The sequence below is a fragment of the Streptomyces sp. NPDC001544 genome (assembly GCF_042894285.1).
In the GTDB taxonomy this organism is placed as follows: Bacteria; Actinomycetota; Actinomycetes; order Streptomycetales; family Streptomycetaceae; genus Streptomyces.
This window is the reverse complement of record NZ_JBIAVN010000005.1, coordinates 356820-413778: the sequence shown is the minus strand read 5'-3', so window position 1 is coordinate 413778 and position 56959 is coordinate 356820. Positions and strand designations below refer to the sequence as shown.

Annotated in this window: 51 protein-coding genes and 1 pseudogene (2 of these 52 only partly in view); 23 read left to right on the top strand and 29 right to left on the bottom strand. The window is 72.0% G+C overall.

Annotation, left to right across the window (positions count from 1 at the left end; all coding sequences use genetic code 11):
* A protein-coding gene (locus tag ACFY0F_RS16985) for an FAD-dependent monooxygenase (protein ID WP_388793929.1) crosses the window boundary here: on the top strand, positions 1–931 show its 3' portion. 308 nt of this gene lie to the left of the window's left edge; the window shows 931 of its 1239 coding nt (coding positions 309–1239); its start codon lies off the left edge, out of view; its stop codon occupies positions 929–931.
* Here ACFY0F_RS16985 and ACFY0F_RS16980 read toward each other — a convergent pair whose 3' ends face one another.
* Positions 932–1597, bottom strand: coding sequence for a GAF and ANTAR domain-containing protein (locus tag ACFY0F_RS16980; RefSeq protein ID WP_388793926.1), 666 nt, complete (start codon positions 1595–1597; stop codon positions 932–934).
* A gap of 389 nt (positions 1598–1986) precedes the next feature.
* Between ACFY0F_RS16980 and ACFY0F_RS16975 the strand changes: the two genes are divergently transcribed.
* A complete protein-coding gene (locus ACFY0F_RS16975) occupies positions 1987–2460 on the top strand; it encodes an ATP-binding protein (protein WP_388793924.1) in 474 nt (157 codons plus the stop codon).
* 48 nt (positions 2461–2508) lie between these two features.
* On the opposite strand, the gene ACFY0F_RS16970 is transcribed toward ACFY0F_RS16975, so the two are convergent.
* The 8 genes from ACFY0F_RS16970 to ACFY0F_RS16935 form a co-directional block, all read right to left on the bottom strand.
* On the bottom strand, positions 2509–2730 hold the full coding sequence (locus tag ACFY0F_RS16970; protein ID WP_388793921.1) for a hypothetical protein: 222 nt from the start codon (positions 2728–2730) through the stop codon (positions 2509–2511).
* Between the two features lie 251 nt (positions 2731–2981).
* Positions 2982–3947 carry a pirin family protein gene (locus tag ACFY0F_RS16965; RefSeq protein ID WP_388793918.1) on the bottom strand — a complete coding sequence of 322 codons (966 nt, stop codon included), beginning with the start codon at positions 3945–3947 and terminating at the stop codon, positions 2982–2984.
* A 41-nt stretch (positions 3948–3988) separates the two neighbouring features.
* Entirely contained in the window at positions 3989–4252 is a 264-nt protein-coding gene (locus ACFY0F_RS16960; protein WP_388793915.1) for a hypothetical protein, read from the bottom strand.
* A 392-nt stretch (positions 4253–4644) separates the two neighbouring features.
* Positions 4645–6387 carry an RICIN domain-containing protein gene (locus ACFY0F_RS16955; protein WP_388793912.1) on the bottom strand — a complete coding sequence of 581 codons (1743 nt, stop codon included), beginning with the start codon at positions 6385–6387 and terminating at the stop codon, positions 4645–4647.
* 44 nt (positions 6388–6431) lie between these two features.
* The gene (locus tag ACFY0F_RS16950; protein ID WP_388794098.1) at positions 6432–7193 is read right to left on the bottom strand and encodes a carbohydrate ABC transporter permease; all 762 of its coding nucleotides are present in this window, start codon (positions 7191–7193) and stop codon (positions 6432–6434) included.
* A 56-nt stretch (positions 7194–7249) separates the two neighbouring features.
* Positions 7250–8218, bottom strand: a complete 969-nt coding sequence (locus tag ACFY0F_RS16945) for a carbohydrate ABC transporter permease (protein WP_388793909.1) — start codon at positions 8216–8218, stop codon at positions 7250–7252.
* A gap of 7 nt (positions 8219–8225) precedes the next feature.
* Complete coding sequence (locus ACFY0F_RS16940; protein ID WP_388793906.1) at positions 8226–9470, bottom strand: extracellular solute-binding protein; 1245 nt, start codon at positions 9468–9470, stop codon at positions 8226–8228.
* Positions 9471–9501: 31 nt separating this feature from the next.
* Complete coding sequence (locus ACFY0F_RS16935; RefSeq protein ID WP_388793904.1) at positions 9502–11427, bottom strand: glycoside hydrolase family 127 protein; 1926 nt, start codon at positions 11425–11427, stop codon at positions 9502–9504.
* 249 nt (positions 11428–11676) lie between these two features.
* On the opposite strand from ACFY0F_RS16935, the gene ACFY0F_RS16930 reads away from it, so the two are divergent.
* Positions 11677–12699, top strand: a complete 1023-nt coding sequence (locus ACFY0F_RS16930; RefSeq protein WP_388793901.1) for a LacI family DNA-binding transcriptional regulator — start codon at positions 11677–11679, stop codon at positions 12697–12699.
* 416 nt (positions 12700–13115) lie between these two features.
* Here the strand turns inward: ACFY0F_RS16930 and ACFY0F_RS16925 are convergent, their stop codons facing one another.
* Positions 13116–14366 carry an MFS transporter gene (locus ACFY0F_RS16925; protein ID WP_388793898.1) on the bottom strand — a complete coding sequence of 417 codons (1251 nt, stop codon included), beginning with the start codon at positions 14364–14366 and terminating at the stop codon, positions 13116–13118.
* A 224-nt stretch (positions 14367–14590) separates the two neighbouring features.
* On the opposite strand from ACFY0F_RS16925, the gene ACFY0F_RS16920 reads away from it, so the two are divergent.
* The 4 genes from ACFY0F_RS16920 to ACFY0F_RS16905 all read left to right on the top strand — a co-directional run bounded on the left by ACFY0F_RS16920 (position 14591) and on the right by ACFY0F_RS16905 (position 17965).
* Entirely contained in the window at positions 14591–15850 is a 1260-nt protein-coding gene (locus ACFY0F_RS16920) for an alpha/beta hydrolase family protein (RefSeq protein ID WP_388793896.1), read from the top strand.
* Positions 15851–15976: 126 nt separating this feature from the next.
* Entirely contained in the window at positions 15977–16690 is a 714-nt protein-coding gene (locus tag ACFY0F_RS16915) for a hypothetical protein (RefSeq protein WP_388793893.1), read from the top strand.
* A gap of 33 nt (positions 16691–16723) precedes the next feature.
* A complete protein-coding gene (locus ACFY0F_RS16910) occupies positions 16724–17404 on the top strand; it encodes a transcriptional regulator (RefSeq protein ID WP_388793890.1) in 681 nt (226 codons plus the stop codon).
* A 201-nt stretch (positions 17405–17605) separates the two neighbouring features.
* A complete protein-coding gene (locus ACFY0F_RS16905; RefSeq protein WP_388794095.1) occupies positions 17606–17965 on the top strand; it encodes a cupin domain-containing protein in 360 nt (119 codons plus the stop codon).
* A gap of 26 nt (positions 17966–17991) precedes the next feature.
* On the opposite strand, the gene ACFY0F_RS16900 is transcribed toward ACFY0F_RS16905, so the two are convergent.
* The 8 genes from ACFY0F_RS16900 to rhaI all read right to left on the bottom strand — a co-directional run bounded on the left by ACFY0F_RS16900 (position 17992) and on the right by rhaI (position 28015).
* Positions 17992–19353 carry a VWA domain-containing protein gene (locus ACFY0F_RS16900; protein WP_388793887.1) on the bottom strand — a complete coding sequence of 454 codons (1362 nt, stop codon included), beginning with the start codon at positions 19351–19353 and terminating at the stop codon, positions 17992–17994.
* Entirely contained in the window at positions 19350–20207 is an 858-nt protein-coding gene (locus ACFY0F_RS16895) for an AAA family ATPase (RefSeq protein ID WP_388793884.1), read from the bottom strand. Before ACFY0F_RS16895 ends, ACFY0F_RS16900 begins: the two co-directional genes overlap by 4 nt.
* Before the next feature lie 103 nt (positions 20208–20310).
* Positions 20311–20955: a lactate utilization protein C gene (locus tag ACFY0F_RS16890; RefSeq protein ID WP_388793881.1), complete on the bottom strand. Its 645-nt coding sequence runs from the start codon at positions 20953–20955 to the stop codon at positions 20311–20313.
* Positions 20952–22430: a LutB/LldF family L-lactate oxidation iron-sulfur protein gene (locus tag ACFY0F_RS16885; RefSeq protein ID WP_388793878.1), complete on the bottom strand. Its 1479-nt coding sequence runs from the start codon at positions 22428–22430 to the stop codon at positions 20952–20954. Before ACFY0F_RS16885 ends, ACFY0F_RS16890 begins: the two co-directional genes overlap by 4 nt.
* Positions 22427–23182 carry a (Fe-S)-binding protein gene (locus tag ACFY0F_RS16880; protein ID WP_388793876.1) on the bottom strand — a complete coding sequence of 252 codons (756 nt, stop codon included), beginning with the start codon at positions 23180–23182 and terminating at the stop codon, positions 22427–22429. Before ACFY0F_RS16880 ends, ACFY0F_RS16885 begins: the two co-directional genes overlap by 4 nt.
* 72 nt (positions 23183–23254) lie before the next feature.
* A complete protein-coding gene (locus tag ACFY0F_RS16875; RefSeq protein ID WP_388793874.1) occupies positions 23255–24703 on the bottom strand; it encodes a rhamnulokinase family protein in 1449 nt (482 codons plus the stop codon).
* Positions 24700–26739, bottom strand: a complete 2040-nt coding sequence (locus ACFY0F_RS16870) for a bifunctional aldolase/short-chain dehydrogenase (RefSeq protein ID WP_388793872.1) — start codon at positions 26737–26739, stop codon at positions 24700–24702. The genes ACFY0F_RS16875 and ACFY0F_RS16870 overlap by 4 nt, the downstream gene beginning before the upstream one ends.
* 115 nt (positions 26740–26854) lie before the next feature.
* A complete protein-coding gene (rhaI, locus tag ACFY0F_RS16865) occupies positions 26855–28015 on the bottom strand; it encodes an L-rhamnose isomerase (protein WP_388793870.1) in 1161 nt (386 codons plus the stop codon).
* Positions 28016–28276: 261 nt separating this feature from the next.
* Here rhaI and ACFY0F_RS16860 point away from each other — a divergent pair, with 261 nt between their 5' ends.
* The 11 genes and pseudogenes from ACFY0F_RS16860 (at position 28277) to ACFY0F_RS16810 (ending at position 39480) form a co-directional block, all read left to right on the top strand.
* Positions 28277–29794: a sugar ABC transporter ATP-binding protein gene (locus tag ACFY0F_RS16860; protein WP_388793868.1), complete on the top strand. Its 1518-nt coding sequence runs from the start codon at positions 28277–28279 to the stop codon at positions 29792–29794.
* On the top strand, positions 29791–30864 hold the full coding sequence (locus tag ACFY0F_RS16855; protein WP_388793866.1) for an ABC transporter permease: 1074 nt from the start codon (positions 29791–29793) through the stop codon (positions 30862–30864). The genes ACFY0F_RS16860 and ACFY0F_RS16855 overlap by 4 nt, the downstream gene beginning before the upstream one ends.
* Positions 30857–31870, top strand: a complete 1014-nt coding sequence (locus ACFY0F_RS16850) for an ABC transporter permease (RefSeq protein ID WP_388793865.1) — start codon at positions 30857–30859, stop codon at positions 31868–31870. The genes ACFY0F_RS16855 and ACFY0F_RS16850 overlap by 8 nt, the downstream gene beginning before the upstream one ends.
* Positions 31871–31909: 39 nt before the next feature.
* Positions 31910–32989, top strand: coding sequence for a rhamnose ABC transporter substrate-binding protein (rhaS, locus tag ACFY0F_RS16845; RefSeq protein ID WP_388793863.1), 1080 nt, complete (start codon positions 31910–31912; stop codon positions 32987–32989).
* Between the two features lie 17 nt (positions 32990–33006).
* Positions 33007–33327: an L-rhamnose mutarotase gene (locus ACFY0F_RS16840; RefSeq protein WP_388793861.1), complete on the top strand. Its 321-nt coding sequence runs from the start codon at positions 33007–33009 to the stop codon at positions 33325–33327.
* Between the two features lie 20 nt (positions 33328–33347).
* Positions 33348–34760, top strand: coding sequence for a BNR repeat-containing protein (locus tag ACFY0F_RS16835; protein WP_388793859.1), 1413 nt, complete (start codon positions 33348–33350; stop codon positions 34758–34760).
* Between the two features lie 81 nt (positions 34761–34841).
* Entirely contained in the window at positions 34842–35870 is a 1029-nt protein-coding gene (locus ACFY0F_RS16830; protein WP_388793857.1) for a LacI family DNA-binding transcriptional regulator, read from the top strand.
* Between the two features lie 97 nt (positions 35871–35967).
* Positions 35968–37269 carry an alpha/beta fold hydrolase gene (locus ACFY0F_RS16825; protein ID WP_388793855.1) on the top strand — a complete coding sequence of 434 codons (1302 nt, stop codon included), beginning with the start codon at positions 35968–35970 and terminating at the stop codon, positions 37267–37269.
* Positions 37270–37336: 67 nt separating this feature from the next.
* Positions 37337–37537 (top strand): annotated as a pseudogene (locus ACFY0F_RS16820) (PIG-L family deacetylase); the annotation flags it as partial.
* Between the two features lie 171 nt (positions 37538–37708).
* Complete coding sequence (sigJ, locus tag ACFY0F_RS16815; RefSeq protein ID WP_388793854.1) at positions 37709–38602, top strand: RNA polymerase sigma factor SigJ; 894 nt, start codon at positions 37709–37711, stop codon at positions 38600–38602.
* A gap of 38 nt (positions 38603–38640) precedes the next feature.
* Positions 38641–39480: a pentapeptide repeat-containing protein gene (locus ACFY0F_RS16810; RefSeq protein WP_388793852.1), complete on the top strand. Its 840-nt coding sequence runs from the start codon at positions 38641–38643 to the stop codon at positions 39478–39480.
* Here ACFY0F_RS16810 and ACFY0F_RS16805 read toward each other — a convergent pair.
* Positions 39442–40986: a cytochrome P450 gene (locus ACFY0F_RS16805; protein WP_388793850.1), complete on the bottom strand. Its 1545-nt coding sequence runs from the start codon at positions 40984–40986 to the stop codon at positions 39442–39444. The genes ACFY0F_RS16810 and ACFY0F_RS16805 overlap by 39 nt on opposite strands.
* A gap of 109 nt (positions 40987–41095) precedes the next feature.
* Between ACFY0F_RS16805 and ACFY0F_RS16800 the strand changes: the two genes are divergently transcribed.
* A complete protein-coding gene (locus ACFY0F_RS16800) occupies positions 41096–41695 on the top strand; it encodes a TetR/AcrR family transcriptional regulator (protein ID WP_388793848.1) in 600 nt (199 codons plus the stop codon).
* Between the two features lie 50 nt (positions 41696–41745).
* Here ACFY0F_RS16800 and ACFY0F_RS16795 read toward each other — a convergent pair whose 3' ends face one another.
* From ACFY0F_RS16795 to ACFY0F_RS16780, 4 genes are all read right to left on the bottom strand, one after another.
* Positions 41746–42951, bottom strand: a complete 1206-nt coding sequence (locus ACFY0F_RS16795) for a lactonase family protein (RefSeq protein ID WP_388793846.1) — start codon at positions 42949–42951, stop codon at positions 41746–41748.
* A 113-nt stretch (positions 42952–43064) separates the two neighbouring features.
* Entirely contained in the window at positions 43065–44111 is a 1047-nt protein-coding gene (locus ACFY0F_RS16790) for a hypothetical protein (protein WP_388793844.1), read from the bottom strand.
* Between the two features lie 36 nt (positions 44112–44147).
* Positions 44148–45401: an aromatic acid exporter family protein gene (locus tag ACFY0F_RS16785; RefSeq protein WP_388793842.1), complete on the bottom strand. Its 1254-nt coding sequence runs from the start codon at positions 45399–45401 to the stop codon at positions 44148–44150.
* Positions 45402–45519: 118 nt separating this feature from the next.
* Positions 45520–46014: an FBP domain-containing protein gene (locus tag ACFY0F_RS16780; protein WP_388793840.1), complete on the bottom strand. Its 495-nt coding sequence runs from the start codon at positions 46012–46014 to the stop codon at positions 45520–45522.
* A gap of 79 nt (positions 46015–46093) precedes the next feature.
* Here ACFY0F_RS16780 and ACFY0F_RS16775 point away from each other — a divergent pair, with 79 nt between their 5' ends.
* The gene (locus ACFY0F_RS16775) at positions 46094–47020 is read left to right on the top strand and encodes a DUF3626 domain-containing protein (RefSeq protein WP_388793838.1); all 927 of its coding nucleotides are present in this window, start codon (positions 46094–46096) and stop codon (positions 47018–47020) included.
* Here ACFY0F_RS16775 and ACFY0F_RS16770 read toward each other — a convergent pair.
* Positions 46948–47595 carry a PAS domain S-box protein gene (locus ACFY0F_RS16770; protein ID WP_388793836.1) on the bottom strand — a complete coding sequence of 216 codons (648 nt, stop codon included), beginning with the start codon at positions 47593–47595 and terminating at the stop codon, positions 46948–46950. The two genes, ACFY0F_RS16775 and ACFY0F_RS16770, sit on opposite strands and share 73 nt — an antisense overlap.
* Positions 47596–47722: 127 nt before the next feature.
* On the opposite strand from ACFY0F_RS16770, the gene ACFY0F_RS16765 reads away from it, so the two are divergent.
* From ACFY0F_RS16765 to ACFY0F_RS16755, 3 genes are all read left to right on the top strand, one after another.
* The gene (locus ACFY0F_RS16765; RefSeq protein ID WP_388793834.1) at positions 47723–48862 is read left to right on the top strand and encodes a winged helix DNA-binding domain-containing protein; all 1140 of its coding nucleotides are present in this window, start codon (positions 47723–47725) and stop codon (positions 48860–48862) included.
* 129 nt (positions 48863–48991) lie between these two features.
* Entirely contained in the window at positions 48992–52159 is a 3168-nt protein-coding gene (locus ACFY0F_RS16760; protein WP_388793833.1) for a bifunctional cytochrome P450/NADPH--P450 reductase, read from the top strand.
* A 23-nt stretch (positions 52160–52182) separates the two neighbouring features.
* Positions 52183–53169 (top strand): phosphotransferase family protein, encoded by a 987-nt coding sequence (locus tag ACFY0F_RS16755; RefSeq protein ID WP_388793831.1) that lies wholly within the window; start codon positions 52183–52185, stop codon positions 53167–53169.
* Between the two features lie 10 nt (positions 53170–53179).
* Here ACFY0F_RS16755 and ACFY0F_RS16750 read toward each other — a convergent pair whose 3' ends face one another.
* From ACFY0F_RS16750 to ACFY0F_RS16730, 5 genes are all read right to left on the bottom strand, one after another.
* Complete coding sequence (locus ACFY0F_RS16750; RefSeq protein ID WP_388793829.1) at positions 53180–53419, bottom strand: hypothetical protein; 240 nt, start codon at positions 53417–53419, stop codon at positions 53180–53182.
* A gap of 63 nt (positions 53420–53482) precedes the next feature.
* Positions 53483–54514: an SDR family oxidoreductase gene (locus ACFY0F_RS16745; RefSeq protein ID WP_388793827.1), complete on the bottom strand. Its 1032-nt coding sequence runs from the start codon at positions 54512–54514 to the stop codon at positions 53483–53485.
* Between the two features lie 304 nt (positions 54515–54818).
* On the bottom strand, positions 54819–56030 hold the full coding sequence (locus tag ACFY0F_RS16740; RefSeq protein ID WP_388793825.1) for an aromatic acid exporter family protein: 1212 nt from the start codon (positions 56028–56030) through the stop codon (positions 54819–54821).
* Between the two features lie 59 nt (positions 56031–56089).
* Positions 56090–56755, bottom strand: coding sequence for an HAD family hydrolase (locus ACFY0F_RS16735; protein ID WP_388793824.1), 666 nt, complete (start codon positions 56753–56755; stop codon positions 56090–56092).
* Positions 56756–56803: 48 nt separating this feature from the next.
* Positions 56804–56959, bottom strand: partial view of a PHP domain-containing protein gene (locus ACFY0F_RS16730; protein ID WP_388793822.1) — the end only. It continues 882 nt past the right edge of the window; only the last 156 of its 1038 coding nucleotides appear in the window; the start codon falls outside the window, past its right edge — the gene reads right to left on this strand; its stop codon occupies positions 56804–56806.

Genomic DNA, 56959 nt, shown 5'->3' with positions numbered 1-56959 from the left:
GACACTGACCTCCGAGTACGAGATCATGCGCGGGGACCTGATACGCATCCTCAACGATGCGACCAAACACGACGCCGAATACGTCTTCGGCAAGAGGGTGGACGGCTTCGAGCAGGACGAGCACAAGGTCGTCGCGCACTTCTCCGACGGGTCGTCCGGCGAGTTCGACCTCCTGGTCGGCGCGGACGGACAGAGATCACGCATCCGCCGGGCGATCCTCCCGCAGGGCTTCGACCCGTACTGGCGCATCGGCATCCATATGGCGTACTGGTTCGTCCCGCGCATCGACTCCGACAGCGACATCCGGGACACCTATATGGTCCCGGGCGGCCGTCAGATCATGCGTCGCAGCCACAACCCGACCGAGACCCAGGTCTACTTCGTGTTGCGAGAAGAATCCGAGGAAGCCTCGGCGATCCACCGAGAACCCGTCGAGCGTCAGCAGGAGTTCTGGGCGAGCAGGTTCCGCGACGCCGGATGGCAGACCGAGCGCTTCGTCGAGGGCATGAGGACCAGCCCCTTCTTCTACTCCCAGGAGATCGCCCAGGTGCGCACCGACACCTGGTCCAAGGGCCGCGTGGTCCTGGCCGGGGACGCCGCACACTGTGCTTCCCCCTACAGCGGTATGGGAGTCTCCGGCGGCCTGGTCGGCGCCTACGTCCTGGCCGACGAGATCAACCGGCATCCGGACGATCTGCCGGCCGCACTGGCGGACTACGACACCGTGCTGCGGCCCTTCGTCGACGAGATACAGGCCGAGGCCAATCCGCGACTCCTGCGCCTGGGCATGCCGATGACCCAGCGCGCCATCGACGCCTTCCAGGCGGTTACCGCACTGGCCTGCTTCCTGCACATCCCCGACCTCGCCGCGCGCTGGTCGAAGCAGGACCGCGGCGGCGACTGGCAGCTCCCCCCGAGCTCTGCGGGATGATCAGGCCGGGCCGGTATGTTCGGCGCGGACCCGCTGGGCGACGTCGTGCAGCTTGATGTTGTGGTGCTGGGAGATGCGGCGCAGCACGTTGAAGGCGTCGTCCTCGCTCATGCGGTGGCGCTCCATGAGGATGCCCATGGCCTCCCCGATGGCGTGCCGGGTTTCCATGGCGTGCTCGAGCTGGTCGATGGTGCGGGCGTCGGCGAGGGCGACGGCGGCGTGTGACGCGAGCAGCCAGCCCGCCGTTTCGATCTCCTGGCCGAAGGCGCCGGGACGGTGCGCGTACAGGTTCAAGGCGCCGAAGTCCTCGTCGTGGGTGTAGAGCAGCACGCCGGTCATGCTGCCGATGCCCAGCTCACGGGCCGCCGTCGCGAACCGCGGCCAGGCCGGCTGGGGCCGGGTCATGTCCGCGATCCGGTACACGCGCTCCCCGTCCGGGCGGTGGGCCAGGTCGAAGCACGGGCCCTCTCCCAGCTCGCCCTGCAGCCGGTCGGATTCCTCGACGATGCTCCCGCAGGAGGACAGCGTGACGGCCCGGCCCTTGCGCACCGCCAGGATCCCGGCCGCGTCACAGCCCTCCACCAGCTTCACGGCCGACTTGGCGATCTCGTCCAGTGTTCCCTGTACCGAGTCCTGGGCCAGCAGATCCCGCGCCAGCGATGCCATCTGCTCGGCATACTCACGCCATTCCACGTCACCACCCACTTGTCCAATCCGGCCACACTACCGTCGGCCCGGACTCGAAAGATGAACCGAGATCGCGGTTGCACCCGGACGATCCGTAGTTACATGCTCGCTCCATCTGCCGGCGATGCCACCCCGACCTGCAGCCGGAGCCGACGGCCGGGCCGCTGTCGCAACCGGAGCGGCTGACGTTGCCGGCCGAGACCGCCATCCGACCGCACAATGTGCGGGCGATCGAACCGGACGTGTGAAGCCCTGCCGGATGATGTGAGAAACGTCTGTGGATCGTGTGAGGGATGGGGCTGTGCTCGGATCCTGTGGGCAGGCGGCCGCTGAAGTACCAGAAGTGCGACCGAGGTATGAGGCGGCTTATGAAGCAGGCTGCTGACGGTGAAGGCCAGGGGCTGGCCGACGGGCCGATAGCGGTGTCCACAGCGTTCGAGGGCAGTGAGGAGATCTCCGACGCTCGTCGATTTGCCAGGGCTTTCATGACAGATCTGCGGGCGCAGCACGGGCTGCCAGTGTCCGAGCGTGCTGAGGCCACGGTGCAGCTGGTGGTCAGCGAGCTGGTGACCAACGCGCAGAAGTACGCTCCCGGCCCCATCCTGCTGACCCTGGAATCCAACGACGGTGCCTTGGAAGTGACCGTGTGGGACAGTGAGCCGGCACTTCCGACGGTGAGGGGAGCGGACCCGGGGCGGGTGGGCCAGCACGGTCTGGAGATCACGATGGCGGTCTGCCGGGATCTGGAGATGCACCGCGAGCCGGTGGGCAAGCGCATCAAGGCGGCCGTCCTTCTTGCGGACCACACCGTCGGTGACGAAGCCGGCAGCCGGATGATGTGATCAGGCAGTCGGAGCCGCGCGGACAGCCTGCTCCTCGGAGCCGCCCGGTCATGGCATGTCCACATGGCCCTCCTCGTGTCCTAGCGCTCGGCGGATCAGGAAGAGGGCCGCCACCGCGAGCACGGCCGTGCCCATGAAAATCACAAGTCCGCCGACGACAGCCAGGAGCATGGCGATCAGCGCCAAAAGGGCGGCGATGAAGAGCACGAACGCACCAAGGACGATCAGGATCGTCGCGGTGACAAGAAGAAGAAACGCAAGGATTGCCACGGCTACCTCCAGCCCCTCGCTCACGCGTTGCCGAGGGCCGGGTGGTCCGGCCTGACGCAGCGGGCGGCGGTGCACTCCTCGCTGGACCTGCCCTCAACCGGCAGACCAGCGAGTGGAAGATCACGTCGGCCTCGGCCCGCGCGCACCGCGTACCCAGGTTCCAGGGCGACGTCATCGACGAGGCGCTTCCGCTTGGCCTGCCGCCCCGTTTCCGGATGCTCGGTCTGCCGGTCGTGGAGCGCGTTCGCAGGTCAGCGCACCCTTCCCCGTGGCTTCAGCGGCACCGTCGGCAGTGCCGGCGCGGGCAGCGGATCCCCGTCGTACCCCTTCACCTCGCCGAAACGCGCCCCCTTCATCCAGTCCTCGCGAGCCTGCACGATCTCCTCCTGGGAGCGGGCGACGAAGTTCCACCACATGATGATCTCCTCGGCGAACGGCTCGCCGCCCAGCAGCATGAGTCCGGCGTCCGACTCGGCGCGCAGCGGCAGTTCGGTGCGTCCACAGCCGAGGTAGAGCATCGAGCCGGGCAGTACGGGAACGCCGTCGACGTGCACCTCGCCGGACATCGCGAGGACTCCGTACTCGAAGTCGGGTTCCAGGGGCAGCCGGAGGTCGGCGCCCCGGGTGAGGGCCAGGTCGGCGCCGACGATCGGCGTGTACGCGGTGCCGGGGGAGGCCGAGCCGTCCAGGTCGCCGAGGAGGACGGTCGCCGTCAGGCCCGGTGCGGTGACCGTGGGCAGTACCGAATGGTGCTCGAACATGGGCTCGGTGTGGCGGTGGGCGTCGGGCAGGGCGACCCAGAGCTGGGCGCCGTGCAGGAAGCGGGCGTGGGACCGCGGGCTCTCCTCGGAGTGGCTGATCGCCCGGCCCGAGGTCATCAGCCCCAGCTCCTTCGGCCTGATGGTCTGCAGACTGCCGGTCGAGTCGCGGTGCAGCACCTCGCCCTCGTGCAGCCAGCTCACCGTCTGCAGCCCGATGTGGGGGTGTGGCGGCACCTGCATGCCGGGTTCGTCGGCGATGTCGTCCGGGCCGTAGTGGTCGACGAACGCCCAGGCGCCGATCATGCGCCGGCCCAGGTTCGGCAGCAGCCGGCGTACCTCGGTCGACTCGCCGAGCCTGACATTGCGGGGGCTCAGCAGCTCGCGGACGGGCTCGGCGACGACGAATCCGCGGCCACCGCACACGCTCGGTACGGGCGCGCGGTCAAGGTTGCTCATGACCGCCAACCTAGCGGTCGGCGGCGCCCCGTGCCGAGTGGTCAGCGGGTCGTGCTGAATCCGTCGCGGACTGTGTCGAGTACGGGACGGAAGGTGTCCCACCGGGCGTCCGGGGCCGAGAGACAGAGGTCGTACTCCCGGCCGTAGCCGAGGTCGGCGGCGCGGAAGAGGCGGGCGCGACCCCGGAAGGTGAACTCCCACACCGCGGCCGGCTCGCCCCGGAACGTGGTCCGCTGCATGCGCAGCCTCCGGTAGGTCGGGTAGTTGACCTCGGTGTTGGCCTCGATGTCCGTGAAGTGGGCCATGGGGCTCGCTCCGGCGGGCTCGACATGCCGATGGTGATCCCGGCCAGGCCGGTGGGATCGGCGTAGGTGACCTCGTCGCCGGCGCCCGGACGGGGCCTCCAGTTGTCGGGGACGGGGAAGCAGACGCCGAGCCGCGGGTCGTGCACCAGGCGGTAGCCCGTGGGCACGGGGGAGGGGGCGGCACTCGTGGCCGCGGTGGCCGGGGTGTTCCCGCTGCGGTGCCCGGTGGCGTACAGCAGCGCGGTGACGGCCGCGGCGGCGAGGACGGCCGCCGTGGCCCCGAGGACGAGGAGCCTCCGGCCGACCAGCCGCCCGCGGCGGCCGTTTTACGCGGGGGCGGGGTTCCCGCGCCCGCCGACATCAGGCACGGGAACCCCGGTCCGGGGACGGCGTCAGCGCGCCGTGAGCTTCCAGAGGTGGTCGGCGGTGCCGTTGTCGGTCCACTGCAGGACCTGGGCGCCGGAGGCGGTGCTCATCTGGTCCACGCCCAGCAGCAGGCCGCTGTTGTAGTTGGCGATCCTGTAGTAGCCGCCACGGTCCGGGACGAGTTGCCAGAGGTGGTCGGCGGTGCCGTTGTCACCCCAGACCAGGGCCGTGCCGCCGTCGCTCGTGCTCATGTTGTTGATCCCGAGCAGCAGGCCGCTCTTCTGGTTGACGATCTTGTACAGGCCCGAGCCGGCGGCGACCAGGGTCCAGTTCTCGTCGGTGCCCGTGGTGGACGTGGCCTGTACCACCGAGGTGCCCTGGGCGGTGCCCCCGTTCAGGGTGTCGAGGGCCAGACCGCTGTTCTTGTTGGTGATCTGGTAGCGGCCGGCGAGCGAGGTGTTCGTGCCGCTCGGGGTGATCACCAGGTGGTAGCCGTCGGAGGCGTTCATCGTCACCGGCACGGTGATCGAGCCGCCCGAGACGGTGTAGTCGGCGTCCGAGACGGTGATCGGGCCGGGGGAGGCGGTCGTACGGCCGGTGTTCGGGGTGTACTCCAGCTTGACGTGGACCGTGCTGCCGAAGGCCGACAGCGACGACAGCCCGTTGACGGTCACCGCGCAGGAGCCGGTGCAGCCGCCGGCGATGACGCTGATCTGGTTGCCGGAGCTGTTGCGGGAGGCGATGCCGTCGATGCCCGTCTGGGCGGGTGGCGTGGTGGGGACCATGCTCCCCGACATGTCGCCGTACCACTTGTACATCCAGTACGAGCCGTTCGGCGAGCCGCCGGTGTCGGTCAGGGTGTCGCCGAGGGTGCCGTAGTGGTTCCAGAAGGCCAGCTCGGCGTCGTGCACCCCGGCCCGCTCGAACTTGGCGACATAACCGATCAGGGCGCCGGGCACGCCCATCTCCGCGGGCTTGGCGTACTCCTCGATGGCGATCGGCCGGGGGCTGATGCCGAGGCTCGACTCCAGCGCGCGGTACGCCGACACATGCGCCGCGATGTCCTTGCTGCCCTGCAGCTCGTGCCAGGAGATGATCTCGGGAACGGTGCCGCTCGCCTTTGCGTCGGTGAGGAACGTGCTCATCCAGGACTGGTTCCAAGAGGAGTAACTGGGCCCCTGTATGGGAGTCGTGGCGTCCTTGGCGCGGACCTCCTTGTACGTGCGCGCCCAACCCGCGTCGAAGGCGCCCGCATTGGCCGTGTCCCACGTCCCGTCGGGCTCGTTCCACAGCTCGTACGCGGCGATGTTCGTGGCGCCCGACGACCGCACGGACGCCACCTGCTTGTCGACCGCCGACAACCAGTCGCTCCAACTCACCCACTTGTACGGAAAGTTCGGGTACCAGTCCGGCATACGGACGACCACCTTGGCTCCCGCGCCTGCCGCCTCGGGTGCCACGACGAGCGCGTCACCGGCAGGCTTGGGCTCGCCGTTCGGCAACTGGGAGCCGCCCGGGGCCATCTGCACGAAGGTGTTCGGCTTCAACGGGGTGACCAGGCTGTCGGCGGGGGTCGAGGCGTCCGCCAGGCCGTACAGGCTGCCCGTGGCGACATGGGTGACGGGGCGCAGGGTCTGGTCGGCGGCCACGATCAGGGTGGTGGAGGCGGTGGGCGACGCGTGTGCGGGGGCGGCGGTGGCGACACCGGCCGCGAGGACGGCCGTGCCCAGCGCGGCCGTCAGACGTGCGGATGGTCTTGTGCGGCTCATGACAGGGGTTCTCCTCACGGAGAGAGGGGGATGGGAGAGGTGGATCAGTCCTTCACCGCGCCCGCGGTCACACCCGCGGCCACGTAGCGCTGGGCGAGGACCAGCAGGATGGCTGCGGGGACGGAGGCGACGACGGCGGTGGCCATGATCGCGTTCCACTCCTGGTTGTTGTTGCCGATGTACTTGTAGATGCCGAGGGTGATCGGCCGCATGTCGCCGCCGCCGTCGAGGGTGCTGGCGAAGACGAAGTCGGACCAGGCCCACAGGAACGTGAACAGCGAGACGGTGACGAGGGCGTTGCGGCTCAGCGGCAGGACGACCGACCAGAAGGTGCGGAAGCTCCCGGCGCCGTCGATCAGCGCGGCGGCGGTCAGTTCACCGGGGATGCCCGACATGAACGCCGTGAAGATCATGACGCCGAACGGCACCGCGATGGTGGAGTCCGCGATGATCAGTCCCCACCAGGAGTTGAGCAGACCGAGGTCCAGGAAGGTGCCGTAGAAGCCCATCGCCATGACGATCCCGGGGATCATCTGCGCGATCAGCAGGGCGAGCCCCAGCACACCGCCGCCGCGCGGGCGGAGTTTCGCCAGCGAGTAACCGGCCGGCGCGGCGAGGACGAGGGTGAGGGCGACCGTGCCCAGACCGATGAGCAGGCTGGTGCCCAGGTAGGGCAACTGGTCGTCGAGAACGGCCTTGTAGCCCTCGAAGGTCGGGTGCAGCGGCAGCAGATCGGGCGGGCTCTTGCGCATGTCCTGCTGGGGGGTGAGGGACACGTTCAGCATCCAGTACACCGGGAACAGCATCAGCGCGGTGAGCAGGAGGCCGATGACGGTGTGGCGCCGGCCCCGCGCGAGGGACTTCACGCTTCCTGCCTCCTTTGGACGCGGACGTGGAGCAGACCGAAGACCAGGGCGATGAGGATGAGGATGTTGCCGACCGCCGCGCCCGGGCCGAATTTGGGCAGCAGCGTGCCGAAGCCGAGCTGGTACGACCAGGTCGCCAGGGTCGACGAGGCGTCGCCCGGGCCGCCCTTCGTCATGATCCAGATCAGGTCGAACACCTTGAGGGTGTACACGAGCCCGAGCAGCAGCGTGATCGCCGACACCGGGCGCAGCAGCGGGAAGGTGATCCGGCGGAACTGCTGCCAGGCGCTCGCCCCGTCGAGGGCCGCCGCCTCGTACAGCTCGGCCGGGATGTTCTGCAGTCCGCTGTAGAGGATGACCAGGTTGAACGGGATGCCGATCCAGATGTTCGCGACGATCACCGAGGTCAGCGCCCAGTCCGGCGAGGTGAGCCAGTCGACCGGGCCCACGCCGAAGAAGTGCAGGAAGTAGTTCACCACCCCCGACTCGCTGTTGAACATCCACGACCAGGTCGAGGCGGACACGATCAGCGGCAGCAGCCAGGGAATCAGGAACAGCGCCCTGAGGACCGTGGACAGCCGGAAGTGCCGGTTGAAGAACACCGCGAGCGCCAGCCCGATGACGTACTGGAAGGCGATCGACACGAAGGTGAAGACCATGGTGTGCCGCATCGCAGGCCCGAACGTCGGGTCGTCGAGGACCTTTCGGAAGTTGTCCCAGCCGGAGAACGGCGCGTCGCCCGCGACGAAGGAGCGGACGGTGTAGTCGCGCAGGCTCAGATCGAGGTTGCGGTAGAGGGGGTAGACGTAGAAGGCGGCGAGATAGGCGAGCAGCGGGGCGACGAAGGCGAGCGCGGTCAGCCTGCTCCTGCGCCGCTGACGCCGGCGCAGGAGCGGGGTGTCCGCGCCACTCGTCCTCGCCAGGTCCGGCGCCCGGCGCGGGCGGTCGACTCGGGCGATGGTCATGTCGGCCTCAGCCCTTCCCGGAACTCGCCTGGGCCGTGTCCAGCGCCGACTTGGGGCTCTTGCCGCCGGACAGGGCCGACTGGACGGCGGTCCACATCGGCTGCGAGATGGTGGGGTACTTCGAGCCGAGGCCGCCGCTGGTGCGGCCACGGGCGGCGGCCACGGCGGACACCCACGGCTTCAGCTCGGGGTTCTGCTTCACCTGTTCGGCCTGGACCGTCGCGGTGGGTGCCACGTACGTGAGCGTCGTGTCGGTCGCCAGGAGGTTCGCGTCGCTGGTCAGACAGGTGACGATCTTCTTGCTGATGTCGTAGCGTGCGGTGTCCTTCTGCACGGGCACGGTGACGAACTCGCCGCCCGTGGGCACCGGCGCCGAACCGCCGCTCTGCGCGGGAATGTTGATGACGCCGTAGCCGAAGCCGGCCTTCTCGGCGTTGCCGAGCTGCCAGGTGCCGTTCTCGCCGAACGCGTAGGTGCCGGTGACGAACTCCTGCCAGCTGGTGGTCTGGGTGTTCTGCAGGACGTCCTTGGGCGCGTAGCCCTCGTCCACCCAGTCCTTCCACAGCGACAGCGCGGCCACGCCCTTCGCGGAGTTCAGCTTCGTGAGGTCGGCGCCCGCGCCCCAGAACCAGGGCAGGAACTGGAAGCTGCCTTCCTCCGTGTTGATCGCGGAGAAGGTGATGCCCTTCTTCCCGGCCGCCTTCACCTTCTTCAGGGCCGCGGTCAGCGAGTTCCAGTCCTTGATCGAGGCCGGGTCGACCTTGGCCGCGGACAGCACCTTCTTGTTGTAGTAGAGGGCGAGGGTGTTGGCGCCGATCGGGACGCCGTAGGAGGCGCCTGCGATGGTGCCCGCGCCGATGATGTTCTTCTGGATCGAGGCCGTGTCGAGCCCTATGTCGCTCGTCTTGTTGAGGATCCCGGCGTCCACGAGCGTGGAGACGACCGGGTTGTCCACGAGCATCACGTCGGGCGCGTTGCCCTGCTGGGCCGCGAGCAGCGCCTTGTTGCCGAGGTCGGTGGTGTCGTACGCGGTGCGTTTGACGGTCACTCCGGCCTTCGTGCCGCACTGGCCGACGAGCTTGCCCCACGGGGAGGAGGCGTCGAACTGCGGGTAGGGGTCCCAGAAGGTGTACGTGCTCCCGGACGCCTTGGAGGAGCCCGAGTCGTCGGAGCCGCCTCCACAGGCGGTGAGGGAGGCGAGGGCGCTGACGGCGGCTGTCGCGGCGATCAGGGTGCGGCGGGTGGGTGTCACGGGGCTGACCTCGTTGTCGTAGGAGGGTTGTTCAGGAGGTGGGCAGCCAGACGCGCATGCTGCCGTCTTCGCGATTGGCCCAGGCGTAGTAGGGGATGGCGGTCAGTTCGACGGGCTCGCCGTCCGCCGCGGGGGCGTCCGCGACCGTGGCGTACGGCCACCAGCCCGGGTCGGCGAGGTGGCGCCGCCGGCCCGCCGCGACGACCGTCGTGACACCGCCGAGCAGGTCCGGGCGGTGCTTCACGGCGAGCGGGCGGGTGGTGTCGAGGACGACGTCGTCCAGTCCGCCGCCGGGGTGGTCGGCCTGCTCCAGGCAGTACACGAGCGGGCCCCGCTCGATCGCCACGCAGCCGCGTACGGCGTCCACCCGGGGGTCCGCGGCCGTCAGACGCGGTTCCAGACCCAGCTCCAGGACCACCTGGTCGCCGGGGGACCAGGTGCGGGTCAGTCGCAGCCAGCCGTCGGTGACGGGGGAGTCGTACGTCTCGTCCCCGCAGCGCACCCGGTACTCCCGGCACCACTGCGGAATGCGCAGGGAGAGCGTCCAGGGGCGGTCGGCGGGGGACTCCTCGACGACGAGGGCGATCGTGCCGTGCCAGGGATAGTCGGTCTCGCAGCGGACGGTGATGCCGTCGGTGGCGTAGTCGCCGTCGACGTACTGGTGGATCTGCAGGCCGCCGTCGTCGCCAGTGGCCAGGTAGTGCTCCAGGGAGGCCAGCAGCCGCATGACGTTGGGCGGGCAGCAGGCGCAGCGGAACCAGCGGGTGCGGCGGGCCGACTGGTCGCCGCCGGGGTCGGTGTGACCGTCGCGGACCTGGAGCGGGTTGACGTACAGCCAGCGTTCGCCGTCCAGGGAGACACCGGCCAGGAAGCCGTTGTAGAGGGTGCGCTCGATCAGGTCGCTGTAGCGGGCCTCGCCGGTCAGCAGGGTCATGCGCCAGCTCCACTGGACCGAGGCGATCGCGGCGCAGGTCTCGCAGTAGGCGCGCTCGTTGGGCAGTTCGTAGGGGTCGCCGAAGTCCTCCTGGTCGTGGTGGGCGCCGAGACCGCCGGTGAGGTGCGTCTTGGTGGTGGTCATGGCCTGCCACAACCGTTCGTTCGCGGCGCGCAGTTCGGGCTCGCCGGTCTCGGTCGCCAGGTCGGCCGCCGCGGCGAGCAGGTACAACTGCCGTACGGCGTGGCCCTCGACGTTCGACGCCTCGCGCAGCGGGACGCGGTCCTGGCAGTAGGCCTCGCCGCCGAGCAGGCCATGGCCGTGGCGGTCGACGAAGTAGGCGGCCAGGTCCAGGTAACGGCGTTCGCCGGTCTCCCGGTACAGCTCGACCAGGGCGGTCTCCACCTCGGGGTGGCCGTCGATGCCGTCGATGGGTTTCCCGCTGCCGGGCGGGCCGAACACGGAGTCGACGTGGTCGGCGAACTTCCGTGCCACTTCGAGGAGTTCGGGTCGGCCCGTGGTCCGGTGGTGCGCCACCGCCGCCTGGATCAGATGGCCCGCGCAGTACAGCTCGTGGCCCCAGCGCAGGTCCTGGTAGCGCGCACCGCGCTTGACCAGCTGGAACCAGGTGTTGAGGTAACCGTCCGGCTGCTGGGCGGCGGCGACCAGGGAGACGATCCGCTCCACGTCGGCCGCCAGCTCCGCCGGGCCTCCTTCGGCCAGCTGCCAGGACGCGGCCTCCAGCCACTTGTAGACGTCCGTGTCCACGAACGGGTAGGCGCCCTGGAACTCGCCCCGGGCCGTGCCTGCCGCCAGCCGCAGGTTGTGCAGGTTCCCGGCGGACTCCAGCAGGCCGGGGCCCTGGGGGAGGGACACCCGGGCGTTGGTCTCACGGCGGGCGTGCCAGAAACCCGCGTCGATGCGGGCGGCCGCGGGGCGCAGTGCGGCATGGGCGTCGGGGCCGGGACGGACCGGGCCGACGGGGCCGATGGGGGACGACGGGGCGGAGGGTGTGCGGGGCATGGCTCTCCGGGTGGTGGAGGGACGAAGTCCGGTGTCCGGGCGCGCACTCACGGCGTACGGAGTGGTTGCCCGGCGGTGGAACGGAGATTGTTTGGGCAACCGTTTTCTCGTCGTGAGAGTAGAGGGCAGCGGGGAAGTCCGGTCAAGAGTGGCGGCAAGAGATTTTTCCGTTTGCCCACACGCTTGGCAGCGCGGCTCGCAGGCTGTCACCATGGCTGGCGTCGTCGTACCCGAGGAAAAGGTTTGCCCGTGACCTCCGCTCCAGGCTCCCCCCTCACCGGCCGGGCCCGGCTCGCCGACGTGGCCGCGCTGGCGGGCGTCAGTGTGGGCACGGCCTCGAAGGCGCTCAACGGCGGCGGCCGGATGCGTCCCGAGACCCGGCAGCGGGTGCTGGACGCGGTGGAGGCGCTCGGCTTCCGGCCCAACCAGCACGCCCAGAGCCTGCACAGCGGGCGCAGCTGGACGGTGGGCCTGATGACGACGGACGGCATAGGCCGGTTCAGCACACCCGTGCTGCTGGGCGCCGAGGACGCGCTGGGCGCCGGGAAGATCTCCGTACTGCTGTGCGACACCCGGGGTGACGCCATCCGGGAACAGCATCACCTGACCACCCTCACCGACCGCAGGGTGGACGGGATCATCGTGGCCGGCCGCCGCACCGACCCGCGTCCACCGTTGACGGGGCTCGACCCCTCGATCCCCGTGGTCTACGCGCTCGCCCCGTCCACCGACCCCGCCGACACCTCCGTCGTCACCGACGACCGGGGCGGCGCCCACCTGGCCGTAGAGCATCTGCTGGCCACCGGACGCACCCGCATCGCCCACGTCACCGGCCCCGAGCACCACCAGGCCGCCCGCGACCGCGCCCGGCATGCCGTCGAGCACCTGGAGGCCGCCCAACTCGGCCCGGCCACCGGCCGGGTGCACTACGGCGAGTGGAGCGAGGCCTGGGGCCGACGGGCCGCCGACGCCGTGCTGCGCACCGCCCCAGACACGGACGCCTTCTTCTGCGGCAACGACCAGATCGCCCGCGGCGTGGCCGACACGCTGCGCGAGCGGGGCAGGGACGTGCCCGGCGACATCGCCGTGGTCGGCTACGACAACTGGGACACCATGGCGCTGGCCTGTCGGCCGCCGCTCACCACGATCGACATGAACCTGACCGAGATCGGCCGCATCGCGGCCCTGCGGCTGCTCCAGGCCATCGACGCCGAGGCCGAACCGGGCGTCCACACGGTGCCGTGCCGGCTGGTGGTGCGCGAGTCGAGCTGAAGCACGTCCGGGGCCTTCGCGTCAGGGCCGCCGGTCCCTGTGGCGGACGCCCTGCCGGTCTCCTGCTGCGCGCGGTTCGCGGCACCCGCACACCCGCCGGCCGGTCCGGTCCGGTTCGCTCGGCTCCGGACGGTGGGGCGCGCGTGGCCGGGGGCGGCGTACCCGGCCACGCGCGCGTCCGGACCGGACCGCCTCCGGCGTGTGCGTGTCGGGCACGGAGCGCGCGGCGGGCGGTCCGTCGGGAGGCGCGCGGGAGACGTCGGCCGACGGCGCGGGCGGTGCGCCGGCTGCGGTCACTGCCGCGCACACCTCCCGCGGCGGCCGCAGTTCACCGGCCGCCGGGCCGGCCGGGGCGAGTTCCCGGCGTGGGCCGGCACCCCCGTCTCACCGGTACGCCGACGATGGCGCCGCGGTGCTCAAGCCGTCTCTTCCAGCCGGGGCTCGCCGGCGTCCGGCCGCAGGATGCCGGTCACCGATCCGGTCAGCGCCACCAGCAGGACGGCGACGCCGGTGAAAAGGCACACCGTGGTGACGCCCAGACCGGCCGCTGCCGCCGTGACGGCGGCCGCGCCCAGCGGGCCCAGAGCCGATTGCACGGTCCAGAACGCCGAGGTGACCCGGCCCAGCAGATGCCCGGGGGTGACCTCCTGGCGCAGCGACATCGAGCAGATGCCGGCGATGCCGGTGCACATCAGATGTACGGCCACCAGCGCCGCCACCACCGGGACGGTCCGGGACACACCCAGACAGGCGACGGCGAGGCCCGCGACGGAGAAGGCGCAGATCCAGGTCACCCCGAAGCCGAGGCGGCCCCGCACCCGGGCGACCACGGACGCGGCGGCGAACGTGCCGACGGTTCCCACGGCGAGGACGTAGCCGACCGTCGCGTCCGGGCGGCCGAGCTCGTGCTTGACCAGATAGACCACGAGATCCGGCAGCCCGGACGTGAGGAAGGACAGCAGGGTCAGCAGGACGGTCAGCGGCCGTAGTACCGGATGCGCCCACAGGAAGCGGACCCCCGTCATGAACTCCCCGCGTACGCGCCCGCGTTCCCCGGCGGCGGGCGGCCCGGTCGCGCCGCCGAACCGCACGAACCGGATGCCGAGCGCGGACACCGCGAACGTCGCGGCGTCGATGCCGATGGCGGCGGCGGGCCCGGCGGCCGAGGCGACCAGACCGGCGAGCGCCGGGCCTATCGCGCCGGCGACGGCGGCACTCGCGTAGAGATGACCGTTGGCCCGGGTGATCTCCTCCGGTGGCACCAGCGCGGGCACCACGGTCACGTACGTCACCTGGAACAGCATCGAGAAGACCTCGGCGACCGGCACGACCGTGTAGATCAGCCACACCGGGGTGGCGAACACCCACACCAGCGGCAGCAGCAGGAACAGCAGACAGCGCGCCGTGTCGGCGGCCATCAGCAGCCGCCTGCGGTCGACCCGGTCGGCGACCACACCCGCGAACAGCCCCGTGAGGACGGAAGCGACGCCGGTGAGCGCGGTGACGACGCCCATCTGGACCACCGAGCCGGTGCTGTGCAGCACCAGCAGCGGGATCGCCACGTAGGAGAAGGAGTCACCGAGGGCCGAGAGGGTCTGGACGACCAGGAAGACGCGGTAGGCGCGGCCGGCCCATAAGGCAGGACGATCGCGTTCCGCTGACGTCAAGCCCGCCTCCCCTGTCGACCCGCGAACGGGATCACACGCTACACCGGATCAACGCCCCGTCATCCCACGGACGTCAACCTGTGGACCAATGCCCGCCCGAGTGATCAACCGATGGACGGATGCCGCCCGAGGGGAGGCGTGACAGCGTTCCGTCCATGCTCACGGACCGCCGGACGAGGCTTCCGTGTTGCGTCCGAGGATCAGGAACAGCCCTGGGAGGGTCCATGACCACCACGCCGTTCACGAGCCGCGACGGGATGACGCGCCGCCGCATGCTGGGCGCCGCGCTCGCCGCCGGGACCGCCGTGCCGCTCGCCGCCGCGGGCCCCGCCTGGGCCGCCCCGGCCCCGGCCCCGGCCGTCCGGGGCGGCACGCAGGACCCGGCCGGCTCGGACCCGGTGCGGCTCACGTTGCCGGAGCCCACCGGCCCGCACCCGGTGGGCACGGTGGAGCTGCACCTCGTCGACACTTCACGCCCCGACCCCGATGCCGGCCCCGGCAACTACCGCCAGCTCATGGCGAGCGTCTGGTACCCCGCTCGCGGCGACGCCGGCCGGTACGCCCGCGTGCCGTGGATGCCCGCCGGCGTCCTGCGGGAACTGCTCGCCTCCGCAGACTTCCCGCCCGACGTCGCGGTGGCGCCGCTCACGGCCGGCCACGAGGGCGCCCCGGCGCACCGCACGGGCCGGGGCCTGCCGGTGGTCGTGTACTCGCACGGCGCGGGCAGCCACCGCTCCGACCACACCGTCATCGTGCAGGAGCTCGCCAGCCACGGCTACGTCGTGGTGACGGTGGACCACATCAACGACGCGTACAGCCAGCTGCCCGACGGCCGGGTCCTCACCCCGATCAGGGACGACCAGCACACGATGTACGCGGTGGACTACGCAACGGACATCCGTTTCGTCCTCGACTGCGTCGAGCAGATCGCCGCCGGGCACAACCCCGACGCCGGGCGTCGGCCGCTGCCGGACGGGTTGTGCCAAGCCCTCGACACGTCGCGCATCGGCATGTTCGGCTGGTCGAAGGGCGGCACGGCCACCGCCTGCGTCATGCTGACGGACAGGCGTGTGCGGGCCGGACTGAGCCTGGACGGACCGATGCAGCCCGGACCGCAGCCCACCATCACCACCGACCTGGACCGGCCGTTCATGATGATGACCGCCGCGTTCGCCCGTCCCCAGGACCCGAACGTGACCGTGTTCTGGTCCCACCTCAAGGGCTGGCGGCTCGACGTCCAGGCCGACGGTGCGACCCACCATTCCTACGGCGACACCCAGATGCTCATGCCACAGATGGCGAAGCCGGCCGGTATGAATGACAAACAGCTGAAGGCCTGGATCGGCAACCTCGACCCGGCCAGGGCCGTGAAGATCCAGCAGGCCTACCCGCTCGCCTTCTTCGACCAGCACCTGCGCCACCGCCGGGGCCACCTGCTCGACGGGCCGTCCCGGGCCTTCCCCGAGGTGCGGTACGTGCCGTAGGCGGCAGGGTACGGACCGGCGGCGCTACTGGGGTGCGCCGTCGGTCCATGGGGGACCTCGGGTGAAGGAAGCCGTGTCAGAGTGGTCGCCGGCACGTACCGATCGGTCACTTGACGGAGGGTCAGCATGCGGGCACTGCACACGGCGTTTCTGCTCGGGACGGGTGTCTTCTGGGCGGCCGCCTACGTGCTGATCATCCGCGCGGGGATGCGGGAGCGGACCTTCGGGATGCCGGTCGTGGCGTTCGCGACCAACATGAGCTGGGAGTTCATGTTCGCGTTCGTGCGACCGCAGGCCGGAGTCATGCAAGTCGTCAACATCGTGTGGTTCTGCTTCGACCTCGCCATCGCCTACACCGTCGTCCGCTTCGGCAGGACCGAATTCCCCTATCTGCCCGAGCGGTTGTTCCTGCCGGCGCTGGGCGCCGTGCTGCTGCTCGCCTACCCGGGCATGAACTTCGCCTCCGAGCAGTTCGACCACGGTGAGGGGGGCATCACCGCGTTCGGCAGCAACGTGGCGATGTCGGCCATGTTCCTGGGGATGCTCGCCGCCCGCCGGGGCCTGCGCGGCCAGTCCCCAGGCATCGCGCTGACCAAGCTCGTCGGCACCGCCTGCGCCTCTTTGACCCTGCTCACCGACCCCGACGCGGTGCCGCGCCACGAGACCGCGCTGATGCACTACTTCTACGTGGCCTGCCTCGTCCTGGACGCGGCCTACGTCTACGCGGTGTACGCGGTACGTCGACACGACGCGCAGCGTCGACACGCCGACGAGGCCGGCCGCGCGGGCACCGCCACGACCCCCGGAACTGGACTCCCCGTACACGGTCTGGACGGGTAATCTCGACAGCGCCGCCGAGTGAAGGAGTCCCCGATGGCCGACGAGCTCTCCCAGCAGGCGGAGCGGGACGCGATCCTCGCCGCGCTGGGCCCGGTCGTCGACGGGCTGGTGGCGACCTTCGGGCCGGTGTGCGAGGTGGTCCTGCACGACTACCGGCGGCCGGAGAAGTCGGTGGTCGCCCTCGCCGGGGAGGTGACCGGCCGCACGGTGGGCGGGGCGATGAGCGAGATCGGCATGCGCATGGTCGCCCGCGGTGACACGGCGGCCGACGAGCTGAACTACGTCACCCGGACACCGGCCGGGAAGCTCGTGAAGTCCTCGACGATGCCGCTCAGGGACTCGGCCGGTACGGTGTTCGGCGCGCTCTGCGTCAACCTCGACGTCACCGCGCTGACCCAGGCGCACGCCCTGCTGGGTTCCCTCGCCGGGACCGGCACGGACACCACCGAGCCGCCGACCACCGTCTTCGGCGACGACATCGACACGGTGGTCGACGCCATCGTCGACGCCCACCAGCTGCGGCAGAACGCGAGCTGGTCGCAGCTCGACCGCGCGCAGCGCCTGGAACTGTTCCGCGGCCTCGACGAACGGGGTGTGTTCGCGGTGCGCCGGGCCGTCGAACAGGTCGCCGGACGGCTCGGGATCTCCCGCGCGTCCGCGTACAACTACCTCGCCCAGGCCAGGTCCGCAGCGTCCGAGGGAGACGGGAACTGACGCACGGCCGCGGTCACCGGAACGGACCTCACGGCCGGGTCACCTGAATGGCGGTGCCGGGTTGCCGGGCCGACGATGGAGTGGTACAGCCAGCTTGCCGTGGGCGGAGCCGGTGCCGTCGTGGCCGCCGGGTGGCGAGGGGCGCCGACGGGCCGGCCCCGGCCGCGGTGAGCCGCGGGAAGGGAGAACACCGCCATGACCATGCTGGAAGTGAAGACGGTAGAGAAGCCCGACGAGCGCCGCGACTTCCCCCGCGGCCACCTCGAAGTCGTGCACCTCACGGGGCTCGACTTCGCCGTGGGCACCTTCGAACCGGGCTGGCGCTGGTCGGAGTCCGTGGGCCCGATCGCCGGCACCGAAACCTGCCAGGTCCACCACAACAGCTACGTGGTGCAGGGACGGATGCACCTCAGGATGGAGGGCGAGGGCGGCGAGTCGGAGGTCGGCCCCGGCGACGTCTTCGTCTGCCCGGCCGGCCACGACGCCTGGGTGGTCGGTGACGAACCGTGCGTCGTGTACGACTTCGCCGGGCAGATGGCCAAGGAGTACGCGAAGGCCTGAGCGGGACGTGGGGGACGCGGGTGGTCTCACACCGGCAGCAGCCGCCCGATCAGGGCACTGAGCTGCCGGGCCGTGCGGCACTCGTGCATCTCGGCCAGTTCCGCGTAGGCCGGCGCGGCAGAGTCGCCCGTGCCCCACTGCGGGCGTGGTTCGGGGTTCAGCCAGTACAGACGGCGGGCCCGTCCGGCGATGTGGCGGACGGCGGCCAGGTTGGGGTCGCTCATGTTGGTCCGGGCGTCACCGAGGACGAACACGGTGGTGCGCGGGCCGACCGCGTCGCCGTACCGCTCCGCGAACTCGCCGAGCGCGACCCCGTAGTCACTGCTGTCGTGCCAGCCGGTGAGCGCGGCCTCCGCGCGGATGCGGGCGCCGAGGCCCGCCGGGTCGGCGGCGCCGTGCTCCAGCAGCCCGGTCACCTCGTCCAGCCGGTTGACGAAGGCGAACACCCGCAACTTGCTGAACTGGTCGTGCAGCGCCTGCACCAGCAGCATCGTGAAGTCCGAGAAACCCGACACCGAGCCCGACACATCGCACAGCAGGACCAGCTCCGGTCGGACCGGGCGGCGTCGGCGCAGCACCGGCCGCATCGGCACGCCACCCGTCGACAGCGAGCCGCGCAGGGTGCGGCGCAGGTCGATCGTGCCGCGCGCGGCCCGGCGGCGACGCGCGGCCAGCCGGGTGGCCAGCTTGCGGGCGAGCGGTGCGACGGTCCTGCGCAGCTCCGCCAGCTGGTCCCGGCCCGCGTACAGGAAGTCCACCCGGTCGGCGGTCGGCGCCACCGCCCGCCGGGCGATCAGCTCCCGGCCGCGCCGCTCGGCGACCCGGCGCCGCGCCTCAGCCGCGACGAGGGCGCGGAAGGCGTCGATACGGCGGCGGATCTCGTCGTCCAGCAACCGGTCGGCGAAGCCCGCCCGCCCGTCCCGTTCACGGACGCCCGTCCGCACCCGGGCCAGCAGGGTCTGCGGGCGCAGTCGGTCCATGGTCTGGTACGCCGACCAGCCGTCCGACTCCGGTGAACTCCCGTACCCGCCCAGCGCGTCCACGGCCTCGGCCGCCAGCCGGGCCATGGCCGCGCGGTCGTCGGCGGCGAGAGCCTCCGCGAGCCTCTCGCGCAGGTCGTCACGGTCGGCCGGCTCCGTCGTGCCGGGCCCGCCGACACCGCGCGGGAAGTACAGGTCGAAGACGGGATCGAACACCGCCCGCTGCCCCGTGCCGTGCAGCAGCGTGGCGGCCAGCCCCTCGCGGAGCAGTTCCCGGTCCGTGAGCCCCAGCGCCTCCACCGCGCGGGCCGCGTCCACGGTCTCCCCGGTGCCGATCCGCACCCCGTGCGTACGCAGTGCCGCCACCAGGCCGGTCAGCCGGTCCGCGACCCCAGCGGGGGTGCTCACAGGGCGTCCAGGTCGAGCTTGGCGGCGGCCTTCAGGATGTCGTCCTGGTGTTTGAGGACCACGCCCAGACTCTCCCGGACCACGGTCTCGTCGAGAGTCCCGGCCCCCAGGGCCAGCAGTGTGCGTGCCCAGTCGATGGTCTCGGCCACCGAGGGCACCTTGCGCAGGTCCATCGCACGCAGCGCGCCGATCACCCGCACCACCGACTCGGCCAGCGCCTCGTCGAGCCCCGGCACCTTCAGCCGGACGATGCGCCGCTCCAGCTCCTCCTCGGGGAAGCCGATGTGCAGGAACAGGCAGCGACGGCGCAGTGCCTCGGACAGCTCACGACTCGCGTTGGAGGTGAGCACGACGAAGGGACGCCGGGTAGCCGTGACCGTCCCCAGTTCCGGCACGGTCACCTGGAAGTCGCTGAGCACCTCCAGCAGCAGCCCCTCCACCTCGACGTCGGCCTTGTCGGTCTCGTCGATCAGCAGCACCTTGGGCTCGTCACCGCGGATCGCCGTCAGCAGCGGACGGGGCAGCAGGAACTCCTCGCTGAAGATGTCCGTGCGTGCCTCGTCCCAGGTCTCGTCGCGGCCCGCGCTGATGCGCAGCAACTGCTTGGCGTGGTTCCACTCGTACAGCGCCCGCGACTCGTCGACGCCCTCGTAGCACTGCAACCGCACCAGCCGCGCGCCCGCCACCTGCGCGACGGCCTTCGCCAGCTCGGTCTTGCCGACTCCCGCGGGCCCCTCGACCAGCAAGGGCTTGCCCAGCCGGTCGGCGAGGAAGACGGTCGTGGCGACGGCGGGGGAGGCGAGGTAGCCGGTCTCGGCGAGACGGGCGGAGACGTCGTCGACGGATGTGAACAACGGGGCCTCCGGGAGCGGTCGGGTGCAGGTCCAGGTGACTATCTAAGCGCTTGTTCAGCGCCGCTGTCACGTGGTTCCGACGCGGCCGCCCGAGGGCCCCGGGTCACTGGCCGACCAGCACGACCTCCAGCGTCCGTGGCCCGTGCACGCCCTCCACCCGGTCGAGTTCGATGTCGCTGGTCGCCGACGGGCCGGAGATCCACGTCAAGGGGCGGGCGGGGTCGAGGCGTTCGAGGGCCTCGGGCACGGAGGAGACGACCTGCTCGGGCACCCGGACGACGCAGATGTGGTGGTCCGGGATCAGGGTGATGCGGCGGCGCCCCTGGTCGGGGGCGCCGTCCAGGACGATCGTGCCGGTCTCGGCGACGGCGACCGCGCAGCCGGTGACCACGCTGTCGACCCGGTCCAACTCATGCGGTGTGCTCTCGGCGCGGTCCGTGACCCGCTCCGCGTCGGTGCCGTCCAGCCAGTGCGCGTCGAGTCCCGGGGGGACCAGCACGGTCGTCGAGCCCCGCTCGGTGAGCAGCCGGCCGATGGTGGCGGCCAGGTCACCGGCCGTGCAGCGGTGCACGACCGCCCGGTAGTCGGCCAGGTTCTCGGCCAGCAGGTCCACGGTCTCCGGTACGCTCCGGCCACCGTGCTCGCGCAGATACTCTCGTTCGACGGCCTGCTCGTACGGCCTGTCGTCCGGCGGGACGTCGGCGAGCGCGCGACGCACCCGCCCCAGGACCCGGTCCCTGCTGCTCACTTCGCCCCGTCCTTTCCACCGTGCGTGCGCTGCCACCAGTCGCGGAACGGCTCCGCCGGTACGGCCGGCAGGTCCCGTGTCCCGCTCCACGCCCGGCCCGGGCCGGGCAGCGTACGGGGCTGCAGGCGGCGGGTGCGGGAGGCGAGCCGCTGCCCGGCCCGCAGGGCGCCGGGGTGGGCGAACGCCCAGCGGGCCGCGCGCATCGCGGCCCGCTCGGCGGCGTGCCCCTTGGCGGGCTTGAGCACGACCTTGTTGCCCGCCCGGGTCGCCGTGCCGCCCTGCACGACCCGTTCCCGCAGGTGCACCAGCACCTCGGGGATGTCGATGGCCACCGGGCACACCTCGTAGCAGGCGCCGCACAGTGAGGACGCGTACGGCAGGGAGGCGTCGATCTCGCTTGCCGTGCCCCTCAGTTGAGGGCTGAGGATCGCACCGATCGGGCCGGGATAGACGGAGCCGTAGGCGTGGCCGCCCGCCCGCTCGTACACCGGGCAGACGTTGAGGCAGGCGGAGCAGCGGATGCAGCGCAGCGCCTGACGGCCGACCTCGTCGGCGAGGGTGTCGGTGCGGCCGTTGTCGAGGAGGACCAGGTGGAAGGTGCGCGGCCCGTCGCCGTCGGTGGTCCCCGTCCACGTGCTGGTGTACGGGTTCATGCGCTCGGCCGTCGAGGAGCGGGGCAGCGTCTGCAGGAACACCTCCAGGTCGCGCCAGGTCGGCACGATCTTCTCGATGCCCACCACGGAGATCAGCGTCTCCGGCAGGGTCAGGCACATCCGGCCGTTGCCCTCGGACTCGACGACCACGAGCGTGCCGGTCTCGGCGACCATGAAGTTGGCACCGGAGACACCGACCTTCGCCCGCAGGAACTTCTCGCGCAGGTGCAGCCGGGCCGCCTCCGCGAGTTCGGCCGGTGTGTCGGTCAGGCCCTCCGGGGCCGGGCGGCCCCACTCGCTCATCTCGGAGCGGAAGATGTCCCGGATCTCGCCCCGGTTGCGGTGGATGGCCGGCACCAGGATGTGCGAGGGCCGGTCCTTGCCCAACTGCACGATCAGCTCGGCGAGATCGGTCTCGTAGGCGCGGATGCCCTCCGCTTCGAGCGCCTCGTTGAGCCCGATCTCCTGGGTGGCCATCGACTTGACCTTGACGACCTCCGACTCGCCGGTGGCCTTGACGAGTTCGGCGACGATCCGGTTGGCCTCGTCGGCGTCGGCGGCCCAGTGGACGATGCCGCCCGCCGCCGTGACCGACTCCTCCAACTGCACGAGATAACGGTCCAGATGACGGAGCGTATGGTCCTTGATCCGCTTCCCGGCCTCCCGCAGCGCCGCCCAGTCGGACACCTCCGCCACCGCCTTCGCCCGCTTGGCGCGGATGGTGTGGGTGGCGTGCCGGAGGTTGCCGCGCAGGGTGCGATTGCCGACCGCCTCCCGTGCGGCCTCGGGAAAGGCAGGCATTCCCAGATACGTCCCGCTCATACGGCCGGCTCCTCCTCCGTGCTCGCCAGGATCTCCGCGATGTGCACCGGCCGCACGCCCGCCCGCAGCCGGGTCATGGTCCCGCCGATGTGCATCAGGCAGGAGTTGTCGGCCGCGCACAGCACCTCCGCGCCCGTGGACTCGGCGTTGCGCACTTTGTCGGCCCCCATCGCCGCCGACACGGCGGAGTTCTTCAGGGCGAACGTCCCGCCGAAGCCGCAGCACTCGTCGGCCCCCGGCAGCTCCACGAGTTCGAGCCCCTTCACGGCCCGCAGCAGCCGCCGCGGCCGGTCCCCGAGACCCAGCCCGCGCAGTCCGTGGCAGGTCGGGTGGTACGTCACCTCGTGCGGGTAGTACGCCCCGACGTCCGTCACCCCCAGCACGTCCACCAGGAACTCGGTCAGCTCGTACGTCTTCGGCACCACCGGCGCCAGTACGGACGCGAGCGCGTCCCCGCGACCCTCGGCGCGCGCCCGTTCGCCCATGCGCGGATACAGCTCCCGCACCATCGCCCCGCAGGACCCGGAAGGCGTCACGATCGCCTCGTATCCCCCGAAGACATCGGAGAAATGCCGGGCGAGCGGTTCGGCCTCATGGCGATAACCGGTGTTGTAGTGCGCCTGCCCGCAGCAGGTCTGCGCCATCGGGAAGTCGACCTCGACACCCAGCCTGGTCAGCAGCTTCACCACGGCACGGCCGGTGTCCGGATAGAGCGTGTCGTTGACACAGGTCAGGAACAGGGCGACACGCATCGCAGCTCCTCGAAGTCGGTCATCGGACGAGTGCAGAGTAGTCGTCGGACGGAGCCTGGGGGAGACCCCGGCTCACCGCGTGGCGAGCCGGCCCTCCGCCTCCCGCCAGCGGGCCGTGTCGCCGCGCGGTTCGTAACGGGTCAGCGGCTGGGTCGCGACCAGGAGCCGCCGGGCGTCGGCCAGGTCCCCGACGAGTCCGTGCGCCCGCGCCTGCACCAGGACGTTGCCGAGGGCCGCCGCCTCGGTGGGGCCGGCCACCACGGGCAGTCCGCAGGCGTCGGCGGTGAGCTGGCACAGCAGCGCGTTCCGGGTGCCGCCGCCGACGACGTGGACCACGTCCACGGGGTGGCCGGCGAGCCGCTGGGCGTCCTCGACCGCCCGGCGGTGGGCGAGCGCGAGCGAGTCGAGGATGCACCGGGTGAGCTCGGCCCGGGTCCCGGGCACCGGCTGCCCGGACACCCGGCAGGCCTCGGCGATCCGCTGCGGCATCCGGCCGGGCGCCAGGAACGCGGCGTCGCCGGCGTCCACGACCGACCGCAGCGCCGGCACCAGGGACGCCTCGCGCAGCAGCGGCCCGAGGTCGGGATCTCCCCAGGCGCGTACGCACTCCTGCAGCAGCCACAGTCCCATGATGTTGCGCAGATAGCGGACCGTGCCGTCCAGCCCCAGCTCGTTGGTGAAGTTCGCGGCCCGGCTCTCCTCGCTGAGCACCGGAGCCGTCAGTTCCAGCCCGGCGAGGGACCAGGTCCCGGTGCAGATGTACGCGAAGCGCTCACCGCTCGCGGGTACGGCGGCCACCGCCGAGGCGGTGTCGTGCGAGCCGACCGTCGTCACCGGCACCGGCCCGGTCAGCCCCGTCTCCTCCAGCACGTCCGGCCGCAGCAGACCGGCCGGATCACCCGGCCGCCGCAGCGGCGCGAACAGCTCCAGGTCGACGTCCAGCCGGGCGGCGACGGCGTACGACCAGTCGCGGGTACGGGGGTCGATCAGCTGGGTGGTGGAGGCGTTGGTGAGTTCGGTGCCCTGCTCACCGGTCAGCCAGTACGTCAGCAGGTCGGGGATGAGCAGCAGGCGCCGTGCCTGGGCGAACTGGGCCGTGGAGCGTGCCGCCGCCAACTGGTAGAGGGTGTTGAACGGGGCGTACTGCAGCCCCGTCGCCGCGTACAGTTCGGCGGCCGGCACCGTCGCCCACACCTTCTCCGCGACCCCTGCCGTGCGGGCGTCGCGGTAGTGCACCGGATTGCCCAGCAGAGCGCCGTCGGCGTCCAGCAGGCCGTGGTCCACGGCCCAGCTGTCGATGCCGACGGAGTCCACCTGCCCGGCCGCCCGCAGCCCGTCCAGGACGCCCGAGTACAGCCCGAGCACGTCCCAGCGCAGCCCCTCCGGAACCCGTACCGGCCGGTTGGGGAAGCGGTGCGCCTCGCTCAGCTCCAGCGAGTCGGGGCCGACGCGGCCGGCCATGACCCGTCCACTGGACGCGCCGAGGTCGACCGCGGCGTACGACTTCACGGCGGTGCTCATCGAAGGAAGGCGGCCGCCACGCCCGCGTCGACCGGGATGTGCAGCCCGGTGGTGTGGGTGAGGTCTCCGCCCGTCAGCGCGAACACCGCGTTCGCCACGTGCTCCGGCAGCACCTCCCGCTTCAGGATGGTCCGCTGCGCGTAGAACTCGCCCAACTTCTCCTCCGCCACCCCGTACACGGCGGCCCGCTCGGCCCCCCAGCCGCCCGCGAAGATCCCGGAGCCGCGCACCACCCCGTCCGGGTTGATCCCGTTGACCCGGATCCCGTGCTCGCCCAGCTCGGCGGCCAGCAGCCGCACCTGGTGGGCCTGGTCGGCCTTGGTGGCGGAGTAGGCGATGTTGTTGGGGCCGGCGAAGACGGCGTTCTTGGAGGCGATGTACACGATGTCACCGCCGAGCCCCTGGGCGATCATCGCCCGGGCCGCCTCCCGCGACACCAGGAACGAACCGCGGGCCATGATGTCGTGCTGGAGGTCCCAGTCCCTCGCGGTGGTCTCCAACAGCGGCTTGGAGATGGAGATTCCGGCGTTGTTCACCACCAGGTCCACGCCGCCGAAAGCCAGCACCGCCGCCTTGAAGGCCTCGGCGATCTGCTGCTCGTCGGTCACGTCGACGGGGACGGCGACGGCTTTGTCCGGCCCGCCCAGTTCCTCGGCGACGGCCCGGGCGTTCTCGGCGTCGAGGTCCGCGACGACGACGCACGCGCCCTCGGCCACCAGCCGGTGGGCGATCGCCTTCCCGATGCCGCTGCCGGCGCCGGTGACCAGGGCGATGCGCGTCGCCAGCGGCTTCGGCCTCGGCATCCGCCGGAGCTTGGCCTCCTCCAGCGCCCAGTACTCGATGCGGAACTTCTCCGACTCCTCGATCGGCGCGTACGTGGAGACCGCCTCGGCGCCCCGCATCACGTTGATCGCGTTGACGTAGAACTCGCCGGCCACCCGCGCGGTCTGCTTGTCCTTGCCGAAGGAGAACATGCCCACCCCGGGGACGAGCACGATCGCCGGGTCGGCGCCCCGCATCGCGGGGGAGTCGGGCTCGGCGTGCCGGTCGTAGTAGGCGGCGTACTCCTCGCGGTACTCGGCGTGCAGCTCCTTCAGCCGGGCGATCGCCTCCTCGAGCGGGGCGGCCGGCGGCAGGTCGAGGACCAGCGGGCGGACCTTGGTGCGCAGGAAGTGGTCCGGGCAGGAGGTGCCGAGGGCCGCCAGCCGCGGGTGCTCGGCCCGGGCCAGGAAGTCGAGGACGACGCCGGAGTCGGTGAAGTGCCCGATCTGCGCCTTGTCCTGGGAGGCGATCGCCCGGACGTACGGCGCGAGGGCCGCCGCCCGCTCCCGCCGCTCGCCCTCGGGCAGGGCCTCGTACCCCTCCAGGGCGGGTCCGAAGGGCTCGGCCTTGCCGCGCTCGGCGAGGAACGTCTCGGCGGTGCGGATGAGGTGGAGGCTGTTCCTCTCGCACTCCTCGGAGGTGTCGCCCCACGCGGTGATCCCGTGGCCGCCGAGGACGCACCCGATCGCCTGCGGATTGGCCCGCCTGATCGCCGCGATGTCCAGCCCGAGCTGGAAGCCGGGCCGCCGCCACGGCACCCACACCACCGTGTCGCCGAAGCACTCGGCGGTCAGCTTCTCCCCGTCCGTCGCACAGGCCAGCGCGATGCCGGAGTCGGGGTGCAGATGGTCCACGTGCGGCGCGTCCACCAACCCGTGCATCGCGGTGTCGATGGAGGGGGCCGCCCCGCCCTTGCCGTGCAGGCAGTAGTCGAACGCGGCGACCATCTCGTCCTCCCGCTCGACACCCGGGTAGACGTCGACGAGCGCCCGCAACCGGTCGAGGCGCAACACCGCGAGTCCCGCCTCGGTGAGCGTGCCCAGGTCCCCGCCGGACCCCTTCACCCACATCAGCTCGACGTCCCCACCGGTCACGGGGTCGGTGTCGGTGCCTTTCGCGGACGCGTTGCCGCCGGCGTAGTTGGTGTTGCGGGGATCGGCGCCGAGCCGGTGCGAGCGGGCGAGGAGGGCGGCGGCTTCGGGGTGGGGTGACATGGAGATCCCTTGCTTCTTGAACTGACGTGAGTGGATGGTCTTGAGGGGCGCGGGGAACTGCGCGAACAACCACGACGGCCCCGCACTCCGCGACGAAACAGAACCAGGCAGACGCCTACGCACCCCACCCCGCCTGCTGCCCCCCAACCCGCTCGGCAACAATCCTCTCGCCCCACCCGGACCGGGCGTAGGCGGCAACCGGATCGGGATCCAGCCCCATCTCCTTGCGCACCTCACGAAGCAGCGGCCGCACATCCGTGTTGTACGCGTCCATCAGCACGGCGTTCGCCCCGAGAACATCCCCGGCACGCTGGGCGTCGGCCAGAGCGGCACGGTCGACCAGCAGAGCCTTCGCCGTAGCCTCCTGCACGTTCATCACCGACCGGATGATCGCCGGGATCTTCGCCTCGATGTTGTGGCACTGGTCGAGCATGAACGCCACCTCGGAGGTGAACCCGCCCCCGCGTACGACCTCGTACATGATCCGGAACAACTGGAAGGGATCCGCGGCCCCCACCATCAGGTCGTCGTCCGCGTAGAACCGCGAGTTGAAGTCGAACCCGCCGAGCTTTCCCTCCCGCAGCAGCGTGGCGACGATGAACTCGATGTTGGTCCCCGGAGCATGATGCCCGGTGTCCACCACGACCTGCGCCTTCGGCCCGAGCCTCAGGCAGTGCGCGTACGCCGTCCCCCAGTCCGGCACGTCCGTCGTGTAGAAGGCCGGCTCGAAGAACTTGTACTCGAGCAGCATCCGCTGCCCGTCACCCAACCGCTCGTACACCTCGGCGAGGCCCTCGGCCAGCCGGTCCTGCCGTTCCCGCACGTCGTCCTGGCCGGGGTAGTTCGTGCCGTCCGCGAACCACAGCTTCAGGTCCGTGGAGCCCGTCGCGTCCATGATGTCGACGCACTCCAGCAGATGGTCGACGGCCTTGCGCCGCACCGCCGCGTCGGGGTGGCAGATGCTGCCCAGCTTGTAGTCGTCGTCCTGGAAGGTGTTGGAGTTGATGGCGCCGAGCCGCACCCCGCGCTCCTCGGCGTGCTTCGCCAGGGCGGCGTAATCGTCCACCTTGTCCCAGGGGATGTGCAGCGCCACGGTCGGGGCCACGCCCGTGACCGCGTGCACCTGCGCCGCGTCGTCCAGCTTCTCCTGCGGTGTGCGGGGCACGCCCGCCTGGGCGAACACCTTGAAACGGGTCCCCGAGTTCCCGTACGCCCACGACGGCGTCTCGACTGCCTGGGTCTTCAGCGCGGCCTTCACCGCGGCGAGGTCGGTCACTTCGGGCTCCTGTGACATCGGGCCGAGAGGCCTCTTGATGAAACGATTCAGGACGGGAAGCTATGGGGCCTCCGAGGGTGTGTCAAGCCCTCTGTTCAGGCCTGTCTTCCGTGACCTCGGCGTGACCTCCGGCTATCGAAATCTTTTCGAGCGCTACCCATTGACGTGACATGTCCGGAGTGCCTAACGTCCCGGCAATCCAGTTGAAACCTTTCACGACGCCCTGAGGCCCGACCCGCCGGCGTCGTCGAGGAGCCACCCATGACCCAGCCGTCCGACCCGGGCCCGGCACCGGTGCTGGCACTGAAGGACATCTCCAAGTCCTTCGGCGCCGTACGCGCCCTGCGCGGCGTCTCCCTGGAGCTGTACCCCGGCGAGGTGCACGCCCTCGCCGGGGAGAACGGCGCGGGCAAGTCGACGCTGATCAAAACCCTCGCCGGAGTGCACCGGCCGGACGCCGGCCAGGTGCTGCTCGACGGCGCGCCCGTCGTCTTCCACGGGCCCGGCGACGCCCGCGACGCCGGTATCGCCGTCATCTACCAGGAGCCCACGCTCTTCCCCGACCTGTCGATCGCCGAGAACATCTTCATGGGCCGCCGGCCCCGCCGCGCGCTCGGCCGTATCGACCACAAGGCCACCCACGCCGCGACCCTGGCCCTGATGCGCCGACTCGGCGTCGACCTCGACCCCGACCGGCCCGCCCGCGGTCTGTCCATCGCGGACCAGCAGATCGTCGAGATCGCCAAGGCGCTCTCCTTGGACGCCCGGGTCCTGATCATGGACGAGCCCACCGCCGCCCTGACCGGCAGCGAGGTCGCCCGTCTCTTCGGCGTCGTGCGCACCCTGCGCGAACAGGGAGCCGCGGTGCTGTTCATCTCGCACCGGCTGGAGGAGATCTTCGAGATCTGCCGGCGGGTGACCACCCTGCGCGACGGCGCCTGGATCGCCAGTGAGCCGCTGGCCGGCATGACCGAGGACGACCTGGTCCGCCGTATGGTCGGCCGCGACCTGGACGAGCTGTACCCGAAGCAGGCCGTCGAGCCGGGCGAAGTCGCCCTGAGCGTACGGCGGCTGACCCGCGAGGGCGTGTTCACGGACGTCTCGTTCGAGGTGCGGCACGGTGAGATCGTCGGCCTCGCCGGTCTCGTCGGCGCCGGCCGCACCGAGGTGGCCCGGGCGGTCTTCGGCATCGACCGGTGGGACGCGGGCGAGGTGGAGGTCGAGGGGCGCAAGCTCACCAACGGCGCCCCGTCCACCGCGATGGCCGCGGGGCTCGCCCTGGTACCGGAGGACCGGCGCGCCCAGGGCCTGGTGATGGACATGTCCATCGAGCGCAACATCGGTCTGACCGGTCTGCGCACCACCGTGAGGGCGGGCCTCGTCGACCGCGGCGCCGAGCGCAGCCGCAGCCTCGACTGGGCGGTGAAGCTCCACGTCAAGTACGCGCGGATCGCCGACGCCGTCTCCACGCTGTCCGGCGGCAACCAGCAGAAGGTCGTCCTCGCCAAGTGGCTCGCCACCGGCCCGCGGGTGCTGATCGTCGACGAACCCACCCGGGGCATCGACGTCGGCACCAAGGCCGAGGTGCACCGGCTGCTGTCCGAACTGGCCGCCGAAGGGGTGGCGGTCCTGATGATCTCCTCCGACCTGCCCGAGATCCTCGGCATGGCCGACCGCGTGCTCGTGATGCACGAGGGCCGCCTCACCGCCGAGATCCCGCGATCCCAAGCCACCGAGGAAACCGTGATGGCCGCAGCCACCGGGAGGGCAGCCGCATGACGGTGACCACCCCGCACGAGACCCCCGTCGCCGACGTGCCGGGCTCCAGCGGCGCACGGCTCGTCGACCGCGTCTTGAGGATGCGCGAACTCGCCATCCTGGTCGTCTTCCTGGTGATGATCGTCGTCACCCAGCTCGGCAACAGCGAGTTCCTGTCCGAGCAGGGCGTCAAGGACCTGCTGCTGAACGCCACCATCCTGGTGCTGGTCGCCACCGGCCAGTCGCTGGTGGTCATCACCCGCAACGTCGACCTCTCGGTCGGCTCCACCCTCGGCATCTGTGCCTTCGCCGCAGGCACCTATCTGCACGGCGGGGGAGACCCGGTCGTGGCGATCGTGCTGGCGGTCCTGCTCGGGGTGGGCTTCGGCCTGCTGAACGGCCTGCTCGTCAGCCTCGGTCAGGTGCCCGCCCTCGTCGTCACCCTCGGCACGCTGTACATCATCCGCGGCATCGACTCCATCTGGGTCGGCTCCCGGCAGATCACGGCGTCCGATCTGCCCGGCGGTTTCGTCGACTTCGGCTCCGGCGGCCTCGGGGCGGTGCCGTGGCCGGCACTGATCGCCCTCGCCGTCCTGGTCACCACCGCCTACTACCTCAAGCACTACGGCAGCGGCCGCGAGCTGTACGCGCTCGGCTCCAACCCGGAGGCCGCCCGCCTCGCCGGCATCCCCGTCCGCAAGCGGATCCTCGTCGCGTACACCTTCTGCGGGGGCCTCGCCGGACTCGCGGGCGCCATGTACCTGGCCCGGTTCGGCAACGTGGACTCCAGCACCGGCAGCGGATACGAACTCACCGTCGTCAGCGCGGTGGTGGTCGGCGGCGTCGTCTTCACCGGCGGCTCCGGCAGCGTCTACGGTGCCGCGCTCGGCGCGCTGCTGCTGACCTCCATCAACAGCGTGCTGCCCGCCCTCGGCGTCAGCTCCGTCTGGGGGTTGGCCATCAACGGCGTCCTGCTGCTGCTCGCCATCGCCGTGGACCGGGTCGTCGCCCTGCGGGTGGCGTCCGCCCTGAAGAAGAAGTCGGCCTCCGTGAAGGCGGCCCCGAAGAAGGGGGACACCCGCCATGCCTGAGTCCCTGGCCCGCGCCGTCCGCTGGGACACGGTGGTCGGCGCCCTGCTGATCGTGCTGCTCCTGCTGTCCTTCTCCTTCGTCGACGGGTTCGGCAACGCCCTCAACCTGTCGTTCCTGATCGGCAACACCCTCCCCATCGCGCTGATCGCCCTGCCGATGACGCTGCTCGTGGTGGCCGGTGAGATCGACCTGTCGGTGGCCTCCACGGCCGGTCTGTCCGGCGCGGTGATGGGCAAGCTGTGGAACGAGGGGCTGGCGATCGAGCAGATCATCCCGCTGTGCCTGCTGCTCGGTGTGGTGTGCGGTCTTGTGAACGGCCTGCTGGTGACCCGGCTCGGGCTGCCGTCCCTCGCCGTCACCATCGGTACCCTCGCCGCCTACCGGGGCATCGCGCAGATCGTCCTCGGCTCCGACGCGGTGACCGACTTCCCCACCCAGTACCTGGACTTCGCCGCCGGTCGGCTCGGGAACTCCTTCCTCCCGCAGGCCTTCCTGCCCTTCCTGGTGCTCCTCGCGATCGCCGTCGTCGTCCTGCACGCCACCCCGTTCGGGCGGTCGCTGTTCGCGATCGGCGCCAGCGAGGGGGCCGCCCGGTTCGCCGGGATCCGCGTCAAGCGGGCCAAGCTGCTGCTGTTCGTCGCCACCGGCGTCATGGCCTCCCTCACCGGTGTCTTCTGGGCCCTGCACTATGCCAGCGCCCGCTACGACAACGCCACCGGCCTCGAACTGTCCGTGGTGGCCGCCGTGTTGCTCGGAGGCATCGACTTCGACGGCGGCAAGGGCACGCTCGGCGGCGCGATCGCCGGTGTGTTCCTGCTGGGCGCCCTGCAGAACGCGATGAGCCTGCTCAACGTCTCCGCCCAGTCGCAGATCGTCGTCACCGGCGTCCTGCTCGTCGTCTCCGTGCTCGGCCCCCGCGTCGCACGTCAGATCTCCGTCGCGAGGGCCGGCCGCCGGGCGCCCTCCACGCCGGTCGCCAAGGCTCCCCCCACGCCTGCCGCATGACCCCTTCCCTCGCTCACCCTTCGTAAAGGAAAACTCGCCATGCGCAAGTCGTCGATCCGCCGTGCCTGCGCGGCCCTCGCCACGGCCGCCTCCCTCGCCCTCGCCGTCACCGCCTGCGGCGGCACCACCAAGAACGACGTCAAGAGCGAAGACAACTCGAACGCGACGGCGGGCAAGGCCGACCCGAACGCGGCCACCAAGAAGGGCCTGACCGTCGGCTTCCTGCCCAAGCAGGTCAACAACCCCTACTTCACCTCCGCCGACAAGGGCGGCGAGAAGGCGCTCACCGAACTCGGCTCCAAGTACAAGGAGGTCGGCCCCTCCAGCGCCACCGACACCTCCGGCCAGGTGTCCTACGTCAACACCCTCACCCAGCAGCAGGTCGACGCGATGGCCGTGTCCGCGCAGGACCCCGGCGCCCTGTGCACCGCGCTCAAGACGGCCATGAAGAACGGCATCAAGGTCGTCACCTACGACTCCGACACCACCGCCGGCTGCCGCAACGCCTTCGTCTCCCAGGCCGGCGCCGAGGACCTCGGCCGCACCGAGGTGCAACTGCTCGCCCAGCAGATCGGCTACAAGGGCCAGATCGCGATCCTGTCCGCCGCGCAGACGGCGACCAACCAGAACACCTGGATCGGCTACATGAAGGAGGAGCTGAAGGACCCGAAGTACAAGAACGTCAAGCTGGTCAAGATCGCGTACGGCAACGACGACGCCCAGCAGTCCTTCCAGCAGACCCAGGGACTGCTCCAGCAGTACCCGAACCTGAAGGGGATCATCTCCCCGACCACCGTCGGCATCAAGGCGGCCGCCCAGTACCTGTCCGGCTCCAAGTACAAGGGCCAGGTCGAGCTGACCGGCCTCGGCACGCCCAACGACATGCGCAAGTACGTCAAGAACGGCACCGTCGACGCCTTCGAGCTGTGGGACCCGGCCAGGCTGGGCGACCTGGCCGCCCGTACCGCCGTCGCCCTGGCCTCCGGGCAGATCACCGGCAAGGAGGGCGAGACCTTCAAGGCCGGCTCCACCACGTACACCATCGGCAAGGACGGTGTGATCAACCTCGGCAAGCCGACCGTCTTCGACGCCAAGAACATCGACCAGTTCAACTTCTGATCCTGCAAGGGGTGTTGATGCAGCGTGTGTGCTTCCTGCTGAAGGTCCGGGCGGACCGCCTCGACGAGTACCGCGAGCGGCACGCCACCGTGTGGCCGGACATGCTCGAGGCCCTGAGAGCCACCGGCTGGCACAACTACTCGCTCTTCCTGCGTGAGGACGGCCTGCTGGTCGGCTATCTGGAGACCGAGGACTTCGCCGCCGCCCAGGCAGGCATGGAGGCCACCGACGTCAACGCCCGCTGGCAGGCGGAGATGGCGCCGTTCTTCGAGTCGCTGGACGGCGCCCGGCCCGACGAAGCGATGAAACCGCTCACCGAAATCTTCCACCTCGCCTGACCGCTCACCGGAGCCGCACCATGAGAAGACGTACCGTGCTCGCGTCCGCCATGCTGGCCGCCATGGCAACACCCGGCATCGCACGGGCCGCGTCCCCCGGCCCCTCCGTCACCCAGCAGGGCACCACCCGACTCGACGCCCAGGCCGTCTACTTCGTCTCCTACGACGGCCTGGTCAACAACAACTCGTTCCAGAAGAACGGCTTGTTCACCTACAAGGGCCACCAGTACGCCGCCTGGTACACCGCCACCCGCGAAGCGGTCGTCGCCCGCCGCGTGCTGGGCGGCGCCACCTGGTCCACCGTGACGCTTCCCCACCGGCTCAAGAGTGACGACTCGCACAACGTGATCTCCATGGGCGTCTCGAAGACCGATGGCCGGCTGCACCTCAACATGGACTCGCACAGCGACGGCTTCTTCTACGTGAAGTCGGTGACCGGACTCCTGGACAACCCGGGGACCACCGCCTGGACGTCGTCCGTCTTCGGCGCCGTGCAGACCACGCTGGACGGGCTCGCGCTCACCTCGCAGTTCACGTACCCGCAGTTCGTGTCGACCCCCGAGGGAAGACTCCAGCTGAGCTACCGCGCCGGCATCTCCGGCAACGGACGCAACGCGCTCGCCGAATACGACGGCGCGGCCTGGACGGCGCTGGGGGAGTGGAGCAGCTCCACCGGCACCTACGCCGGCTCGCACGGCTCCAGCACCGCCCGCAACATGTACCTGCACGGCATCGACTACGACGTCAGCGGCCGCCTGCACTCCTTCTTCACCTGGCGGGAGCAGAACGCGGCCGTGATGTGCGACGGCGGCGGCATCACCAACCACGACACCGGCTATGTGTACTCCACCGACCGGGGCCGCACCTGGCGCAACGATGCGGGCACGGTCGTCGGCACCACCGGCACCTCCGACACGGTGGCGGTCACCGACGCCGGCCTGGTCGTCGACCCGCTGAACCCGGACCACTCCCTGATGAACCAGGAGAGCCAGACCACCGACTCCACCGGCCTGCCGCACGCGGTCATCTCCTACGTCCCCGGCCGCTTCGGCCAGTGCACCACCGACTACGTCGCCGACCGCACCGCGCACGGCCGTGCCTTCCACCTGCGCAAGAACTCCTCCGGCGGCTGGCAGAAGACCGAGATCCCCGTCCCGCTGAACTCCAGCCAGCGCACCAAGCTGGTCCTGGACCGGTACGACAACGCCTACGCGGTCTTCCCCCACGGCCGGATCGCGGGTGCCTCCAAGGCCTCCGGGTACACCGACTGGTCGCTGCTGTACGACGGCGGCGACCTGAACGCCTTCGGCGAGGTCGTGATCGACGAGTCGCGGGTGAGGGCGGACGACGTGCTGTCCTTCATGTACCAGGAGAAGTCGAGCGGTACGACCCCCTCGGCGCTGCACGTCGTCGATTTCGCCCTGCCCGCCTGACCCCGTCGGGTGTGCGGCGGGATGAACGGTAATGTGAGGGCTTTCCCGCCGCCCCCTCGTCCTTCTGGAGGTCCCCGCCCGATGGCCCAGTCGGTGGGTATCAAGGATGTCGCCCGCGCCGCCGGCGTGTCGGTGGGCACCGTGTCGAACGTCATCAACCGCCCGGACACGGTCGCCTCGGAGACCCGCGCCCGCGTGCAGTCCGCCATAGACCGGCTGGGCTACGTCCGCAGCGAGTCCGCGCGCCAGCTCCGCGCCGGCCGCAGCCGGATCATGGGCCTGCTCGTCCTCGACATGGGCAACCCCTTCTTCGTGGACGTGGCGCGCGGCGCCGAACGGGCGGCACGCGAGGCCGGGCTCGGCGTGATGGTCTGCAACAGCGCCCAGAGCGCCGGCGAGGAGGCCGAGTACCTCTCGCTCTTCGCCGAGCAGCGGGTGCGCGGCGTGCTGCTCACCCCGGCCGACGCCACCGGGCGCAACATCGACGCGTTCCGGCGGCACGGCATCCCCTTCGTGCTGGTCGACCGGGTCGCCGAGGGCACCACCGAGTGCTCGGTCTCCGTCGACGACGTCGCGGGCGGCGCCCTGGCCGTCCGGCACCTGGTGGACGCCGGCCACCGCTCCATCGCCTACGTCAGCGGCCCGCCCGGTTTCAACCAGGTCAGGGACCGCCGCACCGGCGCCCTGAACGCCCTCGCGGAGGCCGGGCTCGGCCCCGGGGCCCTGCGCGAGCTGCCCACGGAGCGCCTGGACGTGGCCGCCGGACGGGACGCGGGCGCCCGGCTGCTGGGCCTCGCCGACCGGCCGACCGCGGTGTTCTGCGCCAACGACCTCCTCGCCCTCGGCGTGCTGCAGGCCATGTACGCGGCCGGTGTCGTCGTCCCCGACGACCTCGCCATCGTCGGCTACGACGACATCGAGTTCGCGGCGGCCGCCGCCGTCCCGCTGACCTCCGTACGGCAGCCCGCCGTCACCATGGGCGCCCTCGCCGCCGAACTGCTGCTGGAGGAGACCGAGGCGTCCCGGGACGCCCCCAAGGCGCACGAGCACCGCCGGGTGGTGCTCCAGCCGGAGCTGGTGGTGCGCCGCTCCAGCCTCGCGGCCCGTTGACCCACGATTCAGTAACTTTCCATGATCCCGGGGGTCGGACGGCGCACGGACATGTGCTGAACTGGGACGCGACCATCCGTCCGTCCCGGGAGACCAGTTGACCGTCAGCTACCGCCAGCCCGGCGTCGTCCTCACCGACCACCACTTCACCGTCCCCCTGGACCACGCCGACCCGGCGGGCGGGACCATCGAGCTGTACGCCCGGGAGGCCGTCGCGAGCGACAAGGCGGACCGGGACCTGCCGTGGCTGATCTACCTCCAGGGCGGCCCCGGCTTCGGGGCGAACCGTTTCGTCGGAAAGCAGGCCTGGCTCGGCCGCGCCCTGGAGGACCACCGTGTGCTCCTCCTCGACCAGCGCGGCACCGGCCGCTCCACGCCCGCCAACCGGCAGACGCTCCCGCTGCGCGGCACGCCCGCGGAGCAGGCCGCCTACCTCACGCACTTCCGGGCCGACTCCATCGTCCGCGACTGCGAGCTGATCCGCCCCCGGCTCACCGGCGGCGCCCCATGGACAGTCCTCGGCCAGAGCTTCGGCGGCTTCTGCGCGGTGACGTACCTGTCGCTGGCGCCCGAGGGCCTGAGTACGGCCGTGATCACCGGCGGCCTGCCCTCCCTGGACGCGCACGCCGACGACGTCTACCGGGCCGCCTACCCCCGTATCGAACGCAAGGTCGCCGGGCACTACGCCCGTTACCCTCAGGACGTCGAGCGCGCCCGCCGCATCGCCGACCACCTGCTGACCCACGACGTGGTCCTGCCCGGCGGCTACCGCCTCACCGTCGAGGCCTTCCAGTCCCTCGGCATCCTGCTCGGCACGGGCGACGGCAGCCACCGCCTGCACTACCTGCTGGAGGACGCCTTCGTCCGCACCCCGCACGGCCGGGAGCTGTCGGACGCCTTCCAGGAGGAGGTCCAGAGCCTGCTGTCGTACGCGAGCCACCCGCTGTACGCCCTGGTCCACGAGGCTTGCTACGGCCAGGACGACCGCCCCACCGACTGGGCGGCGGAGCGGGTGCGCGCCGAGTTCCCGCAGTTCGACGCGGCCAAGGCCCTCGCGGGCGACGCGCCGCTGCTCTTCACCGGCGAGAGCGTCCACCCCTGGACCTTCGACTGCGACCCGGCCCTGCGTCCCCTGCGCGAGACCGCCGACCTGCTCGCCGCCCGCACCGACTGGACGCCCCTGTACTATCCCGCGCGCCTGGCCGCGAACGAGGTCCCGGCCGTGGCCGCCGTCTACCACGACGACATGTACGTCGACACCGCCCACGCGCTGCGCACCGCCCGTGCGATCCGGGGCCTGCGCACCTGGGTCACCGACGAGTTCGAGCACGACGGCCTGCGCGCCGGCGCGCCCCGCGTACTGGACCGGCTGCTGGCCATGGCCCGCGACGAGGTGTGACATCCCGGCCCCCGCGGGCCGGTGGAAAACCGGTTGCGTGAGTGGTCGGTCCGCATGGTCTGCGCCCATGACCGAGCCGGAGATCACCCAGCCGCAGCCCATGCCGGCCGACTGGGAGCGTGTCCTGGCCGTGGTGGCGCACCCGGACGACCTCGAGTACGGGTGCGCCGCGGCCGTCGCCGCCTGGACCGACGCCGGCCGTGAGGTCGCCCATGTCCTCGCGACCCGCGGCGAGGCGGGCATCGGCACGCGGCGATACGCTCACTGCTCCAACACCGCACCGGTATCGAGGCGTTGACCGACGAGGAACCCGAGGGTACGCCAGGGGGTTCCTCACCGCGGGCGCCGACGCCACCGGCGAACGCTTCGGCGGCGAGCCCGCGGTCGCCTTCGAACTGTTCGCCGGGCAGCACCCACCCACAGACCGAACGGGGACGACATGAACGACACCGAGCTCCTGGCCGACCGGTTCCAGGAACAGCGCGGTCGACTCAAGGCCGTGGCCTACCGGATGCTCGGCTCGCTCGCCGAGGCCGAGGACGCGGTCCAGGAGGCCTGGTTACGGCTCGGCCGGACCGACCCGGACGAGATCAGGAACCTCGGCGGCTGGCTCACCACGGTCGTCGGCCGGGTCTGCCTCGACATGCTGCGCTCGCGTGCCGCGCGCCGCGAGGAGCCGATGGACGAGGCCTTCGTGCCGGATCCCGTGATCCGGCCGCTGTCCGCCGTCGACCCCGAGCAGGAGATGCTGCAGGCCGACTCGGTGGGCCTGGCCCTGGTCGTGGTGCTCCAGACGCTGGAGCCCGCCGAGCGGCTGGCGTTCGTCCTGCACGACATGTTCGCCGTGCCCTTCGACGACATCGCGCCCGTCGTGGAGCGCACCCCGGCCGCGACCCGGCAACTGGCCAGCCGGGCCCGCCGCCGGGTGCAGGGCGCCGCCCCGACGTCCGACCCCGACCTCACGACGCAGCGCCAGGTGGTCGACGCCTTCCTGGCGGCCTCCCGCGGCGGCGACTTCGAGGCCCTCGTCGCCCTGCTCCACCCGGACGTGGTGCTGCGCGCGGACGCGGGTGCCCTGGTGCGCGGGGTCGGCGCCTCCAAGGTGGTGCACGGGGCACGGGCGGTCGCCGAACAGGCCTTCCTGTTCCGCCAGTTCGCGGCCTTCGCGCGGCCGGTGCTGGTCAACGGCTCACTGGGCCTCGTCACCGCGCCGGAGGGCCGTGCCGTGTCCGTCACCGCCCTCACCGTCGCCGACGGCCGGATCACCGGCATGTACATCCTGGCCGACCCCGACCGCCTGGCCCGGTTGGACCTGCCCGCGCTCACGGAGTGACGGCCAGAGCTGATCCGCAGGTCAGTAGGCTGTCCCGCATGCCAGATGAGATAGCCGACCGGTCGGAACTTCGGGGGGACTGCGCCTCGTGCTTCGGGCTGTGCTGCGTCGCCCTTCCCTTCGCCGCCTCGGCGGACTTCGCGCTCGACAAGCCCGCGGGCAAGCCCTGCCCGAACCTCGGGAGCGACCACCGCTGCGGCATCCACTCCCGGCTCCGGGAGAAGGGCTTCACCGGCTGCACCGTCTACGACTGCTTCGGCGCCGGCCAGAAGGTCTCCCAGGTCGTCTTCGGCGGCCAGGACTGGCGCACCGGCCCCCGTGAGCACGCCCGCCGTATGTTCGAGGTGTTCCCGGTCGTCCGGCAGCTCCACGAACTGCTCCGGTACCTCACCGAGGCGCTGAGCCTGTCCGCGGCCCGTCCCGTGCACGCCGATCTGCGCCGGGCGCTGGAGGAGACCGAGCGGCTCACCCGGGGGACACCGGAGGAACTGGCCGGGCTCGACGTGGCCGCCCACCGGCAGGAGGTCAACGTCCTCCTGCTGCGCACCAGCGACCTGGTGCGCGCGGGATTCGGGGGAAAGAGCGGCAGGAAGAAGGACCGCCGGGGCGCGGACCTCATGGGCGCCCGGCTGAAAGGGGCCGACCTGCGCGGGGCCAGTCTGCGCGGCGCCTGCCTCATCGCAGCCGACCTGACCGGCGCGGACCTGCGAGGAGCGGACCTGATCGGCGCCGACCTGCGCGACGCGGATCTCGCGGACGCCGATCTGACCGGCGCCTTCTTCCTCACCCAGCCCCAGCTCGAGGCGGCGCGGGGGAGTGCCGGCACCCGGCTGCCGGAGTCAGTCACCCACCCCGGGCACTGGGCAGCGGGCCGCTGACGCCGGGCCGCCCGTGCCCTGGGCCGTCACGCCCGCGGGTGCGGGGCGCCGCTCCAGCCGCAGGCGCAGGCCCTCCGGCATCAGCGTCAGCCGCTCGGAGACCCGCAGCCGGTAGCCGGGGTCGGCCCGCAGCTCGTAGCGGCGCAGCAGCAGCCCGAGCACGAGCGTCGCCTCGTGCAGCGCGAACTGGCGTCCGATGCAGGCCCGCGCCCCCGTTCCGAACGGCTTGAAGACGTGCGGGGCGCGGCCCCGGGCGGCCTTGGCGTCGAACCGGTCCGGGTCGAACCGCTCGGCGTCCGGGCCCCACACCTCGGGATCGCGGTGCAGCATCGGCAGCAGCACCAGCGCCCACGCGCCCCGGCGCATCGGGTGTTCACCGGCCTCTCCGGCCAGCACGGTGTCCTGCCGGGCCTCACGGCTGAAGGCGGGGGCCGTGGGCCACAGCCGCAGCGACTCGTCGAGGACCCGGCGCACGTACCGCAGTTTCGCCACCTGCTCGTAGCCGGGCGCCGCCGTGGCGCCCCAGACGCGGTCCACCTCGGCGCGGGCCCGGGCCGCCACCTCCGGGTGCCGGGAGAGGTAGTGCAGGGCGAAGGACAGCGCGCCCGAGGTGGTCTCGTGGCCGGCGACCAGGAAGGTGATCACCTGGTACCGGACGTTCCGGGCGGACAGCCGCTCCCCGGTCCGCGGGTGCGCCGTCGCCAGCATCCGGTCGAGCAGGTCCCCGGCCCCGCCCGGGCCCGCCTCGCGCCGGGCCCGTACGAGGTCGTCGACCGTGCGGCCCAGCAGGGCCGTGTCGGCCGCGTTGCGCCGTGTCGTGCCGCGCAGCAGCAGCGGGGCCAGCGGTGGGGGCACGGTGTTCGTCCGCTGGGCGTAGGTGAGCGTGCCGATCATCGCGGCCACGAAGGGGTGCAGGCGGCTGCGCTCGAAGGAGCCGAAGTCATGCCCGAACCCGGTGCGGGCGATGGTCTCCAGGGTCAGCTTGGTCATGTCACCGGGCACGTCCACGGCACGTCCGGCCGCCAGCTCCCGGTCCCAGTGGCCGGTCAGCCGCCCGGCCACGTCCAGCATCATCGGGTGGTAGCCCGCCATGGCCTCACGGCTGAAGGCGGGGGCGAGGACGTCGTGCGCCAGCTGCCAGTTGGGTTCGTGGTTGTACGCGGTGAACAGCCCGTCCCCGGCGACCGGCCGCAGGTTGGCGACCCCGAGGCCCACGTGCTTGGCGAACCGTGACTCGTCCGCGAGGTCGGCCGCGTACCCGGCGCCGGCCACGAAGACGAACTCGTTGCCGAACGCCTTGCGGCGGAAGATCGGGCCCAGCCGGCGGGCGAACCGCATCGAATCCTGCACCGGTGTGCGCCGGTCGACGCCGAGCACGTCACCGAGCAGCGGCACCCGGTGCGGCGGACGGGGGATGCGCTCCAGCTCCGGCCAGCCCTGCTCGGCCCCGCGGAAACCCTTCGGCAGCCCGGCCCCGCCCGGTGTGCCGGCGTCCGTCTCAGCCATGACGCGATCTCCCTTGATCCGAGCCACCGGTCGAGCGTGTTGTACGTGGGTTCAATAGCGGGTTTCAGTCTGGGCCGGTTGTTGAACCCGCGTCAAGTAAAGTGCGGGCATGGCCGCCGACCGGGGCACCCGTCGCAGACTCAGCACCGCCGAGCGCCGCGAGCAGCTGCTGTCGGTGGGCGCGCGGCTGTTCTCGGAGTCCCCCTACGACGACGTGCTGATCGAGCGGGTGGCCGAGATCGCCGGAGTCTCGCGCGGGCTGCTGTACCACTACTTCCCGACCAAGCGGGACTTCTTCGCTGCGGTCGTGGAGCGCGAGAGCGAGCGCATGCTGCGGATGACGGAGGCCGCGGCGGGGGTGCCGGTGCGCGAGCAGCTCACCGCCGCCCTCGACACCTACCTGGAGTACGTCGAGACCCACGCCCACGGCTTTCGCGCCTTCCACCGTGCCGACGCGGCGGGCGACCAGGACGTGCGCCGGGTCTACCGGCGGGCGCTGGCCGCGCAGGAGAGCCAGATCCTGGCCGGCCTCGCCGCCGATCCGGAGTTCGGCCCGGGCTTCGCGGAGCGCCCCGGGCTCCGCCTGGCGGTGCGCGGCTGGCTGGCCTTCACCACGGCGGTCTGCCTGGAGTGGCTGCGCGGCTCCGAGCTGTCCCGGGCCGAGGTGCGGGACCTGTGCGCCCGGGCACTGCTCGGCGTGATCACGTGAGGAACGGGGCGGCCGGGTACCGCCGCGGGCGCCCCGGCTTTCCGCGGACGCTACAGCGGCAGCGCGCAGACGGCGACCGGTGAGGAGAACGGCTCACCCGCGAGCCGCAGTTCCCCGGTGCCGGTGTCCACGTGGAAGACGCTCACCGTGCCCGAGCGCTGGTTCGCGGCGAACAGCAGCCCGCCGTCCGGCGAGAAGGCGATCTGCCGGGGGAAGTCCCCGCCGGCCGGCACGGTGTCGATGAGGCGCAGCCGGGCGCCGTCCGCCTCGACGGCGTACCGGGTGATGCTGTTGCCGCCGCGGTTGGCCAGGTAGGCGTACGCGCCGTTCGCGGTCACCAGGATCTGGGCCGGGTAGCTGGTGCCCGCGCCGGTGCCGGTGGACTGCGGGGCGCCGATGGTCAGACGGCCGGTGGCGGGCTCGTAGGCGCACACCGCGACCGTGTTGTCGACCTCGTCGGCCAGGTAGGCGTGCCGGCCGTCCGGATGGAAGGTGAGGTGGCGCGGGCCGGCGCCGGCCCGCGCGCGGGCCCGGGCGACCTCGGTGAGCGTGCCCTCCGCCGGGTCGAGGCGGTAGCTGTGGACGGTGTCGGTGCCCAGGTCGACGGCGAGCACATGGCCGCCGTCGGGGCTGGTGACGATCTGGTGGGCGTGCGGTCCCTGCCGGCCCGGGCCGGGAGCGGGGCTCGAGTGGGTGACCAGGTCGGTGCGTTCCCCGAGCGCGCCCGTCTTCTCGATCGGGTGCACGGCCACGCTGCCGGATCCGTAGTCGGCGCTGAGCAGCCAGCGCCCGGTGGGGTGTACGGAGAGGTGGCAGGGGGCCGCTCCGCCGGTGCTCCGGGTGCCCAGGACGTGCCGGTCGGCCGGCCGCACGGCGCTCACCCCGCCTTCCGTCCGCTCGTCGACCGCGTACAGGGTGCGGCCGTCCGGATGCATCGCGAGGTACGACGGATCGGCCACGCCGGTGAGGGTTCCCGCGCCGGTGATCCTGCCCGTCACCGGGTCGTACGAGGCCAGGCCGATGCCGGTGCCGCCGCCGTCGACGGAGGTGTACGTGCCCACGTACAGCGGACGGGGGGACTCGTCGGCGGCCCCGCGCTGCGGCCGTGCGGTGGCCACACGCTCCCGGGCCGTGGAAGGGGCCGCCCGGGGCGCGGCGGGGGCGGGAACCGCCACCACGGCGGCGGTTCCCGCCGCCGCCCCGACGAACCGGCGCCTGCTCCAGCCGCCGCGCGTCGCCCGTGCCCCACTGTCCATGCCCGCACCTCAGGTCGTCGCTGCCCCGGTCGTGACGGCCACCTTCGCGTGGACCGCGCCTGCGGTACAAGAACGGCACTCACTGGTGCGCATGCTGCAACGGGGCGCGGTGTCTACCACTCGCCGTCCTCGACCGGCAGGCCCGGTGCGTCCTTCAGCTGCGTCACCTGAGCGGGCGACGGCGCCTGCCAGGGCTCGTGGTCGTCACCGAGCCAGTCGCCGACCGGCTTGACGGACTCCAGGGCGTCCGCGGGGGCGAGGTCCTCGGCGTCCTGGTCGTAGTAGTCGTACCAGGGCAGCCCCGCCCTGGTGTACGCCGCCCGGTCCACCGGCGACGGCGGCGGCGCCTCGCCCGTGATGTGCCGCCACTGGGGCGGCGTGACCAGGTGCACGAACACCCGCCCCGACGGCTCTTCGGACCAGTGCGTGAGCGGCCGGTCGTCCCGGTAGACCTCCTGGCGCATCGAGCCGCCCACGCCGAGCCCCATGGCCGCGCTGCTTCGCGCCCCCGGCGCGGGGGCGGCGCCCGGGGCGGCCATGGCGGGAGCGCCCGGGGGACCGCCGTATCCCCGTGTCCGCTCCCCGGCTCGCCGGGCCCGCTCAAGGGCCCGCTGCTCCTCGCGCCACTCGGCAAGGAGGTCCTCCCGCAGCGGGAACGACCGCAGCTGCACGCCGCCCCACACCTCCTCGCCCGTGACCTGGCCCTCCACCGTCGCACCCAGCCCCAGCGGCACCGCGACGAACTGGCGGACCGTGCCCTTGCCCGAGTTGATGCCGTCCAGCCAGGGCTGGCGGGGCAGCGCGAGATAGTTCTGCGGGTCCCTGGAGAGCCGGTCGCCGAACGGCTTGCCGGACACGGCGCACACCTTGCCCACCCCGACCTGCAGAGCGGCCGGTTCCGTGGTGCCCGCGAAGCTCAGCCACATCGCCTCACGCAGGTACACCGGCAGCATCACACCGCCGCGCGCCCGCCACTCCTCGGGCACGGTGTCCGCATTGTTGGCGGGATCGGCGATCCGCCGGACGGGGAACTCACCCAGCCCCGGCGGCAGCGGATGCGTGCCCGACTCCGGCAGCCGCAGGGTGCGTACGAACCGCACCGCCACTCCGCCCGGCAGGCGAAGCGTGTTCCCGTCGATCCGTACGGCCGTGCCGGTCATCCGCACGCCCCCTTCCGCGTCAGCCGCATGCTCTCCTCACGGGTAACGCCTGCCGGCCCCCAGGCGGTTCCGGTGCAGCTGCTCGTACACCCCGATGCGTTCCCGCAACCGGGTCAGCCACGGCATCCGGGCGCGCTGCTCACGGGAGACGCGGTCCAGCTCCTCCAGCAGGCGCCGCGAGCGGTGCTCGGTGTCGAGCTCGTCGATGATCCGGTTGACCTCGGTCAGCACGGCGCCGAGCAGCTGCCAGGTCCGGGTGTCGCGCTCGGCCTCCGCCCTGAGCGCCACGGCCACCTTGTCCCGGGTGGCGGCGGCCGTGTGCAGCTCGGCGGTGAGCCGGGCCTCCGCCGACTCGGCGTTGCGGCTGAGGTCGGTGGTCACCAGCACGGCGAAGCTCACCACGGCGTCGGCGATCTCGGACAGCAGCTGCTGCACCGCGGCGCCCGTCTCCGGCGAGAACAGCGGCTCGGGATCACGGGCCTTGGCCAGGTCGGTGAAGGAGCGGGCCAGTACGCGCAGCACGACCGTGCAGATCTCCAGCGTGTCCAGTCCCGTGCGCAGCACCACCCGGTGCAGCAGTCCCTCGCGCACCCGCGGATTGAGCCGCAGGCTGTCCTCGGCCTGCCGCAGCTCCGCGTCGACCTCGACGATGTCGTGGTCGAGCCGCCGTGCCTCGTACAGCCGTGCGGTGGCCTCCTCCACCGGAGTCTCCTGCGCGGCCTCCTCACCCATCCGCAGCATCAGCCGCCGCACCCGTCGCGCCAGCCCCTCGATGGACTCCCCGGCCTTGTCCACCCACACCGGGGGAGCGAGCAGGAGATTGCAGGCCATGCCGACGCCGGCCCCGATCAGCGTCTCCACGATACGGGCCCAGGCGGTGTACCCGATGGTGGTGACGCCCAGCACCAGCATGGCGCTGATCGCCACCTCGGCCACGTACTCGTTGACCCGCACCACGTGCCCCACGGCCAGCGCCGCCACGATCAGCAGCGCCAGGCTCCACCAGGTCAGGCCCACCAGCAGGCTGAAGGCGATGGCGACCAGGACACCCGCGACCACGGCGTTCACCCGGCGGATGCCGTTCTGCAGCGTGGCGTAGAAGGTCACCTGGACGACCAGCAGGGCGGTCAGGGGCGCGGTCAGCGGTGCCGGTTCCGGGCTCAGCCGCAGCGCGATGACATAGGCGATCGAGGCCGCGACGGCCGACCGCAGGGCTTGGACGACCACCGGGTCGCGCCTGAGCCCCAGGAAACGCGACAGAGGCGCCGTCCACTCACGTACAACTTGCATCGCTTGCACCCGTTCCCGTTCAGTGACTCATCGAACACATTCGATGGGCCGGGTGGCAAGCAGCCACCTCGAACCTCACCGGTCGGGGTCCGGGGATCGGGCCGGGGCAGACCTGGCCTCAGGCGTACAGCTTGTCCAGGAAGGCGGACAGGTGGCCGGTCGTACGGGCTATCTGCTCCTCCAGTGTCAGGCTCTCCTCGAAGCGCGCCCCGGAGTCTGGGACCTTCTTCCCGCGCAGGTACAGGGAGCAGGCCAGGTCGGTGCACATGTACAGACCGACCGAGTTGCCCTCGCGGCCCGCCGGGCCCGCCTTGCGCGCCGCCATCAGGGACACGCCGCCCCCGCGATGGGTGGTCAGGCACAGGGAGCACATGCTGCGGTGCAGGAACCCGCGCTGCGAGGACGGGAAGCGCAGCGCCACGCCGACGGGCCGGCCGTCCCGCTCGGTGACGAGGTAGCTGCGGTCGGGCGCGCCGGGATCCCGCCAGCCGAGGAAGTCCAGGTCGTCCCAGGGCCTTTGCCCGAGGTCGCGGGGGAGCGTCAGCCGCTTGGCGTCACCCTTCGAGCAGTTGATGAAGGAGCTGCGGATGTCCTGCTCGGTGAGGGGTTTCATGGGTGGGTCCTTCTGAGAGGATGAAACCTAGGGGGACTAGGTTTTTGCCTAGCGTAGACGTCATCATGAGGGGGAGCCAATGGATTTCCGAAGCACGGGATCGGCGTGGGCCCGGGCGGCGCTGCGCCATGTCGCGGCACTCTCCTCCGGTCCCCCCGTCGACCCGGACCTGCGCATCACCCTGAACTTCCACCCCGACCGGCTCTCCGGCGGCCTGCCCCTGCTGCGGGCGCTGGCCAGGGACGGCGCGTACCACTCGCAGTTCGTCACCGGCACCAGCAACGGCGGACTCACCGCACACTCCGGTGGCGACCGCTGGCGCTGGGAGAGCCGCATGTTCGGCGGCGCCTACGACGACGCGCCCGCACGGGAGCGGCCCGTCTACGGCGCACTGGACTTCCGCCGCCAAGCGGTCGGCGCGGCACCGCGGTTCGGCTCCTCCCACTTCCGCCTGACATCCGCGGTCCTGGCCCGCGCGACCTTCTGCTACCCCGACAGCGCGGCCGAGCCGGCCGACTTCGGCGTGGCGGCCGGGATGTCACTGATCGCCCTGGCCGAGGCGGACGAGCAGGACGCGCTCAACGACTACATCGAGGCACATGTGCACGCAGGAGTGCTGCTCGACCGGGACGTGGAGGCGCTCGTCCTGGACGCGAGCTACCGCGGCACGCCCGTCGAGGCCGCGGCCCGGCTGCTGCCCTGCCCGCTGGAATGGCACCCCGGCTACCGGCTGACCGTGCCGGAGCTGCGCCGCCGCGCCGACTACCGGGGCCCGGAGTACGCCGCACTGGGCGCCGCCATCGCAGAGGACGGCCTGCTCACCCCGAGGATCATCGGCGACGCGGCCCGCACCGGCCGGCACGAGCTGCAGGACCTGAAGATGGTGTGGCACACCCTCGCCCGTTTCGGCGCCCCCGAAGGCGCGGGCACGGCCTACTCCGCCTCCGCCTCCGCGGCCGTCGGAGCCGGTGGCCAGACACCGGCCGCGAGCACCCCCGAGGCGTAGGCCCGGGCGACCAGTTCCGTACGGTTGGCGGCCCCCCAGCGGGCCGACAGCCGGCGCAGGTGATAGGTCACCCCGTCCGAGGTGAGCCCCAGCTCGCGCGCGGCCCGCGCCGTGGTGGCACCCCCGGCGAGCAGCGCGAGCACCCGTCCCTCCACCGGCGTGACCCGCGCGGGCTCCTCCGCGTGCCGCTCACGCTCATCGAGCACCCGCAGCATCACCAGCAGCGCGGGCATCTCCTCGACGGAGTCGCTCACCGGATCCGCCGTCAGCTCTCCGTACCGCTCGGCACCGCCGGGCGCCCGCCAGCGCACCGACACCTGGTACCGCGACCGGTGCCGCAGCCGCAGCGCCTCGGCGATCCGCTCCACCTGCGTCGCCTCCTGGGGCCGGAACAACTCCAGCACGTCCCGTCCGCGCAGCCGCCCCGGCGTCGTACCGCACTCGGCGGCCATCGCCGGGTTGGCCAGCACCACCACCCCGTACACGTCGCACACGGCGACCGGCACCGCGATCCGGTCGAACAGCGTCAGCGCACGGTTGCGCCAGACCACGGCCTCGATCCGGCCCGCCTCCAACCCGCACCTCCCACCGCCTCGCGCCAGTGTCGCTTCGTGTCGACCCAGGAGATCCATCCAAGACGGGCACTCGGGTCAGGGGCAAACCGGTGGCCCTGCCGGGAGGCGCACGGCACAATCGCGGATCGTGGAGATCACCGCGCGCGAACTGAACCGGGCCACGCTCGCCCGCCAACTCCTCCTGCGGCGTGAGCCGTCGGACGTCACCGCGGCCGTGCGCCGGGTGCTCGCGCTGCAGGCGCAGTCCCCCGTCTCGCCGTACGTGGCGCTGTGGAACCGCGTCGACGGATTCGACCCGGGCGACCTGGACACGGCCTTCACCGACCGCACTCTGGTCAAGGCGACGCTGATGCGGATCACCCTGCACGCCGTCCACGCCGACGACCACCGGGTGTTCCGGGAGGCGATGCAGCAGACGCTGTACGCGTCCCGGCTCGGCTACCGCTTCGCCGCCGCGGGACTGACTCCCGGAGACGCGCACGACCTCCTGCCCGACTTGCTCGCCTTCGCGGAACAGCCGCGCAGTGCCGACGAGTTGCGGGCCTGGCTGGCGGCGCGGCTCGGAGCCGAGAAGACGGCCGGGGCGTGGTGGGGGCTGAAGGCGTACGCGACGCTGCTGCACGTCGCGACCGGCGGCCCCTGGTCGTTCGGCGCCCGGGCGTCGTTCGTCGCCGCGCCGACCGGCCCGCCGCCCACCGGCCGCGAGGCGGTGCCTCAGGCGTTGCAGGCGCTCGTCCTGCGCTACCTGGCCGCGTTCGGACCGGCTTCCGTCGCGGACATCGCGCAGTTCGGCATGGTGCCCCGGGCCCCGGTCCGGCAGGCGCTGCGCGTACTCGGCGACGCCGTCGAGGAGTTGAAAGGGGCGGACGGCACCGTCCTGTTCGACGTTCCCGGTGCTCCACGACCGCCCGCGGACACACCGGCGCCGCCCCGGCTGCTCGGGATGTGGGACAGCGTCCTCCTCGCCCACGCCGACCGCACCCGGGTGATCCCCGAGGAACTGCGCCGGGTGGTGATCCGGGTCAACGGCGATGTACTGCCCACACTGCTGGTCGACGGCCGGGTCGCCGGTGTGTGGCGTCCGGTCGAGGGCGGTGTGGAGGCGACGGCCTTCGGTGAACTGGCGCCCGGCGTCTGGGACGGACTGGCCGAGGAGGCCCGTTCGCTGACCGCCCTGCTGGCCCGCCGTGAGCCCAGGGCCTACAGCCGCTACGAGCACTGGTGGCGAAGGCTCCCCGACGGCCAGGTACGCCTACTCCCCGGCTGACGGCCCGCGCAAGTCCTTCCGGGGACTTTTCCCTGCATGATCGTGTAGTGCCGTGGTACGGCCGGGGGCCGCGGTTCGAGCACGCTGGTGCGCAGTACCACCCGTACCGCGAAAGGCACTTGTCGCGTCATGCCCCCCACCTCGCCGCACCCCCACCCCGCAGACGTCCTCCCCGTCGTCGACATCACCGCCACCGGTCCCGGCCGCACACCGATCCAGCAGGTCATGCGGCTCATGCGGGAGCGCGGACCGGCACTGGTGCGGCGGCTGCACGGCCGGGACGTCGTGTTCGTCGCCGACGCCGACCTGGTGGCCGACCTCGCCGACGAGGAGCGGTTCGCCAAGCACGTCGGCCCCGCCCTGGAGAACGTACGGGAGTTCACCGCCGACGGACTGTTCACCGCCTACAACGACGAGCCCAACTGGGCCCGCGCGCACGACATCCTCATGCCCGCCTTCGCGCTCGGCTCGATGCGCACCTACCATCCGGTCATGCTGAAGGTGGCCCGGCGGCTCATCGCCGCCTGGGACCGGGCGGCCCGGGACGGGAAGGCGGTCGACGTCCCCGACGACATGACCCGCATGACCCTCGACACCATCGGCCTCGCCGGATTCGGCTACGACTTCGGCTCCTTCGAACGCCCCGAACCGCACCCCTTCGTCGAGTCGATGGTCCGCTGCCTGGAGTGGAGCATGACCCGCCTCGCCCGCACCCCGGGCGGGGACTACTCGGCGGCCGACGCGGCCTTCCGGACCGACGCCGACTACCTCGCCCGGGTCGTCGACGACGTCATCGCCTCCCGGGCCGGCACCGACCAGAGCGCCGCCGACGACCTCCTCGGGCTGATGCTCACCGCCGAACACCCCGCCGACGGCGGCAGGCTGGACACCGCCAACATCCGCAACCAGGTCATCACCTTCCTGATCGCGGGACACGAGACGACCTCCGGCGCGATGTCGTTCGCCCTGTACTACCTGGCCAAGCACCCCACCGCGCTCCGCCTCGTCCAGCGCGAGGCCGACGCCATGTGGGGCGACGACGCCGACCCCGAGCCGACGTACGACGAGGTCGGCAGGCTCACCTACACCCGCCAGGTGCTCAATGAGGCGCTGCGGCTGTGGCCGACGGCCGCCGCCTTCAGCCGGCACGCCCTCGAGGACACGCTGCTCGGCGGCCGGGTCCCGCTGCGCGCCGGAGAGGCCGTCACCGTGCTCGCCCCGATGCTGCACCGGCAGCCCGTCTGGGGAGACAACCCCGAGCTGTTCGACCCCGACCGGTTCACCGCCGAGGCCGAGGCGGCCCGGCCCGTGCACGCCTACAAGCCGTTCGGCACCGGTGAACGCGCCTGCATCGGACGGCAGTTCGCCTTGCACGAGGCGACGATGCTGCTGGCGATGCTCGTCCACCGCTACCGGCTGCACGACCACGCCGACTACGCGCTCACCGTCAAGGAGACCCTCACTCTCAAGCCCGAGGGCTTCACCCTGACCCTGACCCCGCGCACCCCCGCCGACCGCGAGCACACCCCGCTGCCGGGCGCCGCCCCGGCCCGGGCCCCCGAGGCCACCGACACGTCCGCCCTCCCGGCCCGCGTCCGTCCCGGCACCGGCGCCCTCTTCCTGCACGGCAGCAACTACGGCACCTGCCGGGACTTCGCCGGCCGGCTCGCCGACGAGGCCGCCGCCCTCGGCTGCGAGACCGAGACCGCGTCCCTGGACGCCTACGCCGGCGGCCTGCCCACCGACCGCCCGGTCGTCATCACCGCCGCCTCCTACAACGGCCGCCCCACCGACGACGCGATGGCCTTCGCCGCCTGGCTGGACGAGACCCCGGACCTGACCGGGGTGACGTACGCCGTCCTCGGTGTCGGCGACCGCAACTGGGCCGCCACCTACCAGCAGGTCCCGACCCGCGTCGACGCCCGCCTTGCCGAACTCGGCGCCACCCGGCTCACCGACCGCGCCGCCGCCGACGCCTCCGGCGACCTGACCGGCGCGGTCCGCGACTTCACCGCGCGGCTGCGCGCCACCCTCCTGGAGCGGTACGGCGACCCCGACGCCACCGCCTCGTCTCAGGCCGAACCCACCACGGCGTACGAGGTCCGCACCCTGACCGGCGGCCCCCTGGACGCGCTCGCCGAGCGGCACGGGCTCGTCCCCATGACGGTCACCGAGACCCGTGACCTCACCGCCCCCGGGTACGCCCGCACCAAGCGCTTCCTGCGCGTCGCCCTGCCCGAGGGCGTCACCTACCGCACGGCCGACCACCTCACCGTCCTGCCCGCCAACGACCCCGGCCTCGTGGCGCGCGCCGCCGCGGCACTGGGCGCCGACCTCGACACCGTCCTGGACATCCGGGCCACCCGACCGCGCCGCGACGGCCTCCCGGTGGACCGGCCGCTGACCGTACGCCAACTGCTCACGCACCACGTGGAGCTGCAGGAGCGTCCGACCCCGGCGCAGCTGTCCGCGCTCGCCGCGGCCAACCCCTGCCCGCCCGAGCGGGCCGCGCTCGCCGCCCTGAGCGGCGACCCGCGCACCCTCGTCGAGGTGATCGAGGACCACCCGGCCCTGCGCGGAGCCCTGGACTGGGGCCGGCTCCTCGACGTGCTCACGCCGTTGCGCCCCCGGCACTACTCCATCTCCTCCTCGCCCGCCGTCGACCCCGGCCACGCCGAGCTGATGGTCTCCCTCCTCCAGGCGCCCGCGCGCTCCGGCAAGGGCGTCTACCGGGGCACCGGATCGGGCCACCTCGCCGCGCTGCGGCCCGGCGACACGGTGCTCGCCCGCGTCCAGCCCTGCCGGGAGGCGTTCCGGATCGACGACAGCACGCCGGTCGTCATGATCGCGGCGGGCACCGGTCTGGCCCCGTTCCGGGGCGCCATCGCCGACCGCACCGCCGCCCTCACCTCCGGCGCCGAACTCCCACCCGCCGTCTGCTACTTCGGCTGCGACGCCCCCGACGCCGACTTCCTTCACGCGGACGAGCTGCGCGCCGCCGAGACCGCCGGGGCCGTCTCGCTGCGCCCGGCCTTCAGCGCGGCGCCCGAGGACGGGATGATGTTCGTCCAGCACCGCATCGCCGCCGAGGCCGACGAGGTGTGGCGGCTGCTGGACGCCGGGGCCCGGGTGTACGTCTGCGGCGACGGCGCGCGCATGGCACCAGGGGTGCGTGAGGCGTTCCGTACCCTGTACCGGGACCGCACGCCCGGCGCCGACGCGGCGGCGGCCGAGCAGTGGCTCGACAGGCTGATGGAGCACGGCCGTTACATCGAGGACGTGTACGCGGCCGGCTGACCCGAGGGAAGGCTGGGCGCACGGTGGCGGACTCCTGGGAAAGGGCCCGACGCGTTCTGGAGGGCTGCCGGATACCGCCCGGCCTGCTGGCCGACGTGCGCCCGCTGAGCGGCGGCACCTACAACACCGTGGAGGAGCTCCGGCTCACCGACGGCAGGCGGTACGTGCTGAAGGTCCCGCCCACCGCCCCCGGTCTGCGCCACGAGGCGCGGCTGCTGGTCGCCGAGGCGGAGTTCTGCCGGGTCGCCGCCGAGGCCGGGGTTCCGGCGCCGCGCGTGGTGGCCGTCGCCGACGCCCCGGACGCAGGGCATCTGCTGATGAGCCTCTGCCCGGGCGAACCCTGGGACACCTCGGTGACCGAGACCGAACACGTCCAGCTGCGCACGGAGCTGGGCCGCCAGGTCGCCCGGCTGCACCGGCTGCGCGGGCCGGGCTTCGGCTATCCGTCCGGCGCCCTCGGACCGCTCGCCCGGGACTGGCGGACCGCGTTCACCGCGATGTTCGAGGCGATCCTCGACGACGCCCGTGACTACGCGGCCCGCCTGCCCCGCCCGGTCGACGCGGTGGCCCGCACCGCGCGCGCCGCGTATCCCGCGCTGGAGGAGGTCGTCGTCCCGCGCCCCGTCCACTTCGACCTGTGGCCGGGCAACATCCTGCTGGACCGTTCGGCCGGCGGCGTCCGCATCGGCGGCCTCATCGACGGCGAGCGGATGTTCTGGGGCGACCCCGTGGCCGACTTCGTCTCCCTCGCCCTGCTCGGCGACATCAGCCGGGACGAGGCGTTCCTCGCGGGCTACCGCGAGGCCGGGGGAGTGGCCGTGCCGGACGGCCCGTCCCGGCTCCGGCTCGCCCTCTACCGTGCCTACCTCTACCTGATCATGCTCACCGAAACGGTCCCGCGGGCGGTGGGGGAGGACAAGGAGCGCTGGGTCCAGGAGACGGTGGCCCCCCAGCTCGTCGCCGCCCTCGACGAGATCGAGGAGGCGGCACCGCCCTCCCGGGCCCGCTGACCCCTCCCGCTCAGGCCGACGGCTCGTCCGGCACGGGGTTGTCCGTCTGCTCCGGTGCCGGGCGCGGCGCGTCCTGCCGCCCCGTCCCGGCCTCGTCGGTGTCGGGAAGGTCCTTCCCGGCGCTGTCGTCGCGCCCCTGGCCCGCGGCCGCTTCCCACGGGTCCTCACCGGGTTGTGCCTGCTGGTCCGGAAGGTCCCGCGGGATGGGTGCGGTGCCCTCCCCGGGGCCGTGCCGGCGGTTGTCGGCCACTGCGTTCTCCCCTCGGGTTGTTGTCGGACGTAGGTGAGTACCAGCCCTGTGACCAGCGAAACCTCAACCCACCTTGCGGCCCCGCAGGGGTTCGGTGTCCGCCCCCGCGCCCTGCTGCAGCCCGCCCAGGAACTCCTGCAGCACGTCCGTCGCGGTGTGTTCCGGCCGCCAGCCGAGTTCGGCGTGCGCGCGCGTGCAGTCCATCAGGGGCAGCCGCAGCACCGCGTCGAACAGATGCGGGGAGGCGGGCAGCAGGTGCAGCCCCCAGGCGGCGGCCACCGCGGACCTGGCCGCCGTACGGGGCAGTCGTACCGGACGGGTGCCGAGCATCCCGCCCAGCAGATCCGCGTCGACCGGCGGATCGGCCGCCAGGTTGAAGGCGCCGCGCGCGTCCGGCGAACGCAGCGCCGACTGGTACGCCCTCGCCGCGTCGTCGGTGTGCAGCGCCTGTACGCGCAGTCCGGGCACGTCCGGGAGGAACGGCAGCAGTTCGGGGCGGGCCAGCGGGCCCGGCAGGAAGCGGCCACCGAAGATCCGGCGCTGCTCGCTCGCCGACTGGCGCTTGAAGAGGAAGGCCGGCCGCATGCGCACCACCCGCACGTCGGGATGGTCGCGCTCGAAGATGTCCAGCGTCCGCTCCAAATACGCCTTCTCGCGGCAGTACGCGGCGTCCGGCCAGCCGTGGGTCGGCCACGACTCGTCCACCGCCTGGTCCTTGGGGCCCGGTGAGTAGGCGCCGACCGACGAGGCGTGCACCAGCACCGGCACCCGCGCCGCGGCCACCGCCTCGAACACCCTGATGCTGCCGAGCACGTTGGTCCGCCAGGTCTTCGCCGGGTCGTGCGTCGGCTGGAACGCCCACGCCAGGTGGACCACGGCGTCGGCCCCCGCGAACCGCTCGGCGAGATCGGCCTGTTCCGATCCCACGTCGACGCGGGACCACTCGGTCTTCGGGGGCATCCACTCGGGCGTCCGGCGGGCAAGCCCCCGCACCCACTCGACCTCCGGATCCTCCGCGAGCAGGCGCACCACGCTCGTTCCCACGTTGCCGGTGGCGCCCGTCACCACGACCCTGCTACCCGTTGCGCTGCTCACCCTCGGCTCCTCTCGGCGGCTGACGGCCGGACCGCCCGAGTACCCGGCTCGCCCGGCGCGCACGCGCGGAGCGGACATGGGAAAGCCCCGACCGGACGGGGGAAGACCGGTCGGGGCAGCAAGGTGGTGGGCGCGGATGGCGGTCGCCTCTCGGCGAAAGGCTCCACAGGGCTTCAGCCGAACGATCGTCCCTGTGGGCAAAAGGTGAGGCCCGGGGACACTGTCCCATCCGCACCCACGGTGGGTTCAACGGACGACCACCGGTGATTGTTCCGATGTGTGCCGTCCTGTGTGGTGATGTACGTCACTGTCCGGAGTCGTCGGGGGAGCGGGGAGCGGTCTCCGCCCACAGGTTCTCGGCCTGCAGCAGCATCGTGCCGAGGACCGCCGCCCGCGGCGCCTCCCACCCCTCGTGCTCACGCAGACCCTCCTGCAGTTGCCGGCGCAGCTCCAGCCGCGTCTCCTCGGCGCGGTCGTCGTCGTCCTGCCCGTCGCCGGGGTCCCCGCCGCAGCGGGCGTCGTCGTCCCCGCCGGGCGGCCCGCCCAGCAGACGGTCGCTCTCCTTGTGGCACGACCGGGCGATCAGTTCCAGCAGTTCCGCGTACGGCTTCAGCAGCGCCGGGTCCGGAGGCGTGGCCGTGCGGCCGTCGTCGGTGGAGACCGCGAGCGTCCGGGTCAGGGCGCGGACGTGACCGGTGACCCGGCTCCAGCGCTCGTCCTCGTCCTCCGGCGGCACGTCCGAGGGGGCCCGGCGGAAGGCGCGCAGCACCCGGTTGGTCAGCCGCAGGCTCTCCCGGCTCCAGCCGCGGGCCGAGCGCAGCGACTCCAGGCAGCGTTCGATCTGGGAGGCGGAGTGCGACCAGTCGGCCGCGGTGTCGGCGTCCCAGTCCCCGCGCCGGAGACCTTCGGCGATGGTGCACAGCACATCACCCACCTCCCGGGCCAGCGTCGCGAGGTTCTCCCGCACGTCCCGCAGATGGATCGGCGGCACCACGAACGCGTTGACCGCCACCCCGATCACCGCGCCCAGCGCGGACTCGCCCACCCGGTGCCCGGCCGAGGCCGCCGTGACGCTGCCGGAGGCCAGGACGAACACCGCCGTGGTCGCCCCGTAGATGCCCTGGTTGCCGAAACGCGACCAGTTCGCCAGCAGCATCAGCACCGGCAGGGAGATGGCGAGCGCACCCAGCGTGTTCCCGGCGACCACCTGCGCCGCCGTGCCGAGCAGTGTGCCGATGCAGATCGCCGCGAGCTGCTGCGCCGCCTGCCGCAGCGAGCTGTACACCGTGGCCTGCACCATGAGCAGCGCGACCCAGGGTGCCATCATGGCCATCGGGTCGCTCAGCCAGTCGTTCGCCACGTACCAGGCCAGCAGCGCGGCCCCGGCGGCCTTGAGCGACTGCACCACCAGGTCCCGCTCCCGGCCCGGCCCCCGCCAGGCGGCCCGGATGGACCGGCCGACGCCCGACGCGCCCCGGGACAGTGCCTGTCGTGGTATCCATGTCACGCTCGTCATGTTCCGCGGGTATCCCAAGATCGCGTTTTCTCAAGTGGCTGAAGTTCACGAATCCCAGGTCATGGGGCCAGCGGGCTGTCACCGAGGGACGAAAGCAGGTGCGCGGGGTCGTCGTAGACCGCCTCCGCGCCGGCTTCCACCAGATCGCCGCGCGGAATGCCGCCGCACAGGACGCCCACGCAGCGCACCCCGGCCCGGCTGCCCGCCTGCATGTCCCACACGGTGTCGCCGACGAACACCGCCCGTTCGGCGGGGATCCCGGCCAGCTCCAGGGCGTGCTCGACCGGCTCCGGGGCGGGCTTGCCCTGCTCCACGTCGTCGGCGCTCGCGGTGGCGGTGATGGCGTCGTCCGCGTCGATCGCCCGGCGCAGCGCGCCCAGCTCGGCGCCGCTCGCCGAGGTGGCCAGGACCACCGTCCAGCCGTCCCGGTGCAGACGCCTGAGCAGGTCCCCGGCGTCCCGGAGCGCGGGCAGGCGGTCGAAGTACTGTCCGTACAGCGCCTTGTGGGCGGCGCTGAGTTCAGCGTCCTGGTCCTTGTCGCGGTCGTCGCCGAGCAGCCGGCCGATCAGGTCGGCGGAGCTGAGTCCGACGGCCCGGTGGACGGCGTGCATGGGCACCCGGTGGCCCGCCTGCCGGAAGGCCTCCCACCAGGTGACGACATGCAGGTGGTTGGTGTCGACGAGCGTTCCGTCGACGTCGAACACGGCGGCACGGGCTCGGTCCATCCGGGAGGCCTTTCTCTTCGCTCGCTCTGGTGTGGCACGGGTACCACGTCAGACGCCCGTCACGCCGGACGGCGTACGCCGTTCCCTCGTCCAGGCCAGCAGCTCGTCCATGGACCAGGTGGTCACCACCCGCTCGGGCGGCACCCCGCACTCCTCCGCCCGCGCGCAACCGTGGATCTGCCAGTCCAGCTGGCCGGGCGCGTG

Bases quoted from the DNA above. Each gene is read 5' to 3' on its own strand.
- ACFY0F_RS16935 (WP_388793904.1), bottom strand. From the start codon at position 11,427: ATGCCCCGCACACCCTCCGCCCCGTCGTCCCCCATCGGCCCCGTCGGC.
- ACFY0F_RS16855 (WP_388793866.1), top strand. From the start codon at position 29,791: ATGACGGTGACCACCCCGCACGAGACCCCCGTCGCCGACGTGCCGGGC.
- ACFY0F_RS16830 (WP_388793857.1), top strand. From the start codon at position 34,842: ATGGCCCAGTCGGTGGGTATCAAGGATGTCGCCCGCGCCGCCGGCGTG.
- ACFY0F_RS16835 (WP_388793859.1), top strand. From the start codon at position 33,348: ATGAGAAGACGTACCGTGCTCGCGTCCGCCATGCTGGCCGCCATGGCA.
- ACFY0F_RS16735 (WP_388793824.1), bottom strand. From the start codon at position 56,755: ATGGACCGAGCCCGTGCCGCCGTGTTCGACGTCGACGGAACGCTCGTC.
- ACFY0F_RS16805 (WP_388793850.1), bottom strand. From the start codon at position 40,986: ATGGCTGAGACGGACGCCGGCACACCGGGCGGGGCCGGGCTGCCGAAG.
- ACFY0F_RS16905 (WP_388794095.1), top strand. From the start codon at position 17,606: ATGCTGGAAGTGAAGACGGTAGAGAAGCCCGACGAGCGCCGCGACTTC.
- ACFY0F_RS16775 (WP_388793838.1), top strand. From the start codon at position 46,094: ATGGATTTCCGAAGCACGGGATCGGCGTGGGCCCGGGCGGCGCTGCGC.
- sigJ (WP_388793854.1), top strand. From the start codon at position 37,709: ATGAACGACACCGAGCTCCTGGCCGACCGGTTCCAGGAACAGCGCGGT.
- ACFY0F_RS16780 (WP_388793840.1), bottom strand. From the start codon at position 46,014: ATGAAACCCCTCACCGAGCAGGACATCCGCAGCTCCTTCATCAACTGC.
- ACFY0F_RS16965 (WP_388793918.1), bottom strand. From the start codon at position 3,947: ATGAGCAACCTTGACCGCGCGCCCGTACCGAGCGTGTGCGGTGGCCGC.
- ACFY0F_RS16800 (WP_388793848.1), top strand. From the start codon at position 41,096: ATGGCCGCCGACCGGGGCACCCGTCGCAGACTCAGCACCGCCGAGCGC.
- ACFY0F_RS16760 (WP_388793833.1), top strand. From the start codon at position 48,992: ATGCCCCCCACCTCGCCGCACCCCCACCCCGCAGACGTCCTCCCCGTC.
- ACFY0F_RS16980 (WP_388793926.1), bottom strand. From the start codon at position 1,597: ATGGCATCGCTGGCGCGGGATCTGCTGGCCCAGGACTCGGTACAGGGA.
- ACFY0F_RS16915 (WP_388793893.1), top strand. From the start codon at position 15,977: ATGCGGGCACTGCACACGGCGTTTCTGCTCGGGACGGGTGTCTTCTGG.
- ACFY0F_RS16810 (WP_388793852.1), top strand. From the start codon at position 38,641: ATGCCAGATGAGATAGCCGACCGGTCGGAACTTCGGGGGGACTGCGCC.
- ACFY0F_RS16975 (WP_388793924.1), top strand. From the start codon at position 1,987: ATGAAGCAGGCTGCTGACGGTGAAGGCCAGGGGCTGGCCGACGGGCCG.
- ACFY0F_RS16920 (WP_388793896.1), top strand. From the start codon at position 14,591: ATGACCACCACGCCGTTCACGAGCCGCGACGGGATGACGCGCCGCCGC.
- ACFY0F_RS16950 (WP_388794098.1), bottom strand. From the start codon at position 7,193: ATGCTGTTCCCGGTGTACTGGATGCTGAACGTGTCCCTCACCCCCCAG.
- ACFY0F_RS16885 (WP_388793878.1), bottom strand. From the start codon at position 22,430: ATGAGCGGGACGTATCTGGGAATGCCTGCCTTTCCCGAGGCCGCACGG.
- ACFY0F_RS16850 (WP_388793865.1), top strand. From the start codon at position 30,857: ATGCCTGAGTCCCTGGCCCGCGCCGTCCGCTGGGACACGGTGGTCGGC.
- ACFY0F_RS16795 (WP_388793846.1), bottom strand. From the start codon at position 42,951: ATGGACAGTGGGGCACGGGCGACGCGCGGCGGCTGGAGCAGGCGCCGG.
- ACFY0F_RS16785 (WP_388793842.1), bottom strand. From the start codon at position 45,401: ATGCAAGTTGTACGTGAGTGGACGGCGCCTCTGTCGCGTTTCCTGGGG.
- ACFY0F_RS16955 (WP_388793912.1), bottom strand. From the start codon at position 6,387: ATGAGCCGCACAAGACCATCCGCACGTCTGACGGCCGCGCTGGGCACG.
- ACFY0F_RS16740 (WP_388793825.1), bottom strand. From the start codon at position 56,030: ATGACGAGCGTGACATGGATACCACGACAGGCACTGTCCCGGGGCGCG.
- ACFY0F_RS16960 (WP_388793915.1), bottom strand. From the start codon at position 4,252: ATGGCCCACTTCACGGACATCGAGGCCAACACCGAGGTCAACTACCCG.
- ACFY0F_RS16790 (WP_388793844.1), bottom strand. From the start codon at position 44,111: ATGACCGGCACGGCCGTACGGATCGACGGGAACACGCTTCGCCTGCCG.
- ACFY0F_RS16880 (WP_388793876.1), bottom strand. From the start codon at position 23,182: ATGCGTGTCGCCCTGTTCCTGACCTGTGTCAACGACACGCTCTATCCG.
- rhaS (WP_388793863.1), top strand. From the start codon at position 31,910: ATGCGCAAGTCGTCGATCCGCCGTGCCTGCGCGGCCCTCGCCACGGCC.
- ACFY0F_RS16910 (WP_388793890.1), top strand. From the start codon at position 16,724: ATGGCCGACGAGCTCTCCCAGCAGGCGGAGCGGGACGCGATCCTCGCC.
- ACFY0F_RS16945 (WP_388793909.1), bottom strand. From the start codon at position 8,218: ATGACCATCGCCCGAGTCGACCGCCCGCGCCGGGCGCCGGACCTGGCG.
- ACFY0F_RS16860 (WP_388793868.1), top strand. From the start codon at position 28,277: ATGACCCAGCCGTCCGACCCGGGCCCGGCACCGGTGCTGGCACTGAAG.
- ACFY0F_RS16870 (WP_388793872.1), bottom strand. From the start codon at position 26,739: ATGTCACCCCACCCCGAAGCCGCCGCCCTCCTCGCCCGCTCGCACCGG.
- ACFY0F_RS16840 (WP_388793861.1), top strand. From the start codon at position 33,007: ATGCAGCGTGTGTGCTTCCTGCTGAAGGTCCGGGCGGACCGCCTCGAC.
- ACFY0F_RS16875 (WP_388793874.1), bottom strand. From the start codon at position 24,703: ATGAGCACCGCCGTGAAGTCGTACGCCGCGGTCGACCTCGGCGCGTCC.